This is a genomic window from Thermophagus xiamenensis, from assembly GCF_900112795.1.
In the GTDB taxonomy this organism is placed as follows: domain Bacteria; phylum Bacteroidota; class Bacteroidia; order Bacteroidales; family Marinilabiliaceae; genus Thermophagus; species Thermophagus xiamenensis.
Genome location: NZ_FONA01000003.1, coordinates 115,344 through 173,014, shown reverse-complemented (window position 1 = coordinate 173,014; position 57,671 = coordinate 115,344). Strand labels below are relative to the sequence as shown.

39 protein-coding genes, 1 tRNA gene and 3 pseudogenes (2 of these 43 cut by a window edge) are annotated in these 57,671 nt (G+C 40.2%); 24 read left to right on the top strand and 19 right to left on the bottom strand.

All coding sequences use genetic code 11. The features are described from left to right. The 4 genes from BM130_RS02765 to BM130_RS02750 form a co-directional block, all read right to left on the bottom strand. On the bottom strand, window positions 1–667 hold the beginning of the coding sequence (locus BM130_RS02765) for a family 43 glycosylhydrolase (protein WP_010527907.1). Its footprint begins 731 nt before the window's first position; 667 of the gene's 1,398 nt are visible here — the first part of the coding sequence; its start codon is at window positions 665–667; its stop codon lies beyond the left edge, outside the window. 237 nt (window positions 668–904) lie between these two features. Continuing rightward, on the bottom strand, window positions 905–3,295 hold the full coding sequence (locus BM130_RS02760; RefSeq protein WP_010527908.1) for a glycoside hydrolase family 31 protein: 2,391 nt from the start codon (window positions 3,293–3,295) through the stop codon (window positions 905–907). Between the two features lie 13 nt (window positions 3,296–3,308). Then, a complete protein-coding gene (gene xyl3A, locus BM130_RS02755) occupies window positions 3,309–5,906 on the bottom strand; it encodes a xylan 1,4-beta-xylosidase (protein ID WP_010527909.1) in 2,598 nt (865 codons plus the stop codon). 480 nt (window positions 5,907–6,386) lie between these two features. Then, the gene (locus BM130_RS02750) at window positions 6,387–8,306 is read right to left on the bottom strand and encodes a glycoside hydrolase family 97 protein (RefSeq protein WP_010527910.1); all 1,920 of its coding nucleotides are present in this window, start codon (window positions 8,304–8,306) and stop codon (window positions 6,387–6,389) included. 638 nt (window positions 8,307–8,944) lie between these two features. On the opposite strand from BM130_RS02750, the gene tnpB (BM130_RS02745) reads away from it, so the two are divergent. From tnpB (BM130_RS02745) to BM130_RS02710, 10 genes and pseudogenes are all read left to right on the top strand, one after another. Next, the gene (gene tnpB, locus BM130_RS02745; RefSeq protein ID WP_139217717.1) at window positions 8,945–9,085 is read left to right on the top strand and encodes an IS66 family insertion sequence element accessory protein TnpB; all 141 of its coding nucleotides are present in this window, start codon (window positions 8,945–8,947) and stop codon (window positions 9,083–9,085) included. A 286-nt stretch (window positions 9,086–9,371) separates the two neighbouring features. Continuing rightward, a pseudogene (locus BM130_RS02740) lies at window positions 9,372–9,899 on the top strand (IS66 family transposase); the annotation flags it as partial. Between the two features lie 452 nt (window positions 9,900–10,351). After that, the gene (locus BM130_RS15250) at window positions 10,352–10,492 is read left to right on the top strand and encodes an endo-1,4-beta-xylanase (RefSeq protein ID WP_138956908.1); all 141 of its coding nucleotides are present in this window, start codon (window positions 10,352–10,354) and stop codon (window positions 10,490–10,492) included. Beyond that, window positions 10,493–10,915: pseudogene (locus BM130_RS15615) on the top strand (endo-1,4-beta-xylanase). Window positions 10,916–10,985: 70 nt separating this feature from the next. Continuing rightward, window positions 10,986–11,153, top strand: a complete 168-nt coding sequence (locus BM130_RS15790) for an endo-1,4-beta-xylanase (RefSeq protein ID WP_138956910.1) — start codon at window positions 10,986–10,988, stop codon at window positions 11,151–11,153. A 517-nt stretch (window positions 11,154–11,670) separates the two neighbouring features. After that, a complete protein-coding gene (locus tag BM130_RS15610) occupies window positions 11,671–11,958 on the top strand; it encodes a glycosyl hydrolase family 8 (protein ID WP_010528049.1) in 288 nt (95 codons plus the stop codon). A gap of 534 nt (window positions 11,959–12,492) precedes the next feature. Further along, window positions 12,493–14,403, top strand: a complete 1,911-nt coding sequence (locus tag BM130_RS02725) for an alpha/beta hydrolase-fold protein (protein ID WP_010528050.1) — start codon at window positions 12,493–12,495, stop codon at window positions 14,401–14,403. 376 nt (window positions 14,404–14,779) lie between these two features. Beyond that, window positions 14,780–15,844 (top strand): alpha/beta hydrolase-fold protein, encoded by a 1,065-nt coding sequence (locus BM130_RS02720; RefSeq protein WP_237706148.1) that lies wholly within the window; start codon window positions 14,780–14,782, stop codon window positions 15,842–15,844. Between the two features lie 623 nt (window positions 15,845–16,467). After that, window positions 16,468–16,608 carry an IS66 family insertion sequence element accessory protein TnpB gene (gene tnpB, locus BM130_RS02715; protein WP_139217717.1) on the top strand — a complete coding sequence of 47 codons (141 nt, stop codon included), beginning with the start codon at window positions 16,468–16,470 and terminating at the stop codon, window positions 16,606–16,608. Window positions 16,609–16,894: 286 nt separating this feature from the next. Beyond that, a pseudogene (locus BM130_RS02710) lies at window positions 16,895–17,422 on the top strand (IS66 family transposase); the annotation flags it as partial. Between the two features lie 35 nt (window positions 17,423–17,457). Here BM130_RS02710 and BM130_RS02705 read toward each other — a convergent pair. Continuing rightward, window positions 17,458–18,315 carry a hypothetical protein gene (locus BM130_RS02705; protein WP_010528675.1) on the bottom strand — a complete coding sequence of 286 codons (858 nt, stop codon included), beginning with the start codon at window positions 18,313–18,315 and terminating at the stop codon, window positions 17,458–17,460. A gap of 168 nt (window positions 18,316–18,483) precedes the next feature. Between BM130_RS02705 and BM130_RS15785 the strand changes: the two genes are divergently transcribed. From BM130_RS15785 to BM130_RS15150, 3 genes are all read left to right on the top strand, one after another. After that, complete coding sequence (locus BM130_RS15785; protein WP_074964246.1) at window positions 18,484–18,678, top strand: DUF4372 domain-containing protein; 195 nt, start codon at window positions 18,484–18,486, stop codon at window positions 18,676–18,678. A gap of 259 nt (window positions 18,679–18,937) precedes the next feature. Further along, window positions 18,938–20,170 (top strand): TonB-dependent receptor, encoded by a 1,233-nt coding sequence (locus BM130_RS15155; protein WP_052298969.1) that lies wholly within the window; start codon window positions 18,938–18,940, stop codon window positions 20,168–20,170. Between the two features lie 54 nt (window positions 20,171–20,224). After that, entirely contained in the window at window positions 20,225–21,295 is a 1,071-nt protein-coding gene (locus tag BM130_RS15150; RefSeq protein ID WP_052298968.1) for a TonB-dependent receptor domain-containing protein, read from the top strand. Between the two features lie 427 nt (window positions 21,296–21,722). Here BM130_RS15150 and BM130_RS02690 read toward each other — a convergent pair whose 3' ends face one another. From BM130_RS02690 to BM130_RS02640, 12 genes are all read right to left on the bottom strand, one after another. Continuing rightward, window positions 21,723–21,917, bottom strand: coding sequence for a beta-glycosidase (locus BM130_RS02690; protein ID WP_010528674.1), 195 nt, complete (start codon window positions 21,915–21,917; stop codon window positions 21,723–21,725). Further along, window positions 21,917–22,165, bottom strand: coding sequence for a hypothetical protein (locus tag BM130_RS02685; protein ID WP_010528673.1), 249 nt, complete (start codon window positions 22,163–22,165; stop codon window positions 21,917–21,919). The genes BM130_RS02690 and BM130_RS02685 overlap by 1 nt, the downstream gene beginning before the upstream one ends. 237 nt (window positions 22,166–22,402) lie before the next feature. Continuing rightward, window positions 22,403–22,750 (bottom strand): hypothetical protein, encoded by a 348-nt coding sequence (locus tag BM130_RS02680; protein ID WP_010528672.1) that lies wholly within the window; start codon window positions 22,748–22,750, stop codon window positions 22,403–22,405. Window positions 22,751–23,516: 766 nt separating this feature from the next. Beyond that, a tRNA-Arg gene (locus BM130_RS02675) sits at window positions 23,517–23,590 on the bottom strand. 495 nt (window positions 23,591–24,085) lie between these two features. Continuing rightward, window positions 24,086–25,672 carry an asparagine synthase B gene (gene asnB / locus BM130_RS02670; protein WP_010528671.1) on the bottom strand — a complete coding sequence of 529 codons (1,587 nt, stop codon included), beginning with the start codon at window positions 25,670–25,672 and terminating at the stop codon, window positions 24,086–24,088. Window positions 25,673–26,030: 358 nt separating this feature from the next. Further along, on the bottom strand, window positions 26,031–27,254 hold the full coding sequence (serB, locus tag BM130_RS02665; protein WP_010528670.1) for a phosphoserine phosphatase SerB: 1,224 nt from the start codon (window positions 27,252–27,254) through the stop codon (window positions 26,031–26,033). A gap of 166 nt (window positions 27,255–27,420) precedes the next feature. After that, the gene (locus BM130_RS02660; protein ID WP_010528669.1) at window positions 27,421–27,924 is read right to left on the bottom strand and encodes a DUF4625 domain-containing protein; all 504 of its coding nucleotides are present in this window, start codon (window positions 27,922–27,924) and stop codon (window positions 27,421–27,423) included. Between the two features lie 201 nt (window positions 27,925–28,125). Further along, window positions 28,126–28,947, bottom strand: coding sequence for a DUF4625 domain-containing protein (locus BM130_RS02655; RefSeq protein WP_010528668.1), 822 nt, complete (start codon window positions 28,945–28,947; stop codon window positions 28,126–28,128). A 65-nt stretch (window positions 28,948–29,012) separates the two neighbouring features. Beyond that, window positions 29,013–31,445, bottom strand: a complete 2,433-nt coding sequence (locus tag BM130_RS02650; RefSeq protein ID WP_010528667.1) for a TonB-dependent receptor — start codon at window positions 31,443–31,445, stop codon at window positions 29,013–29,015. Window positions 31,446–31,495: 50 nt separating this feature from the next. Beyond that, on the bottom strand, window positions 31,496–31,840 hold the full coding sequence (locus BM130_RS02645; RefSeq protein WP_010528666.1) for a hypothetical protein: 345 nt from the start codon (window positions 31,838–31,840) through the stop codon (window positions 31,496–31,498). A 315-nt stretch (window positions 31,841–32,155) separates the two neighbouring features. Then, window positions 32,156–32,323 carry a VOC family protein gene (locus BM130_RS15545; RefSeq protein ID WP_202796544.1) on the bottom strand — a complete coding sequence of 56 codons (168 nt, stop codon included), beginning with the start codon at window positions 32,321–32,323 and terminating at the stop codon, window positions 32,156–32,158. Continuing rightward, on the bottom strand, window positions 32,307–32,591 hold the full coding sequence (locus BM130_RS02640; RefSeq protein ID WP_202796543.1) for a VOC family protein: 285 nt from the start codon (window positions 32,589–32,591) through the stop codon (window positions 32,307–32,309). The genes BM130_RS15545 and BM130_RS02640 overlap by 17 nt, the downstream gene beginning before the upstream one ends. A 552-nt stretch (window positions 32,592–33,143) precedes the next feature. On the opposite strand from BM130_RS02640, the gene BM130_RS02635 reads away from it, so the two are divergent. From BM130_RS02635 to BM130_RS02585, 11 genes are all read left to right on the top strand, one after another. Beyond that, the gene (locus BM130_RS02635; RefSeq protein WP_010528665.1) at window positions 33,144–36,413 is read left to right on the top strand and encodes a SusC/RagA family TonB-linked outer membrane protein; all 3,270 of its coding nucleotides are present in this window, start codon (window positions 33,144–33,146) and stop codon (window positions 36,411–36,413) included. A 78-nt stretch (window positions 36,414–36,491) separates the two neighbouring features. Next, window positions 36,492–38,444, top strand: coding sequence for a RagB/SusD family nutrient uptake outer membrane protein (locus BM130_RS02630; RefSeq protein WP_010528664.1), 1,953 nt, complete (start codon window positions 36,492–36,494; stop codon window positions 38,442–38,444). A 204-nt stretch (window positions 38,445–38,648) separates the two neighbouring features. After that, complete coding sequence (locus tag BM130_RS02625) at window positions 38,649–40,280, top strand: DUF5123 domain-containing protein (RefSeq protein ID WP_010528663.1); 1,632 nt, start codon at window positions 38,649–38,651, stop codon at window positions 40,278–40,280. Window positions 40,281–40,464: 184 nt separating this feature from the next. Then, window positions 40,465–42,216, top strand: coding sequence for a pectate lyase family protein (locus BM130_RS02620; protein ID WP_010528662.1), 1,752 nt, complete (start codon window positions 40,465–40,467; stop codon window positions 42,214–42,216). A 194-nt stretch (window positions 42,217–42,410) separates the two neighbouring features. Then, window positions 42,411–43,619: a glycoside hydrolase family 88/105 protein gene (locus tag BM130_RS02615; RefSeq protein ID WP_010528661.1), complete on the top strand. Its 1,209-nt coding sequence runs from the start codon at window positions 42,411–42,413 to the stop codon at window positions 43,617–43,619. Between the two features lie 215 nt (window positions 43,620–43,834). After that, window positions 43,835–44,845 (top strand): pectinesterase family protein, encoded by a 1,011-nt coding sequence (locus BM130_RS02610; RefSeq protein ID WP_074964245.1) that lies wholly within the window; start codon window positions 43,835–43,837, stop codon window positions 44,843–44,845. 210 nt (window positions 44,846–45,055) lie between these two features. After that, window positions 45,056–46,684 carry a glycoside hydrolase family 43 protein gene (locus BM130_RS02605; protein ID WP_237706176.1) on the top strand — a complete coding sequence of 543 codons (1,629 nt, stop codon included), beginning with the start codon at window positions 45,056–45,058 and terminating at the stop codon, window positions 46,682–46,684. A 59-nt stretch (window positions 46,685–46,743) separates the two neighbouring features. Beyond that, the gene (locus BM130_RS02600; RefSeq protein WP_029626721.1) at window positions 46,744–47,538 is read left to right on the top strand and encodes a rhamnogalacturonan acetylesterase; all 795 of its coding nucleotides are present in this window, start codon (window positions 46,744–46,746) and stop codon (window positions 47,536–47,538) included. After that, window positions 47,538–49,256, top strand: coding sequence for a glycoside hydrolase family 28 protein (locus BM130_RS02595; RefSeq protein ID WP_010528656.1), 1,719 nt, complete (start codon window positions 47,538–47,540; stop codon window positions 49,254–49,256). The genes BM130_RS02600 and BM130_RS02595 overlap by 1 nt, the downstream gene beginning before the upstream one ends. Window positions 49,257–49,386: 130 nt before the next feature. Beyond that, window positions 49,387–53,886: a hybrid sensor histidine kinase/response regulator transcription factor gene (locus BM130_RS02590; RefSeq protein WP_237706175.1), complete on the top strand. Its 4,500-nt coding sequence runs from the start codon at window positions 49,387–49,389 to the stop codon at window positions 53,884–53,886. 165 nt (window positions 53,887–54,051) lie between these two features. After that, on the top strand, window positions 54,052–55,425 hold the full coding sequence (locus BM130_RS02585; protein ID WP_010528654.1) for a hypothetical protein: 1,374 nt from the start codon (window positions 54,052–54,054) through the stop codon (window positions 55,423–55,425). 115 nt (window positions 55,426–55,540) lie between these two features. Here the strand turns inward: BM130_RS02585 and BM130_RS02580 are convergent, their stop codons facing one another. Together BM130_RS02580 and BM130_RS02575 are read right to left on the bottom strand one after the other, a co-directional pair. Then, window positions 55,541–55,888, bottom strand: a complete 348-nt coding sequence (locus BM130_RS02580) for a heavy-metal-associated domain-containing protein (RefSeq protein WP_010528653.1) — start codon at window positions 55,886–55,888, stop codon at window positions 55,541–55,543. A 151-nt stretch (window positions 55,889–56,039) separates the two neighbouring features. Further along, window positions 56,040–57,671 carry the 3' portion of an efflux RND transporter periplasmic adaptor subunit gene (locus BM130_RS02575; protein ID WP_010528652.1) on the bottom strand. Its footprint extends 186 nt past the window's final position, so 1,632 of the gene's 1,818 nt are visible here — the last part of the coding sequence; its start codon lies off the right edge, out of view — the gene reads right to left on this strand; the stop codon is at window positions 56,040–56,042.

Sequence of the window (57,671 nt, the reverse complement as noted above, 5' to 3'; positions counted from 1 at the left end):
CAGGGCAACAGGTGGAGGCATAGGCCATGTAGTAATGCCCCTTGTGTTTCCAAACCCATGGGCCTTCCTGATAATTTTCGGGTGTTGTGGGCTCTTGTATGATTTCGCCCGAATAGGAAATCATGTCCTCGTTCAGCTTCACGTAATATAATTTGGGATTTCCCCAGTACATGTACGCTTGCCCGTCATCGTCAATCAAAATGGTAGGATCGATGTCGTGATGGCCCTGTTTAATAAGAGGTTCTCCGAGCGGATCTTTGAATGGGCCGTAAGGGCTATCTGCTACCAAAACCCCTATGCCAACTCCTCCCGGCATAGGACAATAGAGGTAAAATTTCCCGTTGCGTTCAATACATTGCGCTGCCCATGCACCATTGTCGTACGGAACCCATTTAAAGTTGTCTAATGATGCTACTACCCCATATTCAGTCCAGTTTACCATGTCGGTCGAATAATAGAGCAACCAATCTTTCATTTTAAAGCCCATTGCATCGTCTTCATCATGGCTGGTGTAAAGGAACAATGTGTCGTTGTGTACCATGGGTGCCGGATCGGCAGTGTATTTTGTCTGAATGATGGGGCGTTGCTTAACTATGTTTTGAGCATTGGCAAAATAAGGTATTGCTATCGTCATCAGGAAAATGGATATAAAAATTTGTTTGTTCATTTTGTTATTTTTAATAGTTGTTTATTTCTTTACTTTAATATATCAAAAATTATTGAATCTCAATAACAATTTCTCAGGTTTCCAGGCCATCAAGTTAATAGTACTGCTTTTCTAATCTTCTAACGGGAGAAGAATAGCCAAGGCATTTCCGCGGAAAGTTTTGCAGACAGGGTTGTTAAAGCCTTCCATGTCGGAGGGGTTTGCATTTTATTATTATTTTCATCTTTGTTCTGTATTCTATAGTTTAACGCTGACTCTCTTACCCTTATATATTATCGTTTTGTCGTACTTTTCTGCATCCATTTTGTTCATTTTGCCCGGTTTGACGATTAGAATATTAAATTTTCGCTCAGCCAGCATTCCTGGGAAAGAGCCGTTCCTGTCGCTTATGGTCAGGGTTTTATTTTCATCCTCCCAGCTAAATTTAATGGTTGAATACATCCCTTTCTCATAATTGTAGTTATCATTCTCATCTTCATAGAGCGTGAATTCACCATCAGCTCCTTCGTAAATCCTGATTTCAAGGTTGTCCCAGGGTTTCTCTTCGGCATATTGAACATCCGGGCCAATAGGAATTATGGAACCTGCTTTGACATATAAAGGCATGATGTCAAGTGGTGTTTCCCTTGTGATGATTTGTCCACCTTCCAGCATCTCTCCTGTCCAAAAGTCAATCCACCTAGTGCCGGCTGGCAAGTATAGCTCTCGTTCTTTGACCGTGCTAAAATCTGCCTGTCCATTCTCATTATACATTCGCTCAGTTACCGGGCAAACCAGGATGGATTTGCCAAACAAGTATTGATCATCAATATTAAGTGCTTTCTTATCGTTCGGAAAATCCATTACTAGGGCACGCATCATGGTCGACTGGTTCTTGCTCACATCCCACGAAGTGGAATATATGTATGGTAGCAAACTATAGCGCAGGTTGATGTATTTTTCGATGGCATCGTAAATCGGTTCACCTTTTTTCCCAAACTGGTATATTTCGCGCGGGGCATCGGTTCCATGCGAACGCATCATAGGACAGAATGCGCCAAATTGGATCCATCGGGCATACAGTTCCCGATAATCAGCGTTTTGTAGTGGGTTTTGGTAATCCCAAAGAAAGAACCCGCCTATATCGCTGTTGTAATAAGGAACCCCACACAGCGACAAATTTAAACCATTTGATATCTGCTTGCGTAAGGCATCCCAGGATGCTACAACGTCACCCGACCAGGTATTGGCGCCATAGCGTTGCTGTCCGGCAAAAACCGAACGGGTTAATATAAAAACACGCTTATCAGAGGTAACTTCGCGTTGGTGTTTGTACACACCGCCCACCGTCATTAACGGGTAGGCATTGCGAACTTTGCGAAACGAGCCCAGATAGGTTTGGTTGTCAAAATCGGAAGGTTTCGGGTCGAAATGGTCGGGTTCGGAGGAGTCAATCCACCATCCGTCCATGCCTAATGAGAAAATGCCTTTATTCAGGTACTTCCAGTAAATGTCGCGTGCCGCCGGGTTGTATGCATCGTAAACTCGCACTCCCGAAGGATAATCGGGATTGGGTGGCCATTTGAAAGAACCTGATTCTGGCCAGGTTTTAAAGTCGAAAAGAGCATTGATGCTGTCCAGCTCGCGATAGGGTTTGGTATGAGGTCCAAATGAATTCCAGATTGAAATAATCATGTGTGCATTCATATTATGCACATCGTTGATCATCTTTTGCGGATTGTAGAATTCTTCATTAAGGAATTCCATGGCATTCCACAGGTAGTTGTTGCCCCAATATCGCCAGTCCAGAATAATCCCATCGAGAGGAACTCCTAGCTCACGGTATTTGTGAACAACACCTACCAATTCGTCCTGACTTTTGTAGCGTTCTCTGCTTTGCCAGTAGCCATAAGTCCACAACGGGAACATGGGCACCTGTCCAGTTAATTCACGCATTTGGGCAACTACGCCATCGGCATTTTTACCGTACATAAAATAATAGTCGATGCCATCGCCGACTTCAGAACTAAATGAAGTTTGTTCCTTGTTATCGCTGAATGTCGTCGGTGAATAATTATCCCAGAATAAGCCATACCCTTTGTTCGACTGGAAAAAAGGCACAAAGTCCTGCGTGTTATTTTGAACCATGTGTACTTCGATGTCGCGTTGTACCATTTTCCCGTTTTGAAGGATACCTAAACCGTAAATGGCTTCATCCTTTTCTAGTTCGAATGATTGTGAAACGCTGTATGTTTCATTACCGGCATCGATAAATTTTGTGAATTCGGCACTTGATTCTTTTTCACTCAAAAGCGGTTTACCCGTTGAGGTTTCGAATGAAACAGTTCCATTGTTCATGTTCAGTGTTACCAACAATTCATCGCTTTCCAGGATTAAATCTTTCCCGTCAAGCCTAACATCAATGTCTGTTTTTTGAGGCCTTTTTATAACAGAGAGACTTTCTTTAGTAAAGCATGATTTTTCAGGCGATTTTAAAACTCTTACTATTGAGGGACTGAAAAATTGAATCTCATAATCAGTATCTTCAATAGAAGTTTTTATTCCTATGTCGGTTTTCAGATACGACTGAGCACTGCCATGGGTAACAACGGCAAGGATTATGAATAATACTGCAAAAGCTCGTTTCATAGTTAATGTGATTTTATTGGATGCTTACTTCTAATTGTTTTAAATCCTTATTATCCGAACTATTACCGTAATAAAGTATATATTCGCCGGGAGTAACCGCCATTTTTCTCTGGCTCCAGTCATAAAATTCAAAAGTTGAGGGAGGTAGGCTGATGTTAGCCTGCCTGGTTTTTCCTGCGGGAACTGCTATTCGTTGAAAACCCTTTAAAGTTTTAAGCGGTCCGTCTATATCATTAACCTTGCGCACGTAAACCTGTACGATTTCAGTTCCATCGCGTTTACCGGTATTTTTAACAGGAATTTTAATGCTGATGGTCTCATCAGCTTTTATTGTCGATTTGCTCAGTCTGGCTTTACCAATCTCGAAATTGGTATAACTGAGCCCGAAACCAAACGGGAAAAGATGATTGTTAGTGTAACGATAAGTCCTGCCTTCCATGGAGTAATCTTCAAAGTCACCCAGGTTATCAGAGTTCCGGTAGAATGTAACAGGAAGTTTTCCTGATGGGTTGTAATCCCCAAAAAGTACATCTGCAATAGCTTGTCCTCCTGATTCTCCGCCATACCATGCCTGAATAATGGCGTCACAGGATTCAGTTTCCGGTTCTAATGCAATAGCTGAGCCAGAACAGTTCACAAAAATAACGGTTTTACCTGCCTCTTTCAAAGCTTTGAGGCAGTTTCGCTGCACCGACGGAAGCTCAATATTTGTGCGATCGCCACCTTTGAAACCGGGATATGAAACGGGCATTTCTTCCCCTTCAAGAAAACCTGAAAGGCCACCCACGAATATTACTGTTTCAATGCCTTCCAGTTTTTTGATGAGAGCAGTAAAATCAATATCTTCCTCCCGTCCAAAATCGAACTGAATATTAGCTTCCCAGTTTTCACGCTGGGCATAGCGGATTTCTATTTCATAGGTTTTGCCGGCCTCCACATAAAGAGGGAATCTTGCGGGTATTGTCCTCCAGTTGGTATAGCTTGCCAGGGTGTCATTGTTAACAATCAGTTCGAAAAAGCCGGTAGCTCCGCCCTTAAATACTATTTCTTCTGATACTGTGGGGGTAAACTCTGTTTTATATATGGCAGAAAAATCTTCCAGTTTTACGCCCGGTGCAAACTCATGCTGTCCGGCGGCAGTCAGTTTTATGGGATTTACAAGTTGTTGTTCGACAACAGGTTCTCCTTCAAAATTAGGATGGTTCCAATAAGTGGCTTTAAAACCCTGTTTTTGGTCAATCTTTCCTTTTGAAACGTAGCTGACCATCACTTTATCATCCACTAAGTCAACGGCCTTGTCATAGAAAATATTGTCATGTGGTACTTTGGATTTGATGCCATCCAAGACAGTGATGGTCCTTATGGGAGTACCATTATAGTTGCCCCAAAGCACCACTTCATCATCTGCATTGGGGCCGACAACTGCTATCTTATTTATGGATGATTTATCCAGTGGAAGTACCTTATTTTTATTTTGTAATAAAACTATTGATTGTTGGGCCATTTTGTAGGCCAGTTGTCTGTGTTTTTCGCAATTAAGAACAGAGGGGGGTATTTGAGCCCAAGGAACAAGGGAATTGTCATCCATCTCTCCAAGGTCGAAGCGTCCTTTTAAAACACGCATTAAACTTCTGTCGATGTCTTTTTCTGTGATCAAATCTTTTTCCAACGCTTCGGGCAACATTTTGTAATGATAGTTGTCCCAGATGCATTCCAGGTCGGTTCCTGCCAGGAGCCCGGTGGCAGCAGCGTGAACAGGTGTGGAAGATATCCCATGGGTGGTATAAAAATCGCTGATGGCACCGCAGTCGGCAACAACCATATGCTCATAGCCCCATTCATCACGCAGGATACGTTGCAGAATCCTTGTATTACTGCAACATGGTTCGTCGTCCAGACGATGGTAGGCACACATTACCTGTCTTACATCGGCTTTCTGAACCAAAGCCTTAAAAGCGGGCATGTAAGTTTCGTAAAATTCTCTAGGGCTGACATCATTTATGTTTAGTTCATGCCGGCTCCATTCGGGGCCGGAATGCACGGTGTAATGTTTGGCACAGGCCAATAGTTTGCGGTATTTCGCATCTTCAGGCCCTTGTAAGCCCTTGACCACCTGAACTCCCATACGCGACGTCAGATATGGGTCTTCGCCGTAGGTCTCCTGGCCACGTCCCCAGCGTGGATCGCGGAAAATATTTACATTGGGTGTCCAGACTGAAAGGCTCAAAAATCTTCGGTTTTCTTCTCCTCTTCGCTGTGCCTGATGGTATTTGGCACGTGCTTCATCCGAGATAGCATTAAATATCTCAAATACCAGCTCTTCATTGAATGAAGCGGCCATACCTATGGGTTGGGGGAAAACTGTCACGCTGTCGTTGTTGGCATACCCGTGCAGGGCCTCGCTCCACCAGTTAAATTTCTTTATACCCAGACGGGGAATGGCTTCAGACTGGTCACACAACAGACGTGCTTTTTCTTGAACGGTTAGTCTGGATATAAGGTCTTTGGCCCGTTCTTCAGAGCTCAAATCGGGGTTCTGAAAAGGCAGAACCTGCCCTTTTACAGTCATCGATATGAGTATAACTGCTATTAAAAAGAGTTGTTTTTTCATTCGTATATAATTTATTAACATATTGGCCGAATGGAACTCGCATGGCTTAATAAAATCTATACATGCTCTTTTGATGCAGAAGTCGCCATGCTCGTTTCATCTGTATAAAATTTACTTACTTCATTGATATATTGGTTCTTAAAAGTAGTCATTAGTGGTTAGTCACTAGTTATTTAACACTAACCACTTGTTGACTAATGAATAATCACTTCTTCTGCCTTCTGCCTGTGCACTTCTGCCTTTGTCTTTTATACATGTCCTTTTGTGGCGAAAGTCGCCATGCTCGTTTCATTTTAGAATGATTTAATGTTAACTTGTGTTTGTCCCTTAAGTCCCATTTGTCGTGTTACGCTTGCCGCCAAAATACTCATTTAAGAAAAGTACACTTTTTTTTTTCGGCTTCGCAAGCCTTGTAACCAGCATTTTCTGAATATACATACATATTGTGGTAATTTTTGTGGGTTTATAGACAAGCACTAATTATTGTACTGGTTTTAAACTGGCCGCAAAACCTCCCCGACGTAGCATTTTTACATCAATTTCAGAATTTTTGTCGACAACCAGATAACTTGTGGATAATTCAGTGTCGTATTCACCATCGGTAATCAATGTGAGTTTGTATTTTTGTCCTTCGGGTAAAAAATTAAAATTTAGTGTTTTATTCTTGTTCTGGTGTGCTTCAGCATTAATGCCTCCTAAATACCACCCGGCACCTTTTCTTCGAGCGATGATAACATCTTTCCCCGGATAACCATCGATAAGTTTCGTGTCATCCCAGGCTGCGGGTAGTTCGCGTAAAAATAATTTTGCGGCATCAGGCAGATTGTCATAACCGTCGGGGCGGTCGGCCATGTGTTGAAAGGCAGATTCAAAAACAACACCCAGAGCAAGTTCATGTCCGTAAGATGTGATGTGCGGATGTTGGGAATTGGTGAAAGTAACCGGGGTATAATCCATAGACCCTACTACATTTCTGGTAAAAGGCAGTATTGTGTTGTGTTTGGGAGCTGTGGTGGTTAACTCCGGATTGTTGTTGTACCACTCGGCTCCTCTTACGGCCTCCATCGTCATCAGGTGAGGGTAGGTGCGTGCCCATCCGCGGGGAACAAGGCTGCCGTGAAAATTGACCATCATCTCAAATTTGGCAGCATCTTTCAGAATGTCAAGATAGTAATTAATCATGTATTGCTTTTCGCTCAGGAAAAAGTCCACTTTCACACCGGCAAACCCTAAGCCTTTTAACCAGGCAAATTCTTCCATCCGGTTTTCGTGCGTTTTCATGCGATCAATGGGCGTTGCAGTAATCCATTTAAACATACCTGAGTTGTACCAAATAAGTGGTTTTATCCCTTTGGAGATGGCGTATTTTGCTGCATCTTCCACATCACCACCATTGCCCATGGCATCCCATTCCCAGTCGAAGAGGGTATAAGGCCAGTCCATGCGTGCTGCAAGATCGGTAAATTTCTTTACCGTTTGATAATCCCTGGTGCCGTGGTTGTCCGACCAATAGTTCCAGGATACCAGGCCCGGTTTGATCCAGTCCGTGTCTTCAATTACCGACGCGGTGGATACGTCTTCAACCAGGGTGGATTCTACAATGTCTGACAGTTCTCCCATAATGATGACCCGCCAGGGGGATTCCCAGGGCAGGGAGATTTTAGGTAAGGCTTCACCTTCACCTTCGTGAGGGGCAGGAAGTGTGACTTTGTAGCTTTTTTTGTCTTTTAGATTGCTGAGTTTGGTGGCACAATAGTTTCGATCCAGGTCTGCCTCATGAACAAGATACCAGCATGAACGATCAGGTGAATGGAACAGTGCTGGATAACCCCAATTTCCCTGAATATCGGAGCTATTCATGTGGTCAAATAATTTTTCATTGGACAGATCAAATTTCTGCAGCCAACGTTCGGTGCTGTCGGGTATTATATATGAAGTCAGTTCATCTTTAATTGCAAAATTACCTTCGTTTTCAGGAAACTGATACCTGAAGGCCATACCATCATTGTATGCTCTGATGATGAGGTTCAACCTGGTTTTGTCCGGGTTCTCAAAGGAAACCACTACTTCATTTGCCGAATTATTGCGATGAGAACGCTTCCCGTGTTTGGTTATATAGTCTTCTTCTATTTGTTTTGGCCTGCTTATTTTAAGCAGTTTCAGATTTTTATGAAAGTCCTGATCACTCCGGGATATCCCCAGTTCAATTTTGGGAATTATTTCTGAAGTCTGCTTGTTGTTTTCGAAATATACCTTTAGATACCACTCCCCGGTTTTATCATTATTGGTATTAAGGAGTTCAATTCTGATTTTTGTATTTGGCGATACTACTTCCGCATTCCGTGCTGATAATAAGACAGGAATCAGGGAGATGAGTATCAGTGACAGGATTTGTTTCATGATTATAAAATATTATTCGGTATAGGGGAATGTCGATGTTTTCAGTTTTTTCTAATGAGTAAAAATAGATGGTAAAATATGTTTAAAATTTCAATTTTGGATATTTGATTTTTGAACTCAGGTAAAAATTATTGGATTGGAACTCGTCCCGATCGATAGAGATGTTGCGTCCCCGCAAACCGGACAGCTTAAAAAGTATCCACCCCACCAACCCCATTTTTTCTGTCATGACAGTGGCTATTAGCTTTGTCACAAAAAAATCATGAAACACATAAAATCTTTGCACCGTAGCTTGAGCATGTGGTTCTACAGGAGGCAAGTGGTCAGACAATAGGAAGTTGCGCCAAACAAATTGGAGTAACACGTTCGAAAATGCAATACTGGGTAAGCAAATACAAAGCCCTTGAAAAAACTAAAAAACAGAAAGCGACCCGGGCTTAATGTTGATTGATCTTGGCACATTTGATGTTCAGGAACCCATAATGGATTCTTTCGCTATGGCAGAATCTTCGGCACCAACGCCGGAACCATCGCAACAAGAAAACCGATTGAACCAAATGATACTAACTTTTCCCAATGGCATGTGCCTGAAAATTTACTAACTCATCATTGGACTGAGTGCCAACTTAGATTACTATTTGTGCTGCAATCCGGTTGATATGCGTAATGGCTTTGACGGTCTTGCCGGAATTGTACGTAATGTACTGAAGCAGGATCCTGCAAGTGGTTCCGTCTTTATCTTTATCAATCGTGCCGGAACGCATATCAAACTCTTGTAATGAGACGGTGATGGTTTTACCATGTTTTACAAACGCCCGGAGCGAAGCAGGTACTCTTTTGACAGGGGGATAAACCGGCACCATCACGACTTATTATCCGGGAAGAGTTGATAATGATTTTGGAAGGTCTTTCCTTTAAAGATTTCACCACCGAAATGATATTATTGGTCAGGAAATTACTGAAGAGTTGGATTATATGCCTGCCAAGTTATTCAAAAATCGCTATATCCGTAAAAAATATATTACCAAAGAGGACGAAAAAGCTAATCAAAACAAGATTAAAGCTGCATTGAAAAACAATAAAGAACGAGCCTTTCATGAGCTTAGTCTGATTCAGCTTCTCTATGCTATTGAAGCCATGGCACGGGATCAAAATTTATCTCATGAGCAAAGACATGCCCTGCGGCTGGAAAAGTCACTGCCTGTAATCAATGAAATAGGGACATACATTAATAAACACAAAGGTTCTGTTATGCCAAGAAGTCCTTTGGGCAATGCTTTTGAATATTGCAAAAACCGATGGACAAGTCTGCAAAACTATCTAACCAATGGAATGTTGGAGATAGACAGTAATCTGGTGGAGAACGCCATTCGTCCTCTGGCTTTGGGACGAAAGAACTATTTGATCGCCGGCTCACACGATGCTGCCAAAAATATCGCTATGTTCTACAGCTTTTTCGGCACTTGCAAGAACCTTGAAATCGACCCTCAAAAGTGGTTGAAGTACGTGATGGAAAACATTCACACCACTCCTTCCGAAAATTTCAAAGAGCTTTTGCCGCAATTTATTGGTAAAAGTTTACTCCAAGAATAAGCATTTGCTCGGGCGGATACCTTAAAATTAATTTTTTGTCTAATTTTAAGCTGTCCGGTTTTCGGGGAAAGGCTACAGGTGGGCTATAAATATCTAAAATCTTAAATGAAATATCTAAATTTTTAAATTTACAAAATATGTATTGTCTATTTTTGATTCGTTAAATTATTTTGACTAGGTTTTAAATTATAAAAGAGTCGAATTAATAAATTAATATAGACATGATTATTTCCGAAATTTGATAACAACTCCTATTGTAATTTGATTTTTTAAGTCAGCAACAGAAATCAAGTAAAGAAAGTTTGTCAAAAGGTTATCCTATTCCAAAATGCTAGGCACTGATAAATGAGAGAAATTATGAAAAGAAAAATTCCATTATTATTTTAATTTTTATTTTGGTTGGACTTAATTTCAATTCATTAGCTAAATTTGTTAACAATGAATCCAAGCCGATGAAAGATTCTTTTAGCGGTAAAATTTACTTTAAAACAGCACTAAATGCCTGCCAAATAATTGGGTATGATTCTGCTGCCATTGAAGTGGTGAAAAAACACTTCAATACTGTTGTGGAAGAAAACTGTATGAAAAGTTGAATGCTTCAACCTAGGAAAGGAAAAATTAATTTTGACCTAGCTGATCAGTTTGTTAAATTCGGAGAAGAAAACAAAATGTTAATAGTTGGTTATTTACTTGTATGGCACTCACAAACCGCGCGGTGGTTTTTTGATGATGAAGTGGGCAACGATGTTTCCAAAGAGGTTTTTATAGAACGCATGAAAACCCATAATCATACTGTGATTAGCTGTAATTAGGGAAAAGTAAATGGAAGGGATGTGGTGAATGAAGCTATCCTTGAGGATGGTACCTACCGGAATAGCAAATTCTACGAGATTGTTGAAGACGACTAAATAAAGCTGGCATTCCAATTTTTTAATGAAACCGACCCTGAAGCTGAACTCTATTACAATGATTATTCAATGGCTACATCTGTAAAAAGGGACGGAGTTGTTAAATAAAATGGTAAAAAAGTTAATTAAACAGCGAGTAAGAATTTAAGAATTAATGCTATTGAGAATGTAGGGACACATTGGTCTTGAGTACCCATCAATCCAGAAATTTAAAAAAATAATTGAAGAATACTCAAATCATGGAATAAAGGTAATGGTTACTGAACTAGATCTTTCCGCTCTACCTGTTCAAGTTAGAAGAGTTAGGGTGGATTTATCCGTAAATTTCGAATACAAAAAAATCTAAATCCTTATGAGCTAAGACTGAGCGATTCGTTTTTTGCAGCTTTCGAAAATCGTTACCGTGCTTTTTTTTAGTTATTCTATAACACAAGGATAATATATCCAGAATTACCCTGTGGGAGAGTAAATGATAATAATTCTTGGAAAAACAACTGGCCGTTAGGAGGTAAAGCAGATTATTCTTTATTAAGAAAAAATAATCCAAAACCGGTAATAGATAGAATTGAACATTATTAATATGGCAACAAGTTATTTTCAAAAATCTTGTAAAAGAACCACTAGCATAAGAATTATCTTAAATCTTATGTCCATAATGCTTGCAGAATGCGATTGTAATGTTGTAGATAATATAAAAAGAATTCTAATCTGAGTTTTGGAAAAATGGGATGTCATAATAGAAATTTCCGTAACCTCTTTCTTGAAGCACGTTACAGTCAAAATGAAATTGAAAAAAAACAGAAAAGACTTATTACAACCTTTTTATAGGTCCGGATCGTATATATTTCGAAGTTGGTGATTCCATGGGATGCGTTTCAGACCTTAAAAAACATGACGTGCGTATAGATGTCCTTTCTTATGGTATGATGGTTGCTTTTCAGTTTAACATGAAAGAGTTTTTTGACAGGATTTGGCGGGAGACCAAAAAATTCCTTCATCATAAGGAAGGTCCACGGAAAGGATATTTTGCATTGAGTTTTGATCCGGAAAAAATGCAACCCAATTCCTACGGAAGTGCTTCCGATGGAGAATTCAATTTTGTGACTATTCTTTTGCTGGCATCGAATCGTTGGAAAATGGTAAGGGATTGATTATTATGCCAAAGAACGAAACATAGTGGATTTTATGTAGGAGAAAGACGGGATGGGTAATATCGTCAACATCATCTATAAGTAGCATAAACATATCTCTTTTGTTCCGGAAGGTTATGAGGACAATGAGACAGATATATACTATTGTATTCCAGAATTTTATTGGGGAAGAAGGAATAGACTCTTGAAAATCAATACAACCTAGATGGTTCAATTCTAGAATGGATTTTGTCTGGAGGTAATTATCCTTCAAAACTGAGGATTTCCCTTTGGTCGATATCAACTTCTGCAATCCTTTCATTTGTTAATGTTAAAAAAAACTAAAAATGTATTGATTTCGTTCATAAAATATGATATTCCAAACAAGAAACTTATGATGATGGCTTTTTTGACCCTTTTTACGATGGTTTATTTTATCTTTTTTGTCTAACTCATTTGTGTGGGGAATAGCAAATTTTTACTCCTACACAGAATTAAAACTTTTATTTTCAACTCAAAAGGAAGTTTATTCTAAAAAACAAAAACTTTTATGTTATGAAAAAAATAGTTTTATCCCTCTTTTCGCTGCTTGTTCAGGTTGCCTTTGCTCAAAGCCCTGTAAACCCGGCACCAACTGGTTTTGATATTTATAATCCTGAAATTTCTCATGGTAAGATCGATACTATTACTTATCCATCAAATACTGTCGGCAACAGCCGAAAAGCATTGGTATACACACCTCCCAGATTTGATTATAGAAACGAGTATCCGGTTCTTTATTTATTGCATGGTATAGGGGGCGATGAATTTGCATGGACAAAAAATGGAAATGCAGGCATCATTTTGGATAATCTTTATTCGCAGGATAAATTAGAACCTATGATTGTTGTCATGCCAAATGGCAGGGCAATGAAAAATGATCGTGCACAAGGAAATATTTTCAGTCCTGAAAAAATAGAAGCATTTGCCACATTTGAAAAAGATTTGATTAACGATTTGATCCCTTTTATTGAAAATACCTACCCTGTAAAAAAAAACCGTGATTTCAGAGCCATAGCCGGTCTTTCCATGGGCGGAGGTCAATCTCTGAATATAGGTCTTAGCAATCTTGACAAATTTGCATGGGTGGGAGCTTTTTCTTCAGCCCCAAATACGAAAAATCCCAATGAATTGATCCCTGAACCATTAGAATGGGATAAAGACCTTAATCTTTTATGGTTGTCTTGCGGAGATAAAGATAATCTGATTCAAATCAGCAGAAATTTTCATAATTATTTGAATAAGTCGGGCATTCCTCATATATTTTATGTTGACCATGGCTACCACGATTTTAACGTTTGGAAAAATAGTTTGTATATGTTTTCTCAGCTTCTTTTTAAGCCGATAGAGGAAGAGATTTTCGATGACGTAAGTAATGTTGGACGACCTGCAGAAACCAATGTTAGTTCGGCTGAATTTCCCAAAATTCATCCCGACGGAACCGTAACTTTCCAAATTAAAGCTCCTGATGTGAAAAATATTCAGTTGAGTCTTGGGAAAATATACGACATGACTAGAACAGAAGAGGGTATTTGGCAAGTTACAACTGACTCTCTTGGAGAAGGATTTCACTATTATTCTTTAATTATTGATGGGGTTGTAGTGGCCGATCCAGCAAGTGAGACCTTCTACGGTATGGGTCGTATGACAAGTGGAATTGAAATTCCTTTTAAGGGTGATGATTATTATACCATCAAAAATGTCCCTCACGGGGATATTCGTATTAAACGCTACTATTCCGTAGTTACTAACAGTTGGAGACAGATTTATATGTACTTGCCGCCAGGATACGATGATTCAGAACATGAATATCCTGTTTTGTATCTTCTTCATGGCGGAGGTGAAGATGAACGGGCTTGGGCTACCCAAGGAAAAGTTGACCTTATTCTCGATAATCTCATTGCTGAAGGTAAAGCAGTACCCATGATAGTTGTTATGGTGGATGGTAATATTCCGCTACCTTCTTTGGGTGAAGGAATGTTGAAAATTTTTGAAAAGGAACTTATAGAAGTAGTTATTCCTTTTGTTGAAAATAACTATAGAACGAAAATCAATTCAGAAAATAGAGCTCTTGCAGGATTATCAATGGGGGGAATTCAAGTCCTATATACAGGCCTCTATAATTCAAATATTTTTTCAAGCCTCGGTGTATTCAGTTCTGGATGGATTATGAATTTACACAATGATATTGCTACCGATCAATATAAATTTATGAGTGAAAATGTGGATAATATAAACAAAAACTTGGCTAATTTTTGGATTTCAACAGGCGGAGAAGAAGACATTGCTTGGAATAACTGTCAAAGGATGATGTCAAAGTTTGATGAATTAAACATTGATTATACCTACAGTGAATATCCCGGAGGTCACACATGGCCAGTTTGGAGAAACAATCTATATAATTTTGTGCAGGTACTTTTTAAATGAATAATTTCTTCCTTGCAGGGATGAAAACTTTTAAAGTAAACTGAGAAAGCACATCGTTTAACGCTGAATTCAAATCAACGAATTTGAAACCGAAAAAAATTTAAACTTACTATTCAGAAGCAAGTTGTGAATAAGAGTTTCCGAATTGAAACCGGTTGAAATACGTAGTCTCTGTCTATATAGTTCCATTAGACGTACCCTGCTTGCCTTGAAATTACTTGTCCCGATTTTAGGGAATCCCTATTTTCAGACTTTCCTAGTCTTGATAGTGATATTTCTTGAGCAGAAAAATGTGTTATATAAATCTTTGAGAATAATTAAATAATAAAGATTTTTTATGAACTACAAAATCAATTTACTTTTAACAACATTTTTAATGGCTGACTTTTTTTGTTTGGCCCAATCAAATGATATGGTAATCGAAGATTTTGAACCTTCATATATCAACCAGCCAGGCCATGAATATCCCATGGTTAACTCCCAGGGCCGTGTTCGGACAAAAATTTTTGCCCCCGATGCCAAATATGTAAAGCTCGACATCGGTGGTGTAAAATACGACATGGTAAAAGATGAAGAAGGAATGTGGACTGGAGTGTCGGATCCCCAAGATATTGGTTTCCATTACTATCAGCTGAATATTGACGGTGCGTCGGTGCCCGATCCAGGTGCAATGTTGTTTTTTGGTGCTTGTCGATGGGGTAGTGGGATTGAGATTCCTTCCAATGACCAAGTAATATTTGCAGTAAAGAATGTTCCCCACGGTCATGTGCATGAAATCCGTTTTCCTTCGAAAAGTTCCCAAAAAACTCTGAGGGCCTTTGTTTATACACCTCCTGGTTATGAGAAAGAAATTTCAAAACGTTACCCTGTTTTATATCTTCAACACGGTTATTGCGAAAACGAGACTTCATGGCCCAATCAGGGACATGCCAATTTTATTATGGACAATCTTATTGCCGAAGGAAAAGCCAAACCATTCATAGTCGTGATGGCTTATGGAATGACTAATGAAATTGAGTTCGGTCGCTTGCGTGATTTTGATATTTTGCCTTTTCAATCTGTATTGGTAAATGATCTCATTCCTTATATCGATTCTAATTTCCGCACCTTAGCCAACCAAGAGAATAGAGCCATGGCAGGGTTGTCAATGGGTGGTTTTGAAACAAGGCTTATTTCATTGAATAGGACCGATTTGTTTTCATATTTAGGATTATTTAGCGGGGGTGTATACCGACCCGGGGACTTCAAAGAATATGAGACATTGAAGCTTGTGTTTATTAGCTGTGGTAGTAAAGAAAATCCTGAATGGGTGAAAAAAGCAGTTAACGAATTAAAAAATGCTGGATACCATGCTGTTTCTTACATCTCAGATGGTACAGCACACGAATTCCATACCTGGAGAAGAAGTCTGTATCAGTTTGCTCAATTGTTATTTAAATAGTGTCTTTTCTTAATGTCATAATTTGGTATATTTAGCTTACGATTAAATTGCTCATCCATACTGATAGGTATGCAGTTTTAAATGTCTTGTAACTGTCATTTTCCAAACTGGCGCATGATTGGAAAAAACTATTTGAGTCTTATAGATAAACATTGAATAATAGTAACAGTCTAAATTTATGGTATCCACCCATCAAACCCATTTTTTCTGTCATGACAGTGGCTATTAGCTTTGTCACAAAAAAATCATGAAACACATAAAATCTTTGCACCGTAGCTTGAGCATGTGGTTCTACAGGAGGCAAGTGGTCAGACAATAGGAAGTTGCGCCAAACAAATTGGAGTAACACGTTCGAAAATGCAATACTGGGTAAGCAAATACAAAGCCCTTGAAAAAACTAAAAAACAGAAAGCGACCCGGGCTTAATGTTGATTGATCTTGGCACATTTGATGTTCAGGAACCCATAATGGATTCTTTCGCTATGGCAGAATCTTCGGCACCAACGCCGGAACCATCGCAACAAGAAAACCGATTGAACCAAATGATACTAACTTTTCCCAATGGCATGTGCCTGAAAATTTACTAACTCATCATTGGACTGAGTGCCAACTTAGATTACTATTTGTGCTGCAATCCGGTTGATATGCGTAATGGCTTTGACGGTCTTGCCGGAATTGTACGTAATGTACTGAAGCAGGATCCTGCAAGTGGTTCCGTCTTTATCTTTATCAATCGTGCCGGAACGCATATCAAACTCTTGTAATGAGACGGTGATGGTTTTACCATGTTTTACAAACGCCCGGAGCGAAGCAGGTACTCTTTTGACAGGGGGATAAACCGGCACCATCACGACTTATTATCCGGGAAGAGTTGATAATGATTTTGGAAGGTCTTTCCTTTAAAGATTTCACCACCGAAATGATATTATTGGTCAGGAAATTACTGAAGAGTTGGATTATATGCCTGCCAAGTTATTCAAAAATCGCTATATCCGTAAAAAATATATTACCAAAGAGGACGAAAAAGCTAATCAAAACAAGATTAAAGCTGCATTGAAAAACAATAAAGAACGAGCCTTTCATGAGCTTAGTCTGATTCAGCTTCTCTATGCTATTGAAGCCATGGCACGGGATCAAAATTTATCTCATGAGCAAAGACATGCCCTGCGGCTGGAAAAGTCACTGCCTGTAATCAATGAAATAGGGACATACATTAATAAACACAAAGGTTCTGTTATGCCAAGAAGTCCTTTGGGCAATGCTTTTGAATATTGCAAAAACCGATGGACAAGTCTGCAAAACTATCTAACCAATGGAATGTTGGAGATAGACAGTAATCTGGTGGAGAACGCCATTCGTCCTCTGGCTTTGGGACGAAAGAACTATTTGATCGCCGGCTCACACGATGCTGCCAAAAATATCGCTATGTTCTACAGCTTTTTCGGCACTTGCAAGAACCTTGAAATCGACCCTCAAAAGTGGTTGAAGTACGTGATGGAAAACATTCACACCCCACCTTCCGAAAATTTCAAAGAGCTTTTGCCGCAATTTATTGATAAAAGTTTACTCCAAAAATAAGCGTTTGCTCGGGTGGATACCGATAAAAATTGAATTCAAGGTTTATTGATTACATATCTTTCCCAGAATTTAGCAATACTGTCGGTCTTATCTTTTAAATCAAAAATCCACCAGTTTTCAACGCAATCGGAAAAGTCGACACCCCCATTTGCGATTGTAGGATTCTCCCAGGATGCTTCCCATCCTTTGCATATCTTATTGGCTTGTTCCCAAAAAGATCTTGCCTTGGCATTGGGATTTTCAGAGGCAAGAGCCTGTGTCATGAAACGGGTGTTTTTATTGTTGTAACCGGGCGTATTGTTGTCAGGGCTGTTTCCGTCATCAATTTTGACGTAATAGGTATTGTTTTTTACCCATTCCAGTTTTGTTTGATCGGATTTATCTTCGTTCCAATTGCTGTGTTGTACAACAATAACTTTGGATTTAATCACATTACGATCAACACCGGCTTCAATAAGTGCCTTAAGCATATCGTGGGTGAAGTCAGATTGTCCGGCTTCCTGTATAAACACTTTGCCTCCGGATTTCAGGGTTTTCTTAACCAATTTTCGAACTTTCTTCACCGATTGGTCTCGGTTTTCATGGGCATCGGTCCATTTTTTGTTTTTATGTCCAAAAAGGTTGTTGAAGAATTCGGGGGTGGCTGTATGGATGTATTTTCCGTTCTGGATACCGTATGCCCCGGCTACCGCAAAGTATTGAATACCTGATAAATCAGGATGCTGAAGCATGCATGCAAGAGCTGCAGCTGCATGTACATCATCTTCGTCGGGTTTCAGATCGAAACATGCGAGGAGTAAATCTTTCTCTTTGTCAAAATAGGGCCGAGCAAAAATGTTGGATGAGATTCCCAATACAGTAAGAAGAATCACTAAAAAGAGATTTTTTTTCATGATTAAGAAACTTTTTGGTTGGATAGAAAATAGATGAATTTTAAATATTTGGTTTGTTGAGTTTGCGATTATAGTAAAACCGCTTTTTTATGTCTTTTCACATCTGTCCAAAATATAGCCAACTAAGTTCCGGAATAACTTTTAGCAAATATTTTGGGGTTCTGGAACATGAAATACCAATTGGCTATGAAGCCAAAAATAACACTATTTCTACAATTTGTTCAGACCTTATGCCGAAATTCATTTAAAACACCGGTTCAGAGATACGAAGCTGACAAACACAACAAAGGAAATGATTGTTGGATACATTTAATAACCATGTTGTATTGTCTGCTTTCCAGGTTGAACATACATAAAATGTAACCAACGGTTTGCATCTGGCATAGGGTAACCCTAATTATTTAGAACTTCAAATGCCGTGCTTATTCAGAATTGGACAGCATGGTTTTGTATTGCATGTAAAGAATAATCCCTTTTTATAGTCGAATATTCAGTCGTCCTGAAGTGAAATAGGATTACCATGGGTGAGGGTATTTGTTTGTAATTAAAATTGTTGGGGTGGATAAGATTTGATGATCTATAAAATTTATTTTTTCTTTGTGCCATTCAAAATTCGATAATTATGAAAATAAATGTATGCATTTTAATATTGCTATTGGTAAATGTTTTGTTAATGTCCCAGAATCCGGTACAAACAATTCGGGGTGAGGTGGTGGATGCTATTACAAAAATGCCGCTTCCCGGTGCAAATGTGGTGTTGGAGGAGACCGGAGCCGGAACCTCTACCGATATGGATGGTCGTTTTGAGCTGCCAGATGTAACGGTGGGACGCTATACGCTTCAGGTAAGGTTTATCGGTTACGAACCGGCAGTTATTTCAGAGCTTTTGGTGGGTTCAGGAAAAGAGGTAGTTGTGAAAGTGGAGATGGAGGAGGCCGTTTCTAAACTTAACGAGGTAGTTGTCAGTTCCGGCTATAGGAAAGACCGTCCGGTGAACAGTATGGCAGTGGTAAGTGCCCGCACTTTTTCGGTAGAGGAGGCGCGACGATATGCTGGCGCCTTGGATGACCCGGGACGTATGGCCGGCAATTTTGCAGGCGTAACCACTGCCGGAATCAATAATAATGCCATCGTTGTCAGGGGTAATGCGCCCAAGGGATTGTTGTGGCGGCTGGAAGGAGTGGATATTCCTGTTCCTAGTCATTTCTCGGGTTCCAATGTGGCTGGTGGAGGAGGATTGACCATGTTTAGCAGTCAAATGTTGTCCAATTCTGAATTTTATACGGGTGCCTTTCCTACCGAATATGGAAACGCTACTGCCGGCGTTTTTGATATGAAGCTGCGCAATGGCAATAATCAAAAGCAGGAATTTGCCGCTCAGGTAGGGGTACAGGGTATTGAAGCCGCTGCAGAAGGTCCTTTTCGGAAAAAGTCCGGGGGCTCTTATTTGTTTAATTACCGTTATTCCACCATGGCATTAATTTTTGATTTTTTGCCCGAGACACGAGAAGGAACTGAAATTCCCGTCTATCAGGATTTGTCGTTTAAGGTGAATATGCCGGCAGGCGATGCGGGAATTTTTTCTTTATGGGGCATAGGAGGCCTTAGCAAAAGTACTTCCAGTGGCTTTGACGAACCCAATAAATGGAAATATCCTGAGGACAGGGAAAAGATGCGTTTTGAATACAATATGGGAGCTATGGGAGTTACTCATAGAAAGGCTCTTTCGGAAACCACCTATTTGACTTCGACCGTTGCCGTGAATACCGGTCAACATGTGTATGAAGAAAAAATCAGACTGGATGATGCGATTCCGGATTTGTTATTTCCTAAACTTTTTGTGGAGCAGATATAAGGTCGGTTGGTTTTCTCTTCGATTTTTACCCATAAAATTAGTTCCCGTTTTTCCATGAAGGGGGGTGTTGACGCTGACAATATGTTTTTTGATCTTTCAGGTGATTCTCGTATTGCGGAAACGGGCGATTATGTGTCTTTTCTGGATGGTTCCGGAAGCAGTTGGCTATTGTCGGCCAATGCGCAGGCAAAGTATATGATAACCGACCACCTGTTTTTTACCGGCGGGGCGAATGCTTCCTGGTTTCAATTGAACGAGGAATTGAGAATAGAGCCAAGGGTATCTGCCGCCTGGCAGTGGCATCCCAATCACAGGATTTCGGCAGGATATGGAAATCACAGCCAGGTAGAGCCGTTGTTTGTCTACTTCGTGAGCCGCATCAATGATGAGAGCGGTGAAATTATTCATCCTAACAAAGGACTTAAACGAATGGGTGCCCACCATTTTGTTGTGGGATATGACTGGTCGCCTTCCGCTAATTTCAGAATAAAGATTGAACCTTATTATCAAAAACTTTACGATGTGCCGGTGGAAGAGGGAACCGCCTATTCGATGCTGAACTTTCGAAGCGACTGGACCTTTGATAAGGCATTGGTAAACGATGGAACAGGCAGAAATGTGGGTGTTGACCTCACTGTTGAGCGTTTCCTGAATGAAGGATATTATTATATGGTTACAGGTTCGATGTACGACAGCAAATATACCGGGGGTGATGGCGTGGAGCGTCGTTCCCGATACGATGGTGAATATGTGGTCAACCTTTTGGGCGGAAAAGAGTGGGATGTGAGAAAGAAAAATTTGTTGGGATTAAATTTCAAGGTTACTTTTATGGGACCTTTCTGGCATCATCCTGTAGATGAGGCAGCCACAGCCATAGCCGGAGAAATTGTGTATGATGAAGATCTTCCCTTTGTGGACCGCTATTCCAATCTGGAGGCATTGACCGATGTAACATTTACTTACCGGATCAATGCCAGGCAATCGTCATCGGTGTTTGCGCTGCAAGTCAAAAATCTGGCCGGGCGCCAATATCAGGGAAAACGTTATAATTTGATTTCACAGGAAGTTGAGAATGAATTCTTCTATAGTGCAATCCCGTTTGTTAGCTATAAAATTGAATTTTAATTGTATCGATGAATAACTTTTGGGCATCACCTGTTTAAAACTGTTTGTCAAGGTTGGATGAAGCTCGCATGGCCCGATTTATTCCTTTGCTTTCACCCGAAGAGAGTGAGTCAAGTGAAGATATTTAAATGATCATGCATTTTATATTTACCTGCTGTTTCAATTCCTTTTATAATAAATTCGTTCTTACTCGGAACTATTATTCATGATTGAATTATTCTTGTTTGAAATAAAGTGAAAAAGCGAAAGCAAAAATAATGAAGTGTGAATGTATTGTATAATTAAATGATTAGGTTGTGGAATAGATGAGATAAGTGTACAAAAAAAGGGCTGCCAGCGTTGCCGACAACCCTCTAACCTTAACCCTAACCCGATACAAATATACAACGTTTTTTTATTCCGGCAATAAAATGCTTGAATAATTTTTTTATTTTTTCGAGTTATGCTTTTTGAATATATGGTATAACACTCTTTTTTCACGCTTTAACGAAAAGTGTTTCATCTGATAATCACCCTCTACTTCGGCATAACTATCGTCATCCAAGCCAAAGTCACTCGATCCTACTGCCGTTCTGCAGAAGGTGAATCCAGTCCCTTGGGTGGGACTAAATAATTTGGTCATTACTTCTTTTTGCGATTTGGGGATAAAAACATTAATGCTTCACCTCCTATTTCGTTGAAGGCACCGCCAACCCCTTCCAGGGTTTGAAACTCAATGTCAGGGTAAATTTTAATTTTGTTGCTTCTTGGTATATTGCTTGATTCTTTAGACGTTGTTTGATTATATTTTTTGATAAACTGGTCTTCAAAGGACCCCTCTTTTACTTCAACATAATACGCTTTTACGTTTGTTCGGGCCGTTGCAACCATACTAAAATAAAAAATTAGAGAAGAAATAAAAAAGAATTTTGTTGCTCATAACTTTATCAGATGCTTTAACAACTATATAAGATTGTTTTGTTTATATAATTGAATGGCTGAAATGTAAAAAATGTTTTGAATAAGAAAATAATGTTTTATTTAAGTAGAGAGGTGTGACCCCATTAGATTTAATTTTTTTTGTAGGTGCGTTGAAATTGTTTTATAGCTAGCGCAGTTGCTTTTTAATTAAATGCTTAACTCAAAAGAATCGTAGTGGATTTTAATTTTCAATTCAACTTTTAATATTTCTGCAGATGAAATAAAGGGAAATACTTTTGCCTGTAGCAATGCAATTATATTTTCGGCAGATACTTTTTTAAGAATTTTTTTGTTGATAATGATGGCTTCTACATTTGGGTGATTATCTTCAATTATTATAAATTGGTCAGGAATAAATATATCAAAAAATTTAGAAATTTCAATCTTACCATAGGGTGACTCCTTTCCAATGATCAAAATATCTTCGAAAATAGGTAAATTGATTTCCTCAAAACCTAGTTCTATTTTATAGCTAAAAGATGGTTTTTTCGACATAAAAGGTAATTAATATCTTAATTTTACGTATTTGTAGAGTTGATACACCAATGTTATATATTTTGCTGGAAATCCCAAAGGTAAAGGTGCCTATTCCTCTTCTCATGGTCGTTTCGCCAGTTTTTGCGATGTCCCGGAACTGGATTTTAAAAATGTTCCATTAAGCTTGTGAGTTAGTTATGCCCCGGCAATAAGGTTTTGGGGTTGGGCGAAAATTTTCATAAACTGGCTTAAAATAAGGCGAAATTTTTTGCAGTTTGTGGTTAAGGTGGCAATTGTACTTTTGTTAATTAATTTGGGAAAGGAATTAACAGGGGGGCAAATTATTTTGTTCTCTTATTTATTTATTTGCTCAATTGTTGATGAAATATAGAATTAATTAATTTTTTATTAGTAAAAAATATTTATATATGATTGAATTAAAGCTTTTTAAGTCAACAAACACCCATTAGTCCACTAAAGGGGTAATCCTCCGCTCTCGTAAATCATAAAATAAATTTATAAATGCCCCTTCTACCTGAGCACTCCTGTCCGCGTTTTTATACATGTTTCTTTGTGGCAAAAGTCGCCATGCTCGTTTCATTGGTTAATAAAATGAATGTTTACCATATAAAGATAACCATTAATTATTAAAAATGTTCTAAATGAATAATTTAAGAATATTAAATTAAGGTCTTGAATAAAGATTTGTACCAAATGTCGGACCATTTAGGCAAAAGAAAAACCGCAACCCTCTATATTTTAAAGAATTGCGGCTTATTGTTCGTGATCCGGGCGGGATTCGAACCCACGACCGACAGCTTAGAAGGCTGTTGCTCTATCCAGCTGAGCTACCGGACCAGCATTTTCAAATGCGGTGCAAATATAGAAAAAAGTTATTAAAATTGAAGCCACAGAGGACAAAAGTTGTCTTGTCGAAGTATATGAAATAGTTTACCCCAAAGCGTATGATTTAATAAGGTAATGATTTTTAATAATGTTGATGCAGGTAAGAGTATCATTCCTATCCGATAAAAAGTCGGGGATTAGTAGAAGATGATTCGTTTCAACACCCATTTGTAATAAAAAAAAATACCGGAAGATTCGTGATTTGTAATCCGAATACTTCCGGCTTATACCAGTTCAAAACCTCTAACAATTTTAATGACTGGTATGGAGGGCAATAGTTTTACAACTATTTTATATATAGAAAGGTTTGGTTAAATATTTTTTTAAAATTTTTTTCGTAAAAGTTACTAAACCCATGGGGCTAATGGAACTGATAATTAGTGTATAGTTCTTAGTCATTAGTTAACCAACACTAATGACCAGAAACTTCTTCTTCGTTAGTATTTTTTATTCACCACTTTTCCCGTAATTTGGTAAAACCCTTGCACTCGGATCGTCAACGTTACAGTTTTCCCATTCTTTGTTGGGCATCCAAAAGTCTTTAATCAAGTTGGCACGACCGGGGAAATGACTTTCAAAAATATCTCGGTACATTAACGATTCTTTAGAAAACGGTGTGGCATACGGATATTTTTCTTTGGCTTCTTGAAGGTCTTTGTCGCTATATAATTCTTCGGCGTAATCTTTTAGATAATCGACAACGCTGTGACCCACTGCATCCGAAAAGGCGGCTTTTTCCCGGTAAAGGATATCTTTAGGTAGATAATCTCCTTCGAAAGCTTTGCGAAGCAGGTATTTACCAATACCCGTATAATTCATCTTCTTTTCAGGACGTATGGCCATCACATATTCAACAAAATCCAGGTCGCCAAACGGAACACGGGCTTCCAGTCCGTTGGACGAGATGCATCGGTCGGCTCTCAGAACATCATACATGTAAATTTCTCGTAGGCGTTTTTCCGCCTCGGCCTGAAAGGCTTCGGGCGATGGTGCAAAATCGGTGTATTTATACCCGAATATTTCATCGCTGATTTCACCCGTCATTAGTACTTTAATGTCGGTGTTTTCATGAATATATTTACTGACGATGTACATACCCATCGAAGCGCGGATGGTGGTGATGTCCCAGGTTTCGATGTTATAGATTAGGGTGCTGAGGGTGTCGAAAATATCTTGTTTTTCGAATAATACTTCGGTGTGGTCGGCGCCCAGATAATCTGCCACCTGACGGGCGTATTTGGTGTCAATGGGGCCATCTTTTATGCCAACGGCAAATGTGCGAATAGGCTTATCGGTCATTCGGGAAGCGATGGAACAAACCAGGCTGGAATCGAGTCCACCACTCAAAAGAAATCCTAACGGCGCATCGCTGTCCATCCGCTTTTCAACGGCTCGGGTTAATCGTTGATTAATCTCTTTAAAAATAGTTTCCTGTTCGTCATCGTGAAAAGCTTTTACTTTGGCAATGTCGCGATAACAAACAAATTTTTCGCCATCGTAACAATAGCCGGGAGGAAATGGGCGTATTTCTTTGCAAATGTTATGTAAGGCTTTCATTTCGCTGGCAAAAAGGATTTCCCCTTTCGCATCATAACCGTAAAACATGGGGCGGATGCCTATGGGATCACGAGCTGCCAGATATTTATTCTTTTGGCTGTCGTAAATAACACAGGCAAACTCGGCATCCAAAGCCTGGGCCATCCCTATAATCCCTTTTTCCAGGTATAAGGGGATCATAACCTCGCAATCGCTGGATGATTTAAATGGGAATGTTTTTTCATAAATTTTTCGTAGTTCACGAAAGTTGTAGATTTCTCCATTACATACCAGGCTGATGTGTTTGTATTCCAAAGGTTGATTACCATTGTTAGAGAGGTCCATTATTTTTAATCGATGGAAGCCTATCCATCCTTTATTTCCAAGATCTTTGATTATCGTATTGTCGGGACCCCGGTATTGCAGACTTCTGAAATCATGCACTATCTGCAGGCGTTGCATCGGGTCATCGCCGGTGTAAACAGTAAATCCACACATGGTAATCGGTTTTTGTTCCAGTAAATAATTAATTGTAATGTTTTCGATAGCAAAAGTAACAAATTAAAATCAAAAACAAGCAAAAAACTTACAATTTTATCTTAAAATGGCAAAATTAGTTTTGATTAGAATATTTTAATGCTGAAATGCTTATAGATTACAGAAGAAAGTGATGGTAGGAAGTCAGATTTCAGAAGCCAGAGGTCAGAGGTTATTAATCAGATATTTGTAATATGTAGATATAAATAGAAATTAGAGGAATATAAATGGAATTAAGTGGATATAGATGGTTGTTTCTGGTTACTGGTTCATTCCGGCCTCTTATATCTAACCATCTAAAAATCTTAAATCTAAAAAACTACATATTGATTTCCCTGTCTCTGAATCCCAACAGGTAAAGGATAGCATCCAGTCCGATGGTAGAGATGGCATGCCTGGCCGAAGCTTTTACTTTGGGTTTGGCATGAAAGGCAATACCTAAGCCGGCTTCTCGTAACATGGGCAAATCGTTGGAACCGTCACCCACGGCAATAACTTGTGCCAGATTAATGTCTTCCTTGAAGGCAATAAGTTTGAGAAGTTCGGCTTTCTTCTGGCCATTGACGATTTCTCCCACATGCCTGCCGGTAAGTTTTCCGTCTTTTATTTCCAATTCGTTGGCAAAGACATAGTCGATACCTAACTTGTTTTTCAGGTAATTGCCGAAATAGGTGAAACCGCCCGAAAGAATGGCAGTACGATAGCCATATTTTTTCAGTGTTTTGAAGAGTCTTTCCGCGCCTTCGGTCAGGGGTAATGATTCCGCCACTTCTTTCATGACCGATTCATCGAGGCCTTTGAGTAAAGCAACCCGTTGTTTAAAGCTTTCGTTAAAGTCGATTTCGCCACGCATGGCCGCCTCGGTTATGGCACTAACCTTATCGTAAACACCTGCCCGCCGGGCCAGCTCATCAATAACTTCGGTCTGTATAAGGGTAGAATCCATATCAAAGCATACCAGCCTGCGATTGCGGCGGTAGATGTTATCTTCCTGAAAAGCAATATCTATTCCTGTTGAAGCGGATATTTCGATGAAGCGGTTTTTCATCTCCTCGATGTTGGCAGGTGTGCCCCGAACCGAGAATTCAACTACCGATTTGGTTTTTCCGTCCGGATCATCAAGGGGAATACGACCGCTCAGTCGCGTAATGATATCAATATTTAGTTTTTGTCTGGAAATCTCCCGGGTGACTGCCGCCAATTGACGTGCAGTAAGTTTGGGCGACAACAGGGTAATTATGTAGCGTTCTTTCCCTTGATTGTCTACCCAATCCTGGTATTCTTTTTCACTGATGGGGGTGAACTTGACATGAAGTCCTATTTCGTAAGCCTTAAAGAGAATATCTTTGAGGATAGGCGACGATTCCGATTTGGCCGGGACTTCAAACAAAATACCCAGACCCAGATTCTGATGAATCACCGCCTGACCAATATCCAGAATATTAACATTGTATTGTGCCAGGATGCCGGTTAAGGCAGCGGTTTGCCCCGGCTGGTCTTCGCCGCTGATATTTAATAATATAATTTCTCTTTTGTGGCTCACGATAGCTTCAATTGTGAAAATTAACAGTCACAAAGATATTAGTTTTTAGTTCATTTTTTCTATTGCTATTAAGTAAAATCGACCCAATCATTTTAACTTCCTCTTACGCTTTTATAAAAAAACTTTCTGGTAACTTAACACTCTATCGACCTAACAACCTAATAGCCTATTGTGCTGTCTGCTTATGGAACATTTTTATGCTTAAGCCTTTATATGTTGACCATCCGGCTTTGTCTGTAACCCGGATAAAAAAATGGTAATCGCCATCATCATAAAGACCGTCATTATTGCCTGCCGGGATGGTTATTAATTGGTTGGTTTCATAAATAGTTAAACCATCTGGGATACTGAAACTTTCAATAAAAGCGAATGGATTGATCGGTTCTTTATTGGCGCCAGGGTTACACTCGGTTACTTCGGTGGAATGTGAGTGGTGATCAAAGTTGTTATGAATATCAATGCTGAAAGAACCTAATTCCTCATTGTCGGTGAAGAGTAGCTTTAATTCAAAGGTTTCGCCAAAATAGATTGTGTCGCAATTTGTTGGGAAAGCATCTTCAATTGATATATCAATAATCGGTTTTTCCTTATCAGGATCTTCATCATCACCACAAGCGACAACGGTGAGGATGACAAATGTTACGATTAGAAGCTTGCGTAAATATTTCATAATGGTTGAGTTTTTATATAATATGATATGGAGCTATAAATTCTGCTAAGAATAATGATGACCGAGGTTGGTTATAACAATTTTGTGTTTATGGAAAGCCCTTGACCCATGGGATTGATGACCGGGAAAAGGATCAATGTTATTGATCATGCGCTTTCCATAAGGTTGAAAACTTAAATCTCTTTAATGTTCATGCATTTTCTATAATGTAATGGTAACCGGGTAATGTTCTGAGACGGCCCAATTTCCATTAGCATCTTTGCTCTTTATCAGGATGTAGTAATTGCCCGATGCCCATGCATTGTCTCCTTCAATGGGTGCCGGTTCCATGTTGTTATCGTATTCGGCACCAACTTCTATGGATGCTGAAAAGGTGTGAGAGGCTTCATTTTCGAAATCATGCGTGTGCAACATAACAATAATGGAAGTATTACTTCCCGTTACATCGTCATCACTGATTTCATCACTCTCTTTAACCAGAGCGACCAATAGTCCGGCCAGCGAAGAGTTATCGGTAACCGTTCCTTCGATGGTTATGGTTTCCCCACTTGAAAAACTCTGACCGCTTTCCGGCGATGAAGTAACGCTAATGGTCGGGGCTTCATCATCGTTCAATGCTTCAATGGTAATATCTTCCTCAACAGTAGTTTGATTACCTCCCTGGTCGGTAACGGTTAAATGAAAATGATATTCTCCCGGAACGGTTTCGGCAGGGATGTCCACATGTTCGTGGAAAGTGGTGTTTAAGAGTCCTTGAAATTCATCGTATTCAACTGCTATTTCATCCTCGCTTCCTTCCTCCCGGTGGATTTCAATGGTGATGATATCGATTTTACCTTCGGCAACAATTTCTGCTTCAACGTGCAGGTCACTGCCAACGTAGGCCGTACGGCTGTTATCAATGCCGATCTCCAGGTCTGTGATAACCGGTTTAGATACCGAATCATCGTCCTCGCACGACCAAAATAGTCCGGTGAATGAAAGCATTAATCCAATGGCTATGTTTTTCAGTGTTGTTTTCATGATTATTTGATTTAGCGTTAGTAATTGATTGAATATTAAAATTTATGAATTAGTGAAACAGCCTTTTAATCTCCATATCTCCTTAAGGAATTGTTGGAGACAGAAAAAGGTATAGACAGGTTAATGATCACATTTCGTCCCGGTTCAGGAACATTGATTAGTCGATAATAGCTGGTATGGTTAAAATACTTTGTGTCAAAAATATTCTTTACCTGGATTGAGAGATTTAAGATTTGCTTTCCCGGTTTTATATCACCTCCCAATGCAGCATCGACCACCTGATAACCATCTGTGGGTTCTTCCGGAGGAACAATGTTGTTTTGTGCGGCCGTTATCTTATAGTCGATAGAGCCATAGACATTTTCGGCAAATTTTAATTGGTGCTTCTGATATTTGATGTTGAATATGGCAGAGGCAGGGGGTGAAAATGGCAGCGTAAAACCTTTTTTCCCGCCCGTTAATTGTTCCGAATAGACATATTCGCCGATTATTCCTGCCTGAAGGTTTTTAAATAATTTATAATGAGCATGAATTTCTGCACCATATCTGAATACTTCACTCTCGGTATAATAAAACACTTGATTGCCGTTGCCGTAGAGTCTGTCGTGTTCAGAGCTCGGATTCAGGTATATATAATTGGTGAAATAGTTCAGGAAGGGACTGGTGCCCAATGCCAGCCGGTTGGAAGTATATTCTATTCCTGCATCCAGCTGGTAGGATATTTCGGGCGACAAATCCGGGTCCCCTACTTCGTAGCTGAAGTGATGATAATTCACCCCATTTGCTGCCAGTTCCTTGGGAATGGGCATGCGATAACTCTTCCCTATGTTGGCCTTAAACGACCAATTGCCGGGATTATAGTTATAGCCTGCCGACCATGATAAATTGGAAAAGGTACGGTCGATGGCAGCGGCTCTGCTCAGATATTGCATGGTCGTATCGCCGTTGGCAATCACCGGCGACGGGAACCAGTCGTAGTATTCCCCGGTCGTTAAATGACCATAATCGTAACGCAGGCCAAACTGAAGTATGCTTTTCTCTGAAATCGTACGTTTGGCTATTGCATAACCCCCTATGGAAAACAGGTTGTAGGCGGGGATAATAAAACCTCGCCCGCCAATGCGGTTGTCCTGATATTCACTATTGATACCCATGGTAAGCGACATTTCTTTATTCCATGTGTGGGTTAACTTCAGATTGCCAGAGTAGATATATTTGTCAAACTCTCGTTCCAGGTCCGGGTCAAAATTCAGCGTGTCCGGGAATATGGCTGGCATATAACCATGGTTGACATATTGGCTCCATTCCTGACGAAAATTGTGCTGGAAACCTAAGTCTGTTTCAACTTTCAACCTCTCTTTGGTGTATTGTCCGGTGTTGGTTACCTTGAAATGGTTCACTTTCTGGTATGGGTAATTCACATCCCTGGACGACCGGTCGTGCAGCTCCGTATCCACATTGCGGGGCTCCAGACCATGGGCGTTGGCAAAGAAACCGCTCTTGCTGTTGACGCTGCTGATATGAAGCCTGTTTTGAAAATGTTTTTGAAGGATGCCGACTGTTAAATGGAAGTCATGTTCCTCACCTGCAGTGTTCCGAAGATTATTCTTATAAAGGGCTGCACGGTAGGAATAAATATCCACGCTGTCGGGAGGGACCTTATAGTCGGCATAATCCAGTATGGTTGCCCGAAAATTGGCAAAGAACCAATTTTTCCGTCCATATAACGACACCGAAGTGCCAAGAAAATCGTTGTTACTTTTTTCCGTAAGGTCCACCGTTCCTCCAATGGTATTGTTGACCGGCACTTTTCTGCTCTTCATGTCAATGACCCCGCCGATGGCATCGGAACCATACATGAGAGAGGCCGGTCCTTTAATCACTTCCACATTGTCGATGGCGTACTGGTCAATTTCGAGGCCGTGGTCGGCCCCCCATTGCTGGGCTTCGTGTTTGATATTGTTTTCAACCACCACCACCCGGTTGAATCCTAAGCCTCGTATGACCGGTTTGGATTGTCCCGACCCGATGTCTATGGTCGAGATTCCCGGCAAACGTTCCAGTGATTTCATCAGACTACCTCCCATATATTGTTTCAGATAGTCGTCGTTAACCACTTCTATGTTTAGGGTTGATTCCTTTTTACGGGTTTCGGCATAATGGTCTGTCACCACCACTTCCTGTAAATTGAGTGGCAGTGGATTCATTTTTGCATGATAGGTTAAATCATCCTTCAGGATAATGGTATCGGTCAGGGATTCATACCCCAGAAACGATATTTGGATAATATATCGCCCGCTTTGCAGATGGTGAAATAGGAATCGGCCTGATTCATCGGTGGCAGTTCCTTTTTGCACGGGCAGCAACACTACCGATGCGCCCGGCAACGGTTCTTCCCGGTCATTCACCACCACTCCTTGAAGGGTATGCTGAGTTTGTGCCAAAGTAAGCGTATACACAAAATGCAGGCACGCTACAAGCACAACAATTTTGCTCATATGTAATATGAATTGAGATTAAACAACCTGAGAAAGAGAGATGTGATAATTTATGATTCGCAGGTTGGGGGTGCCCGGGGCGTAGTGGTGGAGATTAACTGGTAGTAAGGATGTTCTGTTATAACTTCGGTGAGTCGCGCTTCAACTGTCGGGGTTGCCGACGCCACAGCGACGGTTTTGGGTAGCGTATTGGTGAAAAACTGAAAGTTACAAATGAGACAGGTTGGGTCTTTATGAATTTCGGTTAATCCTTGTGTTTGGGGGAAATCGTGTGTGTTATGGCTGCTTACCAAACGGGCATGCCCGGAAGGGTGGTCATGCATGTGATGATGAATTACATGAACCCCATGAAAGGCAATTGGGAATAAAAAGATTCCCAACAGTAGAAGAGCCATATTTTTACGAATCCCAATCACGTTTCTTTATCCTTTGACCAATTGCTTCGAGAAAACTGTTTTTAATCAATTCTTGCAACGCTGTTGCAAATATATGAACTTATTTTATAACTCTTGCAACGCTGTTGCAATATTTATGTGAAATGAATCTAAATTAATGGTGTGTTTTGTGAATGGGGGGCGCAGCTCTTTGACTCAATAGGTTGTATGGTTAGGGTAGATGTTGACAAAAGAGAATAAAAGGCCTTTGGGGTATCTCCTTAACAGCCTTTTGTTTGAGACATGTCTTCAATTTGTTACATGGTGGGTAATTGGTTATTTGATCAAATCCACATGCACCATCCAGTTAATGCCGAATTTGTCGGTAAAAGTACCGTAATAGGCACCCCAGAAAGTCTTTTCCATAGGCATGGTGACTTTTCCGCCTTCCGACAGTTTTTTAAATAATCGGTCGGCTTCGTCGGTGCTAGATGTGGCTATCATAATAGAAATGTTGTCGCCATGAGTGACCACATTTCCAAAAAAGTTCGGTGGTGTCGTACCCCATTAGCATGGTTTCTTTGCTGATGGGCAGAGCAATGTGCATGATTTTATCTTTTTCACTCTCTGGCAGGGGAGGCATCCCTTCCTGTTTGGGCATTTCGCCGTAGGTTCCAAGGTAGGAGAATTCACAGCCAAAGACGGATTGGTAAAATTGAAAGGCTTCCCGGCAGTTGCCGTCAAAGGCCAGATAAACGTTTACTGTAGTCATGGTTTTTAAGTTTTGGTGATTTATCACAATTCTTTTGAATTATAGAATTGACGTGAATCAGGCCTTTCGCCAACTCCTAAATGTAATATTTCTTAATTTCTGACTTTAAATCAATTATTCATCTAAAGAATTTGGCCCTCTTATTTAAGAATAACAAAATTTATTTCAAATAGTTTAGCGTTGTTTGTCTTTAATGAATGAAACGAGCATGACAACATTGGGGTGCAACAAAAAAATTTGTATAAAACCATTTGTCATGCTAATTCCATCAGACCAATAAATTAAATAAATATATTATACTGATGAAAAAATCCCAAAATGTTGGATATATTGTTTTGTGTTAATGTAAAATACTTGAAATTAGTGTTTTGGTGATTTGTCCTACATGGTTTAATACCAGTTTTTCTACATTTTAAAACAGTTTTTGCTGTAATTTTGGTTTCATTTCGCATAAAATTGTAAAGCCATTTTATTGAGTAACTTCTCTAATATTATGTCGTTTGGAGAAGGCTTTTACGAATCATCATTTCAAACCTTAAATCAGTTTTTATTATGCGAAAGACCGAATTTTTGAGATTGTATCTTTTGATGTTTGCATTCGCGTTTTCCGTTTCAACTTTTAGTCAACAGGAATTGACCGTAAAAGGAACGGTAACCGATCAAAGGGGTGAGCCGTTGCCTGGCGTTACAATCACTATCAAGGGAACCACCACAGGCACGATTACCGATATTAATGGAAATTATTCATTAAAAGTACCAGGAAATTCTGTGCTTGTGTTTTCTTTTATAGGAATGGAGAATGAGGAAGTGGCTGTTCAAAACAGGCAACAGATCAATATCACTATGCGTGAGAGTGTAATAGGCTTGGATGAAGTGGTGGCCATAGGGTACAGTACTGTCACCAAGCGAGATCTTACGGGATCGGTTGCATCGGTATCGGGTAAAACCATCTCAAAGGTGCCTGTAACTAATGTTTCACAAGCTTTATCAGGACGATTGGCTGGTGTGCATATCACTACGGCCGATGGTTCACCTGATGCGGAAATGATCGTTAGAGTTCGTGGTGGAGGGTCTATTACTGGTGACAACAGTCCTTTATATATTGTAGACGGGTTCCCGGTCTCAAGTATTAACGATGTGGCACCCGGTGATATCGAAAGTATTGATGTTTTGAAAGATGCTTCTTCAACGGCTATATATGGTTCGCAGGGTGCTAACGGGGTAGTAATCATTACTACTAAAAGTGCCAAAGGAGGAAAGACTGATGTTTCGTACAACAGTTTTGTGCAAACAAAACGATTATCTAGACGACTTGATGTTCTCGATGCTTACGAATATGTTATGCTCAATTATGAGTTGGCAGCCCTTAGAGGTGAGGATGCATTAAACAGTTTTCGCAATAAATTTGGAGTGTATGAAGACCTGGAGTTGTATAAGTACCAAAAAGGTACTGACTGGCAGGATAATATGTTTGGATCTGATGTAATTTCACAACAACATAATTTGTCAATAACAGGAGGAAACGATAAAACCAAATTTTCACTCAGCGGCACATGGAATTATGATGGTGGTTTAATGGAAAATAATGATTATGAACGATATAATGTTAATTTTAAGTTGAGCCACAAATTAATTGATAATCTTAAGTTTGATGTTAATGCCAGAGTTTCGGATGCCATTATTAACGGTTCAGGAACTTCGGGAGGAACTTATAAGGTAAGAACTTCACAGGCCGTTACCAAAGGACCGGTTAATGGGTTGGACGATTTTATCGAGGTAAATCCAAATACCTTAAGCGATGATGAATATGAACAATGGCTACGAAGCAATCTTACCCTTTCGGAATTGGCTGCACAATACTGGAAACGTAGATACCGGAAAAGTTTTTATTTCTCCGGAAGTCTTACCTGGAATATTCTGGACAATTTAACCTATCGTATAGATGGTGGATATCGCTATGGTTTCGACGAAACGCAAAACTATTGGGGTGAATATACCAGTAATGCTTCTTATGTAGGTGGCGAGCCGTTGGTCGACTGGACCAAAGCCGATGCCCGAAAATTGAGACAGGCACAAACACTTTCCTACAAATTTAAGATGGCTGAAGACCATCGTTTCGATCTGTTGGTTGGGCAAGAGTTTATTACTAATAAAGGGGGGAACTCCTATATCTATGCTACCAACTACAGTGCAGATCTATCGCCGGAGCGTATTTTTGCCAATATGGGATTGTCGGATGGAACTATTAAGATTTCTAGTACGGTGAATGACGAAGATAATATGGCATCTTTTTTTGGCAGGTTTGGTTATAATTTTCGTGATCGTTATTTGTTAACATTGACTGCCAGGACCGATGGCTCATCCAAGTTTCCCGAAAAAAATCATTGGGGCTTTTTCCCCGCGGCTGCCGTGGCTTGGCGTATTTCTGAAGAGCCTTTTATGAACGGAATGCGAAATTGGTTGTCACATCTTAAGCTGAGAATCAGTTATGGTGAAGCCGGCAATAACCGTATTAAAAGCGCTATGTATAAGCAGGAATATAAGATTAATACTTTCAAAGCTTATGGTATTGGTGATCAATTGACCGGATATTATGAGCCCAGGAACAAGCAATTAGCTAACCCTGACCTTAGATGGGAAACTACCATTACCCGAAATGCAGGTCTTGACTTTGGTCTTTGGAACGGAAGAGTGTCAGGTACTGTCGAAGGATATTGGAATTCTGCGGAAGATCTTCTCATCGAACGTGCCATAGTGGCGCCAGGTTACGAGACAACCATCGAAAATGTGGGAGAAACTTCCAACAAAGGAATTGAATTTTCTATGAATGCCTTTATTCTGGATGAAAGGGATTTTTCGTTGTCTGCTAATTTTAATATAGGTTTTTACAGAACAAAGGTTGATAATCTTGCCGAAGGCATTCAAGAACAGTCTTATGCTTCAGGATGGGCAGGTACCGACCTAAAAGGATATTACGACTATAGGGTTAGAGTTGGAGAACCTGTAGGACTGATTTACGGTTGGGTGACTGATGGTTATTATACCACCGATGATTTTGAATATTTCGATGAAGCAACTGGTAAATATGTTCTTAAAGATGGTGTACCTACTACAGGGTTATACGGCGGTGTAATTGGTATTCGTCCCGGTACCTTGAAATTAAAGGATATGCAATCGCCAGGGGAAGAAGGATATGGTGTTATTGATGATAATGACCGAACCATCATTGGTGATACCAATCCGGACTTTTATGGTGGTTTTGGTTTGGATGCTACTTACCGTGGATTTGATTTTTCCGTTCTATTCAACTTTGTGTATGGTAATGATATTTACAATGCTAACAAGTTGGCATCTACCCAGCAATACCGTACTAATTATCCTAACATGCTGGAAATGATGCATGTTAATAATAGATATACTTATCTTGACAGAAGGACAGGGGAAATAGTAACCGACCTGGAAACACTTCGACAAATGAATGAAGGTCAAAATGCAAAAGCTATGTGGTCGCCATTTACCTTTGGTAATGCAATCACCTTGCCGCATTCATGGGCGATTGAAGATGGTTCTTTCCTTCGCCTTCAAAACATTACGTTAGGATATACTTTACCTGAACGAATTAGTTCAATCATTGCTTGTGAGCAATTTAGAGTGTTTGCTACCATCAACAATGCTTGGATATGGACCAATTATACAGGCTATGATCCCGAAGTTAGTTCGCCTGTACGTAATTCTTCCACTTCAGGACTTACACCCGGGGTCGACTATTCATCTTACCCCAAAAGTCTTTCTTGGACCTTTGGGGTAAATGTGAAATTTTAAGCCCCTGGTAATTTGTGGTAGTTTTAATTTTTAGACTCTTAATTATTTGGTTTTAAATACTGAAAAAAAGATCAGGTTATGAAAAATATCAACATACTTCTGTTTTGTATCCTCCTTTTTTCATCATCTTGCGAGGATAAGCTGGATGTAAGTTCACCTTCTTCGTTCAATTCCGATTACATATTTTCCAACACCACCGATGCAAAAAAGGCATTATTGGGAGTTTATTCCTTGTTTGGTCATGATGCCTATACTTCCCGAATGTCTTGTGTTTGGATGCAAAATACCGATGTGGAAGCTATGCAACCTGCTGCGAATCCCGATGGTTCGAGGCGTGATGTTTGGTCCCTTCAAGGTGGTTTGCTTACCGGGTTTAAAGATATCTATTCTGCCTGGCAAAATAATTATCTTGCCATAGATAGGGCCAACCAATGCATAGAAGGTATTAAAAGTAGTAGTATAGCTGATGACCCAGATATGAAAATGCTTTTGGGTGAAGCATATTGTTTAAGGGCATACCGTTATTTTCTTTTGTGTAATTTCTGGGGCGATGTACCCTATTTTACCGAAGCGGCCAAAGCGGGTATGCAACTGGATGTGCCTAAAACGGATAAGAATATTATTTATTCCGGATGTATTCAGGATTTGGTAAATTGTGAAGCAGATATGTATTTTGCCGATGAATTTGCTGACGGCATTGAGCGTATGAATCGGGAATTTGCCTTAGGCCTTATTGCCAGACTTGCTTTGTTTCGTGCAGGTTATGGAATGACTAAAGAGGGGATTATGAAAAGAGCCGATGATTATTTGGATGTGATGGGAAACGATTCGTTGGCGGTTACTTATACTGATATGAACGGAACGGTTAAAACTGCCCGTACATACAAGGAGTATTATCAATTGGCTTCAGATTATTGCCAAAAGTTGATGGCTTTGAAAGACAGAGAACTAAATCCCGATTTTGAAACAGTCTTTAAAAATCAGTCTACATTCCAAAAACCGGTTAATGATGATGTACTTTACGAGGTAGCTTTTCTGGCTTCTAACGGCGGTGATGTGGGGTGGTGTATAGGTACCACTGTAAACTCCAGTTCTAAAGGTTCTACAACCATTCAGGTTAATCTTACACCAACTTACTATTTTTCCTTTGATGATAAGGATAAGCGCCGTGATGTTACTGTTTCCAAAATTTATTATGAAAGCGATAACGATCAGTTTGTGTCGGCAATAACTGGCCTTGCCACTGGAAAGTGGAATAGGTTAGATCTTCCTATCGATCCGGGTTCTTCTTCTTCAAAAGGAACGGGAATTAACTGGCCGTTGATGCGTTATTCAGACGTACTATTGATGTTAGCAGAGGCAGAAAATGAGTTAAATGACGGACCTAATGCCCTTGCTAAAGAAGCTTTGGCCCGTGTACGAAGACGTGCTTTTGATGCGGAATACCATCCATCTAAAGTAGACGACTATATTGCTAATCTTAATTCTAAGGAAGAATTCTTTGAGGCTATTGTTGATGAAAGGGCTTGGGAGTTTGGCGGTGAATGCTTGCGAAAGTTCGATCTGGTCCGTTGGAATATTTACGGAAAGAAGATTGTGGAAACCAAACGTGCTCTCGATAATATGGGTAAGGCCGCATGGAATCTTGATGTTTCAAATCCCGAAGTCACCCAATACATTAATTATGCAGATCGGTTGTACTTTCAGAAAAAGAACGGTGAGGTTATTTTCTTGAATACTAAATACGATCCTGATGAAGTGCCGGAGAAGATTGTTGATGTAACGGAGCTGGAAGAACCAGGAAATGAAGATGCTTATGCTCAACAAAACTGGACAATAAACCTTTACAAAGTTGATGAAGATATGGGAATTTTTGAAAGTGCCGATTATACTGTTCGATGTTGGAGAGGGTATACCGATGATACCGGCCTTTCGGCTGTTCCCTATCTTTTGCCAATTCCTTCCACAATTGTGGGGAATAGTATATATCTTAATAATGAAGGTTATGGGCACGTTTTTTCTGCAAATTAATAATGATAGCACTAACTTTAAATAGGTCCAATCAATCATAAAACAAGCGTGACCAGTTTTTTGGTTAAATCTAGAACATGTTTAAATAAAGATTTGTGTGTTTTATCAGTCCAATGAGCTAAATTAAAGGTATGTTATATTAATGTTAATGAAAATTCGAGCAAGTTTATTAGTGGCTTGTTTCTCATTAAAAATCAAAAGGTCATGAAAAATAAAACCGAATATATACGCTTCTTCAGTTCCCAATTATTTGTTCAAAAAGTTATTTTTGTGATGATAGTTTTGTTAGCCGGTTTTTACGGTTGTAATGAAGACGATGAATTGGGTACAGCCGACCGTTTGTTCCGACCCATTATCAAAAATGTAACTGCAGGTGGAACCTGGATTCGTGCAGAATGGGATAAGTACAGAAATGCCGATTATTTTCAACTGGAACTTTCCGTCGATTCGTTTGAAACAATTACCGTTGAGGCCGAAACGGATACCAATTATTATAAGTTCGAAAATTTAGATTATGATACCGGCTATTACTTGAGGATAAAAGCTGTAGGGCAAAATATTGAATCAGAATATTTTGTCTACGAAAAGATTTCAACTTCAGATTATCCTACCCAGTTGGAGCCGATAACGAAAGTTATCGATACCAAAGCCATGGTTTCCTGGAAAGATGCTGTTTACGACAGCTTGGTTGTGGTACATAACGATACTTTAATTTCCACTGTGTTTCTTGGGGATACCGACAATGAAAATAAAATGGTTATAATTGAAAAACTAAAGCCAGAAACATCTTACGTCGTCAAGGCTTATTTCCAGGGAGAATACATGGGTAAACAAAGCTTTTCAACCATGGCATCTCCTATATACGAGGGAGCTGTCGTTGATCTTAGAGATTATGATGAGGAAACCGCTTATACTATTCTTAAACAGAGCTTTTTCGATCAGATGGCTACACAATACCCTGAAGGAGTGACCATAGTATTAGATGGTGGTACTGAATATAAACTTACCGGTGCTCGATTATATTCTCCCATCTCTTTAACTGGTGGCTTAAGTTTGGAAGGTAATGCAATTATTCGTGTCAGTGGTAATTTCGATTTCACAACTGACGGAACTGCCAATGTTTCCAAATTTTCATTTTCCAACATTACCTTTACAGATCATCCCGATAAGCTTAGGGATTATGGTTCTACTTATGTCTTTAATTTCGGTTCTGCAGGTCATGTGGATTCAATTTTATTTGAGAATTGTGAAATACGCTATAAACGAGGGGTATTACGGATAAAAACCGCCGCAACTATTGGCCTTGTTTCTATAAATAATTGCATCATTGATTCCATCGGAGGTTATGGGGTAATTAACCTCGATAATGGAGGGGCCGGAGCAGAAGAAATTATTATTTCTAATTCAACCATTTCACATCTTGACGGCTACATTGTTCGTGCCTCGAAAACTAATCTGCAACCTAAATCCTTAACTGTTGAGTATGTAACAACCTGTTTCGCTCCTGTAGGGGGAAGATACTTCTTTGATTTGGATAAAAAAACCTTCGAAGATGGTATTAAAATTAACAATTGTTTGTTTGGGAAAGCTTGGGGAGATGATGTGACCGTGCGTGGATTAAGAAGTGCTTCAACAAATGTAACTTTATCACAGAATTATAAAACGAGTGATTTGGTTTGGGAAGTCAATGCCGAAACGCTATCTGAAATGTACCCCATCGAAGCCTCTGATTTGGGTGAGGACATTTACTCTGTTTTTAAGGACCCTGACAATAGTGATTATACTTTAATTAATAATTCCGTGAAGAACAGAGCCGGTGATCCCAGATGGTGGTAAAGGAAATTGATGTTGGTGTTATAAAACTTAACCTTTTGTAAAGTAAGTGTCGCTTTCTTCTGTGCTTAGTGTAATGAGTTTTTTAGGCTTCATAATTGGGCCATAATGAGGAATAGCGACACTTCCTTGGTTGATAATAGAAAATGAATATGTGTTTAATTTTTCTTTCTAAATAGACTATAATATGAGGTGTTTGTTAATTTTTCTCTTAATACTCTCTTTGTTTAGCTGTCAAGGTGATCACCTAGACGCACAAGATCCTTCTTCAGACCCAGGTGATTTTATAAGCATATCTTTTGCCACAGGAGATACATTGATTATTGATTTGGACCATTTTATTCCTCCGGTGCAAGGAACCATAATCAGTGAAAATGATCTGGCCAGCGTCAAGTTTATTCGGATTAACGGGGGTAATCCGACTGTACTTAAGGAGATTACTACCTTTGAGAATAACCGGAAGTTCGTATTCAATGAAGCTATTGATATGAATGCCTCCACATCGGAAGTTATTGTAGAAGCAATCGATATCAACGGAAATGATGCTACGGATAAATTGAAGATTATTAATATTGAGTCATTGGGTTTTTCTGCTGCACCTATTGGAAACACAATAGCATTTCCAGGAGCTGAAGGACATGGTTGTTATACCTCGGGAGGACGTGGCGGTAGAGTATATTATGTTACTAATTTAAGGGATGACGGAAGTGAAGGTTCATTGCGTTGGGCTTTGTCAAAAAATGGACCACGAACAATCTTGTTTAAAGTTTCAGGAACCATTGAATTGCAGCGGGAATTGAAAATTACAAATGGTGATTTGACTATAGCTGGTCAAAGTGCTCCGGGCGATGGCATCTGCCTACGAAATTATCCGGTTACCGTGGATGCGGATAATGTAATAATTCGTTTCTTAAGATTTAGAATGGGAGATACTGAACAGCAGGAGGGAGATGCTCTGGGTGGACGTTTCCATAAAAATATTATTGTTGACCATTGTTCCATAAGTTGGTCTACCGATGAATGTGCCTCTTTTTATCAAAATGAGAACTTTACAATGCAGTGGTGCATAATTTCCGAGAGTTTACGAAACTCAGTCCACAACAAGGGCTCTCATGGATATGGCGGAATTTGGGGCGGTAAAAAGGCATCTTTTCATCATAACCTACTGGCTCATCACGACAGTCGGAATCCAAGGTTAGGTGAAATCAATGGTGACGCTTTTGCATTGACCGACCTGGTAGACCTGAGAAATAATGTTATTTATAATTGGCAGGGTAACAGTTGTTATGGAGGCGAAGCGATGAATGTCAACATTGTGAATTGCTACTACAAACCAGGTCCTGCTACTACAAGAACTGAGAGAATTATTGCCATCGATTTGGAAACTGAAGAAGGTTTTGCTACAACCGGAATTTGGGGTAAATTTTATATTGATGGAAATTTTATGGCTGGTTCGCCTAGAGCAACCAATGATAATTGGACTTATGGAGTTTATAATCAGTTTCATAGTAAATACGGGACAATTCCTGAAGCTGATAAAAGCAATATGCGTCTCGACTCACCTCTCGACCCTGGATTGATTACTACTCATACTGCCCAGGAAGCTTATGAATTGGTGTTGGATAGGGCCGGCGCTTCGTTATCCCGAGATACGGTTGATGCACGTATTGTTCATGATGTTCGAACCGGAACTGCCACTTTTATGACTGGCGGAAACGGTAGCGTCAATGGCATTATCGATACTCAGTCGCATGTGGGTGGTTGGCCCGAACTAAAGTCAGAGGAACCCCAAACTGATACCGATTGGGATGGTATACCTGATGAATGGGAACTGGCTAATGGTTTGAATCCTCAATGTATCTCTGACAGTTGGAAATATGACCTTAGTGAATCATATACCAATTTGGAAGTTTATTTAAATGAGCTGGTAAAATGGTAAAATGACCTGGGTGGTGATGATATTTCATCTATAAATCTTCACTTTTTGTCTAAATATCCCACCTCAAAAGTCAATTTGTTACCGGTGGATTTTTTATCGATTGATTAAGATTGTATAAACATTTTTTATTATCCGGATAATTTGTCTTTATATATCCGTTGGCTAATATTTTAACCATTATATATTTTATTTTTATGAACCGTTCAAGTTTAGTATTATTGTTTTCTTTTTTGATGATATTGTTTTTTTCTTGCCGTCATTCCCAACCTGGCAGTGAGCAACGACCCTTAGATTTGGCCATTAAAATGGCCGATTCCGATATGAAACGTAATCCTGAGAGTTGGATGATCGATTTCAGGCAAAAGCCAAAATGGGAATATACTCATGGCTTAATGATGAATGCCTATCTGGCATTATATCAGAAAACCGGTCAGGAGCGTTATCTGCATTATGTGAAAGCTTATGCCGATACCATGGTTCAGGATTCCGGCGAGATTCTGACCTATAATCTTTCCGATTACAACATTGACCGGGTTAGTCCGGGGCGTTTCCTCATCAATTTATATAAACTAAAACCGGAAGAAAAATATCTGAAGGCGATCAGATTATTAAGGAGTCAGATGGAGACCCATCCCCGTACTTCTGAGGGTGGATTTTGGCATAAAAAAAGATATCCCCATCAGATGTGGCTCGACGGCCTTTACATGGGTTCCCCATTTCTGGCACTTTATGGGCGTGAGTTTAATGAACCTGAGCTCTTTGATGAAGTGGTGCATCAGATTATGCTGGTCAATAAACACCATTATGATATTGAAACCGGTCTTTTTTATCATGGATGGGATGAAAGCCGTCAACAAAAATGGGCCGATCCGGTTACCGGACTGTCACCTCATTTCTGGGGACGAGCCATGGGATGGTATGCTATGGCTTTGGTGGATGTTTTGGACTTTATTCCAGAAGACCATAAGGGGCGTGACAGTGTATTGTTTGTGGTAGATAGGGTAGCCCGTGGAATTCTGAAGTATCAGGATCACGGTACCGGTCTTTGGTATCAGGTGCTTGATTTGGGCGATCGCCAGGGTAATTATTTGGAGTCGTCCGCCAGTGCTATGTTTACATATTTCTTGTTTAAAGCCATTAATAAAGGATATATTGACAATTCGTTTTCTGCCTCGGCCGAGAAGGCTTACAAGGGAATCCTGAAAAACTTTATTCAGAAAGAGTCGGATGGGACCATCTCCATTACCAATGTCTGCTCGGTGGCTGGCCTTGGGGGAGACCCATATAGGGATGGCTCTTTTGAATACTATATTTCCGAACCGATTCGCAATAATGATCCCAAAGCTGTTGGGCCCTTTATCATGGCTGCTTTGGAAGCGGAGAAGTACCGAAAGATGAAGTGATACATCATTATTGCCATTTTAATACCCAAAATGACAACTGAATTTCTCTGGGTAAAATGATGAAGAATGGAATGAGCACAGTCTTACCAAGACCTGATGTTTGCTAAGAATATAGGGAGTTTGGGACGAAAAAATAGGGACGTTTCTGGACAACTCATCTGTGTTGACCTTAGTGAATTGTCTCATTGAATATTGAAATAAGAGAAGATAGAAACATGGGAAATTTTTTGCTTAAACTTGTCCTCGCTCTGATTTGGGTCTTTTTATTGTTAGAAGATATCCGGTCACAGGATTCCGATTTTATTGTTGCCTCCGATGGAACCGGTGATTTTTTAACCCTTCAGGAGGCGATCAATGCGGTACCGGATTTCAGAAAGAAAAGAACCGTTATTTTTATCAAAAACGGGGTCTATAATGAAAAGTTAATATTGCCGGCTTCCAAAACCAATGTGACTTTTATCGGTGAAGATAAATATAAAACCGTTATCACCCACGATGATTATGCTTCCAAAAAAAATCGTTTTGGTGAAGAGATGGGAACTACCGGCTCTTCCAGCTTTTTTGTTTTTGGTGACGGTTTTGTGGCCCGTAATATTACGTTTGAAAACTCGGCCGGACCTGTTGGACAAGCTGTGGCGGTCCGTATCGACGGCGATCGCGTGGTGTTTGAAAACTGTCGATTCCTGGGAAACCAGGATACCCTTTATCCACATGGAGATGGTAGCCGTCAATATTACAAAAGCTGTTATATCGAAGGTACGGTGGATTTTATTTTTGGTTGGAGTACTGCCGTTTTCGATGATTGCGAAATTTTTTGTAAAGATCGCGGCTATATAACGGCTGCTTCCACCCACCAGGAGCGTGAATTCGGATTTGTGTTTATAAATTGTAAGATCACCGGCAATGCCCCCGAAAACTCTTTTTATCTGGGACGTCCATGGCGTCCATATGCCAAAGCAGTGTTTATTAATTGTTTCATGGGAAAACACATAAAACCGGAAGGTTGGCACAATTGGGGAGATCCGGACAAAGAAAAAACAGCATTTTTTGCCGAATATAAATCTTACGGCCCGGGTGCGGCCCCAGAAAAACGGGTAGTTTGGTCGCATCAGCTGACCGATGAGGAAGCTTTGAAATATACCCCTGAAAATATTTTAAGTGGTGAGGACAACTGGAAATATTGGGAGTGGCTAACACCTGCCGATGTTGTTGGTGGGCCCGAATAATTGTTTTTTTTACCTCAGGGCTTTTGCTTCCAACCTCAGACTCTATTGACACATATAAAAGGATGTACTGACTATGGATGCATCACCAAAATTGTAATAATTAGAAATGATTAATGTTAATTCCGGGGTTTCCATGTTTTAAATTCTTTTGTTCAGGGAAGCAGTATAAAATAACGGATATAAAATTATTTAATGCTTAAAATTATTTTGATGATGAAGAATCTTTTTGCAACTATTTTCGTTTGGGTGATTTCTATTCTTTCCATATTTGCCCAGGAAGAGTATGTTTCAAAAGTATGGGTAGCCGACCAGGGAGACGGGACCTACAAAAATCCGATAATCCATGCCGACTATTCCGATCCGGATTTGTGCAGGGTGGGCGATGATTTTTATATGACCGCTTCCAGTTTTAATTGTATCCCTGGTTTGCCCATCCTTCATTCTAAAGATTTGGTTAATTGGACATTGATAGGTTATGCCATTAATTCTTTGTCCCCCGAGGACCACTTTTCAAAGCCTCAGCATGGGAAGGGAGTATGGGCGCCTTCGATTCGTTACCATAACGGAGAGTTTTACATCTATTATGGGGATCCTGATTTTGGCATTTTTATGTTGAAATCATCCGATCCGAAAGGACCCTGGACAAAGCCTGTTTTGGTGAAAGAAGGAAAAGGCCTGATCGATCCTTGCCCCCTCTGGGACGAGGATGGCAAGGCTTATTTGGTTTATGCCTTTGCCGGTAGTCGGGCCGGTGTTAAATCGGTACTTCTGGTTCAGGGAATGACCCCCGACGGTACCTCTTTAGTCGGCGATCCGGTTATGGTATTCGATGGCCATCCTGACAACCCGACGGTGGAAGGACCCAAATTTTATAAGTTCAACGGTTATTATTACATTTTTGCTCCGGCAGGAGGCGTTTCGCATGGGTGGCAGCTCGCTTTGCGTTCCAAAAATCCTTTTGGACCTTATGAATTTAGACGGGTGTTGGAGCAAGGTTCTACCGATATCAATGGGCCTCATCAGGGAGGTTGGGTCGAAACCCCTATGGGTGAATTTTGGTTTATTCATTTTCAGGACAAAGGGGCTTACGGTCGAATACTTCACCTGCAACCTATGAGGTGGGAAAAAGGTTGGCCTCTTTTAGGACAAGACTTCGACGGAAATGGCGTGGGTGAGCCCGTTTCTTCGTTTAAAAAACCTGTAATTAAATCTCACTGGCCGGTGATAACACCACCCGAAAGCGATGAATTTAATGGTTATACCACAGGTCTCCAGTGGCAGTGGCATGCTAATCCTAACATTAATTACGGGTATCCTTCCGGTAATTTGGGGTTCTTTCGACTCAATTGTCGTCCAAGACCCGAAAATGCTACTAACCTATGGGACGTCCCCAATATGCTATTGCAAAAATTCCCCGCACCTGTGTTTAGGGCTACTACCAAAGTTACTTTTAACCATCGTTTCAATGGTGAAGAGGCCGGTTTTATCGTTATGGGTGATTCTTATCAATATATTTCCTTAAAACAGGAGAACGACAAACTGTGGATAAAAGTGGTTCGATGCAAGGATGCCCGAAAAGGGGGAGCCGAAGAAGTGCTTTTTAAGCAAGAAATAAGTAACAATACGATATGGTTCCGTATCGAAGTGCATGATGGGGCCATTTGTCGTTTTGGATTCAGTGAAAACGGCCGTCGATTTAAAGTCGTGGGTGAAGATTTTCAGGCTGTTCCAGGACGTTGGATCGGAGCTAAAATCGGTTATTTTGCCGTACGCGACGGTATAATCAATGATGCAGGAAATGTTGATATTGATTGGTTCAGAGTGGAACCTATCAATTAGATTTAGATTGATAGGTTTTCGGGGAAAGCTATTTGTTAGCAGCTTTTATGGATGAGATTATGAAAAACAGGTTTAAAACGCTTTTTAAAATTGTTCTTGTTTTTATAATTATTTGTAGTTGTAGTGAAGGAAACAAGAAGAAGGATATAAAAAAAATTTGGTTAATAGGGGATTCTACTATGGCTAATTATGCTTTGGAAGAGGACTACTTGTCAAAACGATTCCCCGTTACCGGATGGGGGCAGGTTTTTCAACAGTTTTTCGTACAGGATAGTCTCCCCTTAGTGGCCAATATTATTCCTGCTGATAGTATTATTGTTGAAAACAGGGCCAGGGGAGGACGCAGTACCAGGACTTTCTTTCAGGAAGGACGATGGCGTTTTGTTTATGAGAATATCCAACCCGGGGATTTGGTTTTGATTCAATTTGGACACAATGATGCGGCTGAAAATAAGCCGGAAAGGCATGTAAACATTCAAGGATACAAAGAGTTTTTGCGATTGTTTGTATCTCAAACCCGGCAAAAAAAAGGTGTTCCCGTTTTACTCACCCCTGTTGCCAGAAATTACCCTTGGATCGATGGTCGATTGGTGAATGTTCATGGCGATTATCCTGAAGCAGTAAAAGAGGTAGCCAATGAAATGAATGTAAAATTCATTGATTTAAACCAATTATCAATGGAGCATTTTTCCCGTGTTGGTAGAGAATATGTTACCGAGCACTACTTTATGAACCTTCCTGCAGGAAAATATGAAGCCTATCCGAACGGGCAAAAAGATAATACACATTTCCAACCGGAAGGTGCTATGGCTGTGGCTCAATTAGTTTTTAATGGTCTAAAAAAATTACAGTAATGAAAATCAGAGATGTTTTTGGTAGAATTTGTTTAATAACTGGTGTGACCTTTTTTATTGTCACCGCTAATTTAGGTTGTAAGGAAGAACTCAGAAATTCTTTTAAGGAGGCGGAAGATTTCATTTACCATGGTCTGGAATTTGATATGCCCCGAGTAAAAGAGCCTGTTTTCTCTGATTTAATGGTCTCTATAGTCGATTTTGGCGCAGTAGGGGATGGCGTTACCGATAACAGTGAGGCTTTTGCAAAAGCTATTGATTATGTTTCGGAGAAAGGTGGAGGTCGCGTGATTGTTCCCAGAGGGATTTGGCTGACCGGGCCAATCATCATGAAAAGCAATATCGATCTTCATGTTCAGCAAGGGGCTGTGGTGCGTTTTAGCCCCGACTTTGAGGATTATCCGTTAATCGAAACAATCTTTGAAGGACTAAATACTTTTCGGTGCATGTCCCCTATTCATGCCCATAACCTTGAAAATATAGCCTTTACAGGGAAAGGTATTTTCGACGGCAATGGCGATGCCTGGCGCCCGGTTAAGAAAAGTAAATTAACGGAAAGTCAATGGAAGAAACTGGTTAATTCCGGAGGTGTGCTCAGCGACGACGGGCAGATCTGGTACCCTTCAGAAAAGTCAAAAGCTGGTGATAGCCGTGATAATTTCAACGTTCCTGATTTGGAAAGAAAAGAAGATTTTGAAAAAATTAAAGATTTCCTCCGTCCCGTTATGGTCAGCATTAAGGAGTGTAAACGCGTTTTGTTAGACGGGCCCACCTTCCAGAACTCGCCTGCCTGGAATATTCATCCACTCTTGTGCGAGGATGTTACCATTCGAAATTTGACCGTACGCAATCCTTGGTATTCACAAAATGGCGACGGGTTAGACCTGGAATCTTGTAAAAATGTGGTAATCTATAATAACAGTTTTGATGTAGGGGATGATGCCATTTGTTTCAAATCCGGAAAAGATGAAGATGGCCGAAAACGTGCTGTCCCTACCGAAAATGTGGTGGTAAAAAATAATGTGGTATATCACGGTCATGGAGGATTTGTTATTGGCAGCGAAATGTCGGGTGGCGTTAGAAATGTGCATGTTTCCAACTGTACCTTTATTGGTACCGACGTTGGACTGCGATTTAAGAGCACCCGTGGAAGGGGAGGTGTGGTTGAAAACATCTATATATCCAATATTGATATGATTGATATACCTACCGAACCCATTCGGTTCAATCTTTTTTACGGCGGAAAGTCACCCGTTTTGGATGATGGCGGTAACAGCGTTCCTGACATTCAGGAAAATGAACCCGCACCGGTAACCGAAGAGACCCCTGCCTTTAGAAATATTTTTATGAAAAACATTAGAGCCAACGGTTTTGGTAATGCTGCTTTTTTTATGGGGTTGCCCGAAATGAATCTGCAAAATGTCCACCTTGAAAATGCCTTGTTACGAGCTGCAAAGGGTATTTCCATTATCGATGCCGATGGTATTATGTTTAAAAATGTTAATGTTACGGTAGAAAAAGGACCGGCATTAATAATGTTTAATGGGAAAAATATTAATGTGGAAGACTTTCGCTTTAAGACCCAACAAGAAAAATCCATTTACATATTGGGGGCACAAACCCAAAAAGTTAACTTTTCTCATTCGGGTGATGAGGATATTCGTGCCTTGATCAGATTCGGTAGCCGGGTAGATCAATCGGAAGTAAGGATTCAATAATTGATTCTGAGTATTATCTTTACTGTACTGTTTATTTGGGAATACTGGTACCTTGGGAGCTTAAACACTAATTGTGCCTGTTTATTTTATCCTGGTACCGGTTCCCTTAATGATATGAAATCATCCGGTTGTGAACCGTTTATTTGTGACATATGACCGCATCAATTGCGTGAAAGAAATATTCCTTCACACTAAATGGCAAATATCATGTTGCTTCCTTTGTTTGTGCTTATGGTTGCTTCCCGGTGCTTTTTCTTTTTCGCAGGAAAATTATCATTGGACGCACTATACAACTGTTGATGGATTGTCTCAGAATGCCGTTACGAGCATTTTACAGGATCGTCGGGGATTTATGTGGTTCGCAACCTGGAATGGAGTAAGTCGTTTTGATGGTTATCAGTTTTCCAATTATAAAGTTCGGCCAGGGGATGAGGTAGAAATTTCAAGCAGTCGGATTGATTACATCACAGAGGACATTTTTGGGTTTATTTGGTTATTAACCAATGGGAAAAATGTTTGTCGGTTCGATCCGATGAAGGAAGAATTTGCTAATGTTCCCGGTCTGGAGAATGAGGATTTAAGGATAGATAGATTAATAACCCTTCCCGGGGGAGCTACCTGGCTGTTAACTGCTGACCGGGGGGCTTTTCGTGTTGTTACGGATACCAGCTCTTTCAATATGGTGGTTTATCCTTATTCCCTGGCAAGAAAAAATCTTGCCTCCAACAAGGTTCATGATGTTTTTCAAGATAACGGGGGAAATGAGTGGATACTCACCAACAACGGAATAGGACGAATTACTTCCAACCAAGATACTGTTCCACAATTGTTTTTCGTTCAAAATTCTCAGATAGGGCAGCAACCAATGGCCTTTTTTGTGGCTTCCGATTTCGGTGAGGAAATCTGGTTTGGTGCCGACAAAGGAAATATTTGTATATACGATAAAAACAAAAAGCAATTCTCAGTTCTAAAATTACCTACTAAGGGCAAAATAATAGCTTTGCATTTGCTTACCCATAAAAAATGCCTGATTGCTACCGATAACGATGGTCTTTTGGTTTACAACGGAAACCAAGAAAAAAAATTTGTCTATTTCTCTACAAGGGCCAGAAATAAACTGAAGAGTGATAATATACTTATTACTTACCAGGACAGCCATGGGGACGTTTGGATTCAGCAGGATATCGACAGCCTTGCCAGATTCAATAAATTGACCGGCAAAATTTCTTATTACGATTTAAAGTACCATTTTGTGAGTGATGCGGATAACCCCAATTTTATGGCTCATGAAGATATTAATCAAACGTTATGGATTCATCCTTTAGGCGGAGGGATATTCTATTTCGACCGAAAAAATGACCAGTTAGTTCCCTTCTTTGGCAGTAAAAAGAAATCTATGCACATTTCCGATCGATTACATTCTATGTATTCCGACTATCAGGGTAATTTATGGATGAGTACGCGTGCCAAAGGCCTGGAAAAATTTGTTTTCCCACATGGGAATTTTAATTTTTTGATTCCTCATCAGTCGCCCGATAATATTAATGATAATCATGTCAGAGCCGTTGCCGAAGATCATCAGGGGCGTATTTGGATCGCCACTAAATCCAATGAAATATTGATTTATGATTCCAACCACCATTTGTTAGGGTTTCTGGGAATGGATGGAAAACTTCATGAAAAAAAACGTTATTTCGACGCTACGGCTTATTCATTGGTTCCAGGTAGAAATGGGGTTATGTGGATCGGCACCAAGGGGGAGGGACTAATTTTGGCGGTTCCTGGTACTGATGCCAAGGAGTTTGCTTATTCTCTGTTTTATTATAAAAACAGAGAAGAAGATCTGTATAGCTTGAGCAACAATAATGTTTATCATATTTTTGAGGATTCCCAGGAGCGCTTGTGGGTTGCCACCTTTGGAGGAGGTATTAATTTAGTTGAAAAACCTTATCAGCCAGATCGCAAATTAAAATTCATCAACTACCGGAATCATTTTAGAAATTATCCTATCGATGAGTGTTTCAGGGTGCGCTTTATTACCTATGGCCCCCAAAATACGATGTGGGCTGCAACTACCAAGGGACTGATAATGTTTGATGCGAACTTTGAAAAGGGAGAAGATCTTGTTTTTAACCATTTTACCTATATCCCTGGAGATTCAAGCTGCCTGAGTAATAACGATGTCCACGATATTCTGTGGGCTTCCAATGGCGACCTTTACTTTGCTACTTTCGGCGGAGGTTTGAATCGGCTGGTGGAGTTTTCGGAGGATTCGATGCCTCTTTTTGAACATTTTACTGTGGAAAATGGCTTACCCTCAGATGTTTTGCTAGCCCTACAGGAAGACAGTAAGGGAAATATCTGGATAACCACTGAATATGGACTTTCCCGCTTTAATCCGCAATCAAAAACTTTTCAAAACTTCAATAAAGCGAATTATTTTTATGATATTAGGTTCTCTGAGGCCGCGCATATTAAAGACAGTAAAGGGAATTTATGGTTTGGAAGTCAACAGGGGGTGCTTTGGTTTCATCCCGACATGTTATCTAAAAGCTCTTTTGTTCCTCCGCTTAGGTTTACTGAGTTTCGTCTTTTTAACCGAAAAGTAGAGGTCGGAGAAGGGAGTCCTCTGTCTAAACCCATTGATGTGGTGGATGAAATCGTATTGAAACATTCACAGAATATTTTTTCCATCGGTTTTGCAGCTCTCGACATGAAGTATCCTCAATTTGTGAAATATGCCGTAAAGCTGGAGGGTTTCGATGCAGAATGGAGATACATAGACGGCCAAAGAGGGGTTACCTACACCAATATTCCTCACGGGGAATACCTCTTTAAAGTTCGGTCGACCAACAGTGATGGTGTGTGGGTTAATAATGAACGTTGCCTGCAAATTATTATTCTCCCTTCTTTTTGGGTGACCCCATGGGCATATGTCATTTATATTATTTTATTCTTAGCAATTGTTTTTCTTGGGGGGGTTGTGTTGACAACCATAGTTCGTTTACGGCATAAAGCCGCGTTTGAACATCAGCTGGCACAAATGAAGCTCAATTTCTTTACTAATGTATCGCATGAGCTAAGAACTCCCCTGACTTTGATCAATGGCCCTCTGGAAGAAGTACTTAAACAAAAGGATTTGCCGGGAACGATTAAGGAGCGCCTTAATGTCATCAAGAAGAATAGTGACAGAATGTTACGCCTTATCGATCAGGTTTTGGATTTTGTAAAAATCCAAAATAAGAAAATGAAACTCGTAGTCGAGCAAATCGAAGTCGTCCCTTTTGTTCAAAAAGTGATGGATCATTTTCGGTTCAGAGCCATCGACCAAAATATTGAATTTACACTTGAATCGCAGATGCAAGATACCTGCCTGTGGGTAGATGTGGACAAATTCGAAAAGATTATATTTAACCTGTTGTCCAATGCTTTTAAGTACATTGACAATGGCCATCGTATAACGGTCCGCATTGATGAAGTGGACGATCAGATAGAACTTGCCATCAAGGATGATGGAAAGGGTATTTCGCAGGAAGTGATGAATCGGTTGTTTGAACGTTTTGAAAACGGTTTTCTGGGAAAAAAATCTTTCCAATCTAGCAGTGGAATAGGTCTGGCCCTCGTTAAAGAGTTTGTGGAGATGCATCAGGGACGTATCCTGGTCAATAGCACTCCCGGTGTAGGAACTGAGTTTCGCCTCTTATTTCGAAAAGGTTTGGATCATTTCTCCGAGGAGGTACAGATTATGGATACCCCTCGGAATTCACTCACCATGAATGAGGTCACCTATTCTTCTGATCATATTGCAGACAATAGCCCGGAAGCTGAAACCGACCATGCACCCCCGGAGTTGAGTTCGGTACTATTGGTGGAAGATAACAGGGAAGTGCGCAATTTTATTAAGGATACCCTTACCAAGTCATACCATGTTATAGAGGCCTGCAATGGTGCCGAGGCTTTGAAAATGGCCAAAGAAAAGCAACCCGATCTGATTATCAGTGATCTCATGATGCCTGTCATGGATGGTGTCACTTTGCTTCAGCGTATCCGGGAAGATGTTGAAACCTCTCATATTCCTTTTATCATCCTTACCGCCCGTTCTAATATGGAGAGCCGGTTGCAGGGACTTGAAAAAGGGGCCGATGACTATATTACTAAACCTTTCAGTACTTCTTATCTGATGGTCCGTGTTAAAAATTTGTTGCAACGACAAAGACAAATGCAAATGGTGTTTAGGGATAACAAGGATATTAATACTGATCATATTGAATTATGGCCTGCTCAACCTCAGGTTACCTCTATGGATGAAGAATTTATTCGCAAGTTGGTACGTTTCATGGAACAAAACATGGATAATAATGAATTGGTTGTAGAGGATTTGGTAAACGAAATGGGGGTGAGCAGAAGTGTTTTCTTTAAAAAACTTAAAGCACTAACCGGAATGGCTCCCATCGAATTTATCCGTGACATGCGAATGAAAAGGGCTGCTCAGTTGATCGAAAGGGGGGATTATACCATTAGTCAGGTGGCATTTATGGTTGGAATGAATGATGCACGGTATTTTAGTCGATGTTTCCGTAGTAAATTTGGATTGTCTCCTTCACAATACAAAAAACGATACAAACAATGAATTTTAATACTTGTGGTGGTACATGGTTTCTTTTATCATTGCAACGGTTGGTTTTTTTAACTTACTTTTGGAAACGAGCATGATAACCATTGTATTAAAAAGAACCTGAAAAAAATGTTCCAGCATGCGAGTTCTATGAGATCAATAACAAAACTAGTTTTTAGGATGAAAAGTATATTATGTTTTCTCTCAATTTTTCTAGTAATAAGTGGTGAAGCACAACAATTGGCCTTTCCTACAGCTGAAGGATATGGGAAATATGCAAAAGGCGGACGGGGAGGCGTTGTTTACGAAGTGACGAATTTAAATGACAGGGGAGAAGGTAGTTTGAGGGCTGCTGTTGAAGCGAAAGAACCGAGAACGGTTGTATTTAGGGTTTCGGGAACTATAATATTGGAAAGTCCTCTTAGAATTAAACACCCTTATATTACCATTGCAGGGCAGACTGCCCCGGGAGATGGTATATGTATCCGAAGGTATCCCATAATTATTGAGGCAGATCATGTAGTTATTCGCTATTTGCGGGTGCGCTTGGGTGATGAATCGGGAGATGATTATGATGCTGTATCAAGCAGGTACACCAAACATGTCATACTAGATCATATCTCAACCAGTTGGAGCGTGGATGAATGCCTGTCGGTATATCATTGCGATAGTATTACCGTTCAGTGGTGTCTGATTGCTGAAAGCCTGAGCGGTTCCAATCATAAAAAAGGATCACATGGATTTGGTGGTATCTGGGGAAGTAACTACAGCAGCTATCACCATAACCTGTTGGCGCACCATTCCAGTCGTAATCCCAGGATGGCTTCGGGATCCGGTTATACCGACTTTCGAAACAATGTAATATATAATTGGGGGTATAACAGTTGTTATGGCGGAGAAAAACAACAAGTTGGAAATGAAAAATTCAATTTTTCAGTTTTCAATATAGTGGCGAATTACCTTAAACCTGGTCCGGCAACTCAACCGGGAAAAGTAATGTATAGAATAGCCAGTCCTTCAGCCAGAAGTGATACCGATTTTGGAAAATGGTATATTGCCGAAAATGTAGTTGTGGGCAATGAACAGGTGACTATTGATAACTGGAACGGTGGCGTGCAAACTTCTATTGCATTGGATAAGATAAGACTTCAAGAACCATGGCCTTCTATGCCCATAAGTCAACAATCGGCTGAGGAAGCATATGAATTAGTACTTGAGTATGTGGGGGCCGTCTTACCTAAACGAGACGTGGTAGACCGTCGTATTATTGATGAGGTTAGAAATGGCTATGCTACTTTTGAAGGTACTTCTTATAAAAAGAAACATAAAGTTTTGGATTCGGAAAAGAAATGTGGAATTATCGATTCTCAAAGGGATGTTGGAGGATGGCCTGTCCTTAACAGCCTTACACCACCTAAAGATTCAGATCATGATGGGATGCCCGATGATTGGGAAGTGGAAAATGGGCTTGACCCCCTTAATAACGCGGATAGAAACAAAATATCGGATGATGGATATACAATGTTGGAAGTTTTTTTAAATAGTATCAGATAAGCTCAGATTCTTAGATAACCGAAGACCATTAAACGTTTGAGAAGGTGCCCAAAAAAAAGCCGCCCAATTAATGTGGACGGCTATTAGCTGAATCTTAATGTTTTTTCGGACTAACTTATTCTTTTTTTACATCCGAACGGTCATATTTGCAACATCCCGGAAGTTTGTCGTAAACCTCATCCGGTGCTTTATGTTTTCCGTTGTCATGACCTGCTTTGGCTATGGCCTTCTGGATATTGTCCAGTTGAGTTTTGGTGTCATCAAAGGTCACAACCAGCATTTTGGTCTCTAAATTCCAGTCGGCCGAAGTGACCCCTTCTACCGATTTGGCAGCTTTTTCGATGCGTTTTTCGCACATGCCACATTGGCCTTTGACTTCAAACTTTTCGGTTTTGCTTTGTGCAAACATTGCCATCGGCGCTATCAGCAACAGAGTTAGAAAACTTAACATTATTCGTTTCATGGTATTTTGTTTTTTGTGATTAATAATTAATTGATTTATCGTGTATATTGGGTGGGGCTGACCACCATGTTCGGTTTTTGTAATGTATTTGCGTATTAAGTGTAACACTTTGTGATATAGATTGTTTTGGTGAAGTGTAATAACTTCTGTTTTAAAAATCCATTTTATCTTTTACCTCTCCGCATTCCAGCATCATATCGCCAAAATAGGGATTACGTATATTCTCCTCATTGCTCAGCCAGTAAGCCCCTTTGTCGTCGTTGGCCATGGGGCAAAACTGGTAGTAAACGGTTTTTCCCTCCAGGCCAAATGCCTTGATTTTTCGATATAGTATTGGGTTTAAATTCACAAAAGCCTCTCGCTGGATTTCTATCTCTTTTGATTGACTGATAACTTGCAATGCTTTTTTCATGACGTCCAGGTTTTGCATCCATAGGATATGAGCTTCTCCCTTAGGTAACGACATATCGGTCTTTTCGAGTGCTTGTAGGGTTTTTTTTGCTTCGGAAGCTGTTTTTGTAGCATCCGTTTCAACCATGGCGTCCTTCATTTTTATGTATTGATTGAAGAAAACAGTGAGTTGCTGTTTAAATTGTTGCGGAACTTCAAAAATTTCGCTTTTTGTATTGACTTCTGTTTGATTACTGCTTTTCATGGGCTCCATTTCTTCTGTTGTCATGGTTTCATGGAGGTGTCCGGACTCTGTCTTGCCTCCTTCAGAATTCATCATGCTCGGTTTACTTGACAATTGAGCTGCCGCATCGATGCTGAAGGTTCCGTTGACAGCAATCTCTTCCCCCGGCATCAGTCCTTCCTTTACGATGTAGCTGTTGCCCAGGTCTGGTCCCAACAATACTTCCCGCATGGCAAAGCGTACAAAATCATCACCGGTCTTTTTCACATAAACCACCGACCGCTTTCCGGTCCACATCACTGCCGTATGGGGTACCACGATTCGTTCTTTTTGGTCGGGCAGAGAGCATTCCGCTTCGCCTGTTACAAACATTCCGGGTTTGAGTGCCAGTTCAGGATTGGGAAGTTCCACACGAGCTTTGGCTACCCTTGTTTTGGCATCAATGAGCGGGTCGATGTAAGAAATGGTGCCATGAAAAGTTTTTCCGGGAAGGGAGGCTGCCGTAAAGACAACCATATCTCCCGGCTTTAGCCAGGTTAAATCTTTTTCGTAAACCTCAAACATTACCCATATGTCAGAGAGGTTGGCTATTGTGTAGATGGGTTGCCCTGCCTTTACATAATCGCCCTGATTCACCAACTTTTGAGTCACATATCCCGAAGCATCGGCCAATATGGGAAATTGCTGCTGCGGTCTTCCGGCGGCAATGATATCGTTGATCTGCTCATCGGTGAGTTTCCGGTTTTTGAGTTTTTCCACGGCTGCCCTGTACAGCTGAGGCTGTTCCTCTTTACTGCGTTCTGCCTCCAGCAACTCTTCCTGTGCCGACACCAGTTCGGGGGAGTATAGATATGCCAATGGCGAACCTTTTGATACATACTGGCCGGTGAAGTTAACTGTCAGCTCTTCGATACGTCCCTCGATATGTGATACCTGTGAAAAGACATGGCGTTCATCCACAGTCACCTGCCCGTTGAGACGTAGCTTTTTCGAAGGAACCCGGAGAGCCACTGTTTGTGTTTGGACCTCTGCCAGTTTCATGGCTGCCGGTGACATTCGTATCTCTCGCGGGTCATCGCTGCTTTCCTCTTTTTCCAGTGGGATGAGGTCCATCCCGCAGATGGGACAGTCGCCCGGCTCCGGTTGTCG

Coding starts and splice junctions, on each gene's coding strand:
- BM130_RS02760 (WP_010527908.1), bottom strand. CDS start 3,295: ATGAAACGAGCTTTTGCAGTATTATTCATAATCCTTGCCGTTGTTACC.
- xyl3A (WP_010527909.1), bottom strand. CDS start 5,906: ATGAAAAAACAACTCTTTTTAATAGCAGTTATACTCATATCGATGACT.
- BM130_RS02750 (WP_010527910.1), bottom strand. CDS start 8,306: ATGAAACAAATCCTGTCACTGATACTCATCTCCCTGATTCCTGTCTTA.
- BM130_RS15250 (WP_138956908.1), top strand. CDS start 10,352: ATGAAAGATTCTTTTAGCGGTAAAATTTACTTTAAAACAGCACTAAAT.
- BM130_RS15610 (WP_010528049.1), top strand. CDS start 11,671: ATGGGATGCGTTTCAGACCTTAAAAAACATGACGTGCGTATAGATGTC.
- BM130_RS02725 (WP_010528050.1), top strand. CDS start 12,493: ATGAAAAAAATAGTTTTATCCCTCTTTTCGCTGCTTGTTCAGGTTGCC.
- BM130_RS02720 (WP_237706148.1), top strand. CDS start 14,780: ATGGCTGACTTTTTTTGTTTGGCCCAATCAAATGATATGGTAATCGAA.
- BM130_RS02705 (WP_010528675.1), bottom strand. CDS start 18,315: ATGAAAAAAAATCTCTTTTTAGTGATTCTTCTTACTGTATTGGGAATC.
- BM130_RS15785 (WP_074964246.1), top strand. CDS start 18,484: ATGAAATACCAATTGGCTATGAAGCCAAAAATAACACTATTTCTACAA.
- BM130_RS15155 (WP_052298969.1), top strand. CDS start 18,938: ATGAAAATAAATGTATGCATTTTAATATTGCTATTGGTAAATGTTTTG.
- BM130_RS15150 (WP_052298968.1), top strand. CDS start 20,225: ATGAAGGGGGGTGTTGACGCTGACAATATGTTTTTTGATCTTTCAGGT.
- BM130_RS02690 (WP_010528674.1), bottom strand. CDS start 21,917: ATGACCAAATTATTTAGTCCCACCCAAGGGACTGGATTCACCTTCTGC.
- BM130_RS02685 (WP_010528673.1), bottom strand. CDS start 22,165: ATGGTTGCAACGGCCCGAACAAACGTAAAAGCGTATTATGTTGAAGTA.
- BM130_RS02680 (WP_010528672.1), bottom strand. CDS start 22,750: ATGTCGAAAAAACCATCTTTTAGCTATAAAATAGAACTAGGTTTTGAG.
- asnB (WP_010528671.1), bottom strand. CDS start 25,672: ATGTGTGGATTTACTGTTTACACCGGCGATGACCCGATGCAACGCCTG.
- BM130_RS02660 (WP_010528669.1), bottom strand. CDS start 27,924: ATGAAATATTTACGCAAGCTTCTAATCGTAACATTTGTCATCCTCACC.
- BM130_RS02655 (WP_010528668.1), bottom strand. CDS start 28,947: ATGAAAACAACACTGAAAAACATAGCCATTGGATTAATGCTTTCATTC.
- BM130_RS02650 (WP_010528667.1), bottom strand. CDS start 31,445: ATGAGCAAAATTGTTGTGCTTGTAGCGTGCCTGCATTTTGTGTATACG.
- BM130_RS02645 (WP_010528666.1), bottom strand. CDS start 31,840: ATGGCTCTTCTACTGTTGGGAATCTTTTTATTCCCAATTGCCTTTCAT.
- BM130_RS15545 (WP_202796544.1), bottom strand. CDS start 32,323: ATGATAGCCACATCTAGCACCGACGAAGCCGACCGATTATTTAAAAAA.
- BM130_RS02640 (WP_202796543.1), bottom strand. CDS start 32,591: ATGACTACAGTAAACGTTTATCTGGCCTTTGACGGCAACTGCCGGGAA.
- BM130_RS02635 (WP_010528665.1), top strand. CDS start 33,144: ATGCGAAAGACCGAATTTTTGAGATTGTATCTTTTGATGTTTGCATTC.
- BM130_RS02630 (WP_010528664.1), top strand. CDS start 36,492: ATGAAAAATATCAACATACTTCTGTTTTGTATCCTCCTTTTTTCATCA.
- BM130_RS02625 (WP_010528663.1), top strand. CDS start 38,649: ATGAAAAATAAAACCGAATATATACGCTTCTTCAGTTCCCAATTATTT.
- BM130_RS02620 (WP_010528662.1), top strand. CDS start 40,465: ATGAGGTGTTTGTTAATTTTTCTCTTAATACTCTCTTTGTTTAGCTGT.
- BM130_RS02615 (WP_010528661.1), top strand. CDS start 42,411: ATGAACCGTTCAAGTTTAGTATTATTGTTTTCTTTTTTGATGATATTG.
- BM130_RS02610 (WP_074964245.1), top strand. CDS start 43,835: ATGGGAAATTTTTTGCTTAAACTTGTCCTCGCTCTGATTTGGGTCTTT.
- BM130_RS02605 (WP_237706176.1), top strand. CDS start 45,056: ATGATGAAGAATCTTTTTGCAACTATTTTCGTTTGGGTGATTTCTATT.
- BM130_RS02600 (WP_029626721.1), top strand. CDS start 46,744: ATGAAAAACAGGTTTAAAACGCTTTTTAAAATTGTTCTTGTTTTTATA.
- BM130_RS02595 (WP_010528656.1), top strand. CDS start 47,538: ATGAAAATCAGAGATGTTTTTGGTAGAATTTGTTTAATAACTGGTGTG.
- BM130_RS02585 (WP_010528654.1), top strand. CDS start 54,052: ATGAAAAGTATATTATGTTTTCTCTCAATTTTTCTAGTAATAAGTGGT.
- BM130_RS02580 (WP_010528653.1), bottom strand. CDS start 55,888: ATGAAACGAATAATGTTAAGTTTTCTAACTCTGTTGCTGATAGCGCCG.